This is a genomic window from Vibrio qingdaonensis (genome assembly GCF_026191675.1).
Lineage (GTDB): Bacteria > Pseudomonadota > Gammaproteobacteria > Enterobacterales > Vibrionaceae > Vibrio > Vibrio qingdaonensis.
Window position 1 is genome coordinate 1 of sequence record NZ_JAKRRY010000040.1, and the last position, 47,932, is coordinate 47,932.

Annotated in this window: 45 protein-coding genes and 1 pseudogene; 22 read left to right on the forward strand and 24 right to left on the reverse strand. The window is 43.6% G+C overall.

Annotated elements, in window-relative coordinates; all coding sequences use genetic code 11:
• Positions 1-1,017, reverse strand: a 1,017-nt coding sequence (locus MD535_RS21210; RefSeq protein ID WP_265677026.1) for a recombinase family protein, incomplete at its 3' end; no start/stop codon positions are given.
• A gap of 60 nt (positions 1,018-1,077) precedes the next feature.
• Positions 1,078-2,625, reverse strand: a complete 1,548-nt coding sequence (locus MD535_RS21215) for a carboxypeptidase M32 (protein ID WP_265677027.1) — start codon at positions 2,623-2,625, stop codon at positions 1,078-1,080.
• Positions 2,626-2,812: 187 nt separating this feature from the next.
• On the opposite strand from MD535_RS21215, the gene MD535_RS21220 reads away from it, so the two are divergent.
• Positions 2,813-3,448, forward strand: coding sequence for a LysE family translocator (locus tag MD535_RS21220; protein ID WP_265677028.1), 636 nt, complete (start codon positions 2,813-2,815; stop codon positions 3,446-3,448).
• 31 nt (positions 3,449-3,479) lie between these two features.
• Here MD535_RS21220 and MD535_RS21225 read toward each other — a convergent pair whose 3' ends face one another.
• From MD535_RS21225 to MD535_RS21255, 7 genes are all read right to left on the reverse strand, one after another.
• Positions 3,480-3,728, reverse strand: coding sequence for a hypothetical protein (locus tag MD535_RS21225; protein WP_265677029.1), 249 nt, complete (start codon positions 3,726-3,728; stop codon positions 3,480-3,482).
• Positions 3,729-3,966: 238 nt separating this feature from the next.
• Positions 3,967-4,233 (reverse strand): DUF2960 domain-containing protein, encoded by a 267-nt coding sequence (locus MD535_RS21230; protein ID WP_250619056.1) that lies wholly within the window; start codon positions 4,231-4,233, stop codon positions 3,967-3,969.
• A 27-nt stretch (positions 4,234-4,260) separates the two neighbouring features.
• Positions 4,261-6,045: a bifunctional molybdopterin-guanine dinucleotide biosynthesis adaptor protein MobB/molybdopterin molybdotransferase MoeA gene (locus tag MD535_RS21235; protein ID WP_390902968.1), complete on the reverse strand. Its 1,785-nt coding sequence runs from the start codon at positions 6,043-6,045 to the stop codon at positions 4,261-4,263.
• Between the two features lie 142 nt (positions 6,046-6,187).
• Complete coding sequence (mobA, locus tag MD535_RS21240) at positions 6,188-6,772, reverse strand: molybdenum cofactor guanylyltransferase MobA (protein WP_265677031.1); 585 nt, start codon at positions 6,770-6,772, stop codon at positions 6,188-6,190.
• Positions 6,750-7,502 carry an energy-coupling factor ABC transporter ATP-binding protein gene (locus MD535_RS21245; RefSeq protein WP_265677032.1) on the reverse strand — a complete coding sequence of 251 codons (753 nt, stop codon included), beginning with the start codon at positions 7,500-7,502 and terminating at the stop codon, positions 6,750-6,752. The genes mobA and MD535_RS21245 overlap by 23 nt, the downstream gene beginning before the upstream one ends.
• Before the next feature lie 162 nt (positions 7,503-7,664).
• On the reverse strand, positions 7,665-8,366 hold the full coding sequence (locus tag MD535_RS21250) for an ABC transporter permease (RefSeq protein WP_265677033.1): 702 nt from the start codon (positions 8,364-8,366) through the stop codon (positions 7,665-7,667).
• Positions 8,366-9,199: a substrate-binding domain-containing protein gene (locus MD535_RS21255; RefSeq protein ID WP_265677034.1), complete on the reverse strand. Its 834-nt coding sequence runs from the start codon at positions 9,197-9,199 to the stop codon at positions 8,366-8,368. Before MD535_RS21255 ends, MD535_RS21250 begins: the two co-directional genes overlap by 1 nt.
• Before the next feature lie 243 nt (positions 9,200-9,442).
• Here MD535_RS21255 and MD535_RS21260 point away from each other — a divergent pair, with 243 nt between their 5' ends.
• On the forward strand, positions 9,443-10,903 hold the full coding sequence (locus MD535_RS21260) for a sigma-54-dependent transcriptional regulator (protein ID WP_265677035.1): 1,461 nt from the start codon (positions 9,443-9,445) through the stop codon (positions 10,901-10,903).
• Entirely contained in the window at positions 10,893-12,950 is a 2,058-nt protein-coding gene (locus tag MD535_RS21265) for a sensor histidine kinase (protein WP_265677075.1), read from the forward strand. Before MD535_RS21260 ends, MD535_RS21265 begins: the two co-directional genes overlap by 11 nt.
• Positions 12,951-13,060: 110 nt before the next feature.
• Here MD535_RS21265 and MD535_RS21270 read toward each other — a convergent pair whose 3' ends face one another.
• From MD535_RS21270 to MD535_RS21295, 6 genes are all read right to left on the reverse strand, one after another.
• Positions 13,061-13,537: a hypothetical protein gene (locus MD535_RS21270; protein WP_265677037.1), complete on the reverse strand. Its 477-nt coding sequence runs from the start codon at positions 13,535-13,537 to the stop codon at positions 13,061-13,063.
• Positions 13,538-13,544: 7 nt separating this feature from the next.
• On the reverse strand, positions 13,545-13,958 hold the full coding sequence (locus tag MD535_RS21275) for a hypothetical protein (RefSeq protein WP_265677039.1): 414 nt from the start codon (positions 13,956-13,958) through the stop codon (positions 13,545-13,547).
• Between the two features lie 10 nt (positions 13,959-13,968).
• Complete coding sequence (locus tag MD535_RS21280; RefSeq protein WP_265677041.1) at positions 13,969-14,502, reverse strand: hypothetical protein; 534 nt, start codon at positions 14,500-14,502, stop codon at positions 13,969-13,971.
• A gap of 2 nt (positions 14,503-14,504) precedes the next feature.
• The gene (locus MD535_RS21285; RefSeq protein ID WP_265677042.1) at positions 14,505-14,960 is read right to left on the reverse strand and encodes a hypothetical protein; all 456 of its coding nucleotides are present in this window, start codon (positions 14,958-14,960) and stop codon (positions 14,505-14,507) included.
• A gap of 2 nt (positions 14,961-14,962) precedes the next feature.
• A complete protein-coding gene (locus tag MD535_RS21290) occupies positions 14,963-15,313 on the reverse strand; it encodes a hypothetical protein (protein WP_265677043.1) in 351 nt (116 codons plus the stop codon).
• A gap of 107 nt (positions 15,314-15,420) precedes the next feature.
• The gene (locus MD535_RS21295; protein ID WP_265677044.1) at positions 15,421-16,458 is read right to left on the reverse strand and encodes an AraC family transcriptional regulator; all 1,038 of its coding nucleotides are present in this window, start codon (positions 16,456-16,458) and stop codon (positions 15,421-15,423) included.
• Between the two features lie 241 nt (positions 16,459-16,699).
• Here MD535_RS21295 and MD535_RS21300 point away from each other — a divergent pair, with 241 nt between their 5' ends.
• The 3 genes from MD535_RS21300 to MD535_RS21310 all read left to right on the forward strand — a co-directional run bounded on the left by MD535_RS21300 (position 16,700) and on the right by MD535_RS21310 (position 19,595).
• Complete coding sequence (locus tag MD535_RS21300) at positions 16,700-17,848, forward strand: HlyD family secretion protein (RefSeq protein ID WP_265677045.1); 1,149 nt, start codon at positions 16,700-16,702, stop codon at positions 17,846-17,848.
• Positions 17,838-18,908 (forward strand): DUF2955 domain-containing protein, encoded by a 1,071-nt coding sequence (locus MD535_RS21305; RefSeq protein ID WP_265677046.1) that lies wholly within the window; start codon positions 17,838-17,840, stop codon positions 18,906-18,908. The genes MD535_RS21300 and MD535_RS21305 overlap by 11 nt, the downstream gene beginning before the upstream one ends.
• Before the next feature lie 189 nt (positions 18,909-19,097).
• On the forward strand, positions 19,098-19,595 hold the full coding sequence (locus tag MD535_RS21310; protein ID WP_265677047.1) for a hypothetical protein: 498 nt from the start codon (positions 19,098-19,100) through the stop codon (positions 19,593-19,595).
• 202 nt (positions 19,596-19,797) lie between these two features.
• Here the strand turns inward: MD535_RS21310 and MD535_RS21315 are convergent, their stop codons facing one another.
• The 3 genes from MD535_RS21315 to MD535_RS21325 form a co-directional block, all read right to left on the reverse strand.
• Positions 19,798-20,571, reverse strand: a complete 774-nt coding sequence (locus tag MD535_RS21315) for a hypothetical protein (protein ID WP_265677048.1) — start codon at positions 20,569-20,571, stop codon at positions 19,798-19,800.
• Between the two features lie 77 nt (positions 20,572-20,648).
• Positions 20,649-21,542 carry a mechanosensitive ion channel family protein gene (locus MD535_RS21320; RefSeq protein ID WP_265677049.1) on the reverse strand — a complete coding sequence of 298 codons (894 nt, stop codon included), beginning with the start codon at positions 21,540-21,542 and terminating at the stop codon, positions 20,649-20,651.
• Positions 21,543-21,556: 14 nt separating this feature from the next.
• Positions 21,557-23,905: an ATP-binding protein gene (locus MD535_RS21325; protein WP_265677050.1), complete on the reverse strand. Its 2,349-nt coding sequence runs from the start codon at positions 23,903-23,905 to the stop codon at positions 21,557-21,559.
• A 270-nt stretch (positions 23,906-24,175) separates the two neighbouring features.
• Between MD535_RS21325 and MD535_RS21330 the strand changes: the two genes are divergently transcribed.
• A complete protein-coding gene (locus MD535_RS21330; RefSeq protein WP_265677052.1) occupies positions 24,176-25,768 on the forward strand; it encodes an ABC-F family ATPase in 1,593 nt (530 codons plus the stop codon).
• Between the two features lie 255 nt (positions 25,769-26,023).
• Here the strand turns inward: MD535_RS21330 and MD535_RS21335 are convergent, their stop codons facing one another.
• Entirely contained in the window at positions 26,024-26,848 is an 825-nt protein-coding gene (locus tag MD535_RS21335) for a formate dehydrogenase accessory sulfurtransferase FdhD (protein ID WP_265677053.1), read from the reverse strand.
• Positions 26,849-27,077: 229 nt separating this feature from the next.
• On the opposite strand from MD535_RS21335, the gene MD535_RS21340 reads away from it, so the two are divergent.
• The 11 genes and pseudogenes from MD535_RS21340 to cobB all read left to right on the forward strand — a co-directional run bounded on the left by MD535_RS21340 (position 27,078) and on the right by cobB (position 38,876).
• Positions 27,078-27,515 carry a DUF3305 domain-containing protein gene (locus tag MD535_RS21340; RefSeq protein ID WP_265677054.1) on the forward strand — a complete coding sequence of 146 codons (438 nt, stop codon included), beginning with the start codon at positions 27,078-27,080 and terminating at the stop codon, positions 27,513-27,515.
• Positions 27,505-28,275, forward strand: a complete 771-nt coding sequence (locus MD535_RS21345) for a DUF3306 domain-containing protein (RefSeq protein ID WP_265677055.1) — start codon at positions 27,505-27,507, stop codon at positions 28,273-28,275. The genes MD535_RS21340 and MD535_RS21345 overlap by 11 nt, the downstream gene beginning before the upstream one ends.
• Before the next feature lie 346 nt (positions 28,276-28,621).
• Positions 28,622-30,286, forward strand: a complete 1,665-nt coding sequence (locus MD535_RS21350; RefSeq protein WP_265677056.1) for a 4Fe-4S dicluster domain-containing protein — start codon at positions 28,622-28,624, stop codon at positions 30,284-30,286.
• A 6-nt stretch (positions 30,287-30,292) separates the two neighbouring features.
• Positions 30,293-30,922: a TorD/DmsD family molecular chaperone gene (locus MD535_RS21355; RefSeq protein WP_265677057.1), complete on the forward strand. Its 630-nt coding sequence runs from the start codon at positions 30,293-30,295 to the stop codon at positions 30,920-30,922.
• A 108-nt stretch (positions 30,923-31,030) separates the two neighbouring features.
• Positions 31,031-31,249: a twin-arginine translocation signal domain-containing protein gene (locus tag MD535_RS21360; RefSeq protein ID WP_265677058.1), complete on the forward strand. Its 219-nt coding sequence runs from the start codon at positions 31,031-31,033 to the stop codon at positions 31,247-31,249.
• Between the two features lie 11 nt (positions 31,250-31,260).
• Positions 31,261-34,116 (forward strand): formate dehydrogenase subunit alpha, encoded by a 2,856-nt coding sequence (locus tag MD535_RS21365; RefSeq protein ID WP_265677059.1) that lies wholly within the window; start codon positions 31,261-31,263, stop codon positions 34,114-34,116.
• An 11-nt stretch (positions 34,117-34,127) separates the two neighbouring features.
• Positions 34,128-34,736, forward strand: coding sequence for a formate dehydrogenase FDH3 subunit beta (gene fdh3B / locus MD535_RS21370; protein WP_265677060.1), 609 nt, complete (start codon positions 34,128-34,130; stop codon positions 34,734-34,736).
• 11 nt (positions 34,737-34,747) lie between these two features.
• A pseudogene (locus MD535_RS21375) lies at positions 34,748-35,729 on the forward strand (formate dehydrogenase subunit gamma); the annotation flags it as partial.
• 96 nt (positions 35,730-35,825) lie between these two features.
• Positions 35,826-36,257 carry a hypothetical protein gene (locus MD535_RS21380; RefSeq protein ID WP_265677063.1) on the forward strand — a complete coding sequence of 144 codons (432 nt, stop codon included), beginning with the start codon at positions 35,826-35,828 and terminating at the stop codon, positions 36,255-36,257.
• A 433-nt stretch (positions 36,258-36,690) separates the two neighbouring features.
• The gene (locus MD535_RS21385) at positions 36,691-37,911 is read left to right on the forward strand and encodes an ammonium transporter (protein ID WP_265677064.1); all 1,221 of its coding nucleotides are present in this window, start codon (positions 36,691-36,693) and stop codon (positions 37,909-37,911) included.
• Between the two features lie 224 nt (positions 37,912-38,135).
• A complete protein-coding gene (gene cobB, locus MD535_RS21390; protein WP_265677065.1) occupies positions 38,136-38,876 on the forward strand; it encodes a Sir2 family NAD+-dependent deacetylase in 741 nt (246 codons plus the stop codon).
• Positions 38,877-39,011: 135 nt separating this feature from the next.
• Here the strand turns inward: cobB and MD535_RS21395 are convergent, their stop codons facing one another.
• The 5 genes from MD535_RS21395 to potA form a co-directional block, all read right to left on the reverse strand.
• Positions 39,012-40,049, reverse strand: coding sequence for an extracellular solute-binding protein (locus MD535_RS21395; RefSeq protein WP_265677066.1), 1,038 nt, complete (start codon positions 40,047-40,049; stop codon positions 39,012-39,014).
• A 246-nt stretch (positions 40,050-40,295) separates the two neighbouring features.
• Entirely contained in the window at positions 40,296-41,327 is a 1,032-nt protein-coding gene (locus MD535_RS21400) for an extracellular solute-binding protein (RefSeq protein WP_265677067.1), read from the reverse strand.
• Between the two features lie 95 nt (positions 41,328-41,422).
• Positions 41,423-42,193 carry a spermidine/putrescine ABC transporter permease PotC gene (potC, locus tag MD535_RS21405; RefSeq protein ID WP_265677068.1) on the reverse strand — a complete coding sequence of 257 codons (771 nt, stop codon included), beginning with the start codon at positions 42,191-42,193 and terminating at the stop codon, positions 41,423-41,425.
• On the reverse strand, positions 42,193-43,050 hold the full coding sequence (potB, locus tag MD535_RS21410) for a spermidine/putrescine ABC transporter permease PotB (protein ID WP_265677069.1): 858 nt from the start codon (positions 43,048-43,050) through the stop codon (positions 42,193-42,195). Before potB ends, potC begins: the two co-directional genes overlap by 1 nt.
• Entirely contained in the window at positions 43,034-44,149 is a 1,116-nt protein-coding gene (gene potA, locus MD535_RS21415) for a spermidine/putrescine ABC transporter ATP-binding protein PotA (RefSeq protein WP_265677070.1), read from the reverse strand. The genes potB and potA overlap by 17 nt, the downstream gene beginning before the upstream one ends.
• A gap of 335 nt (positions 44,150-44,484) precedes the next feature.
• Between potA and MD535_RS21420 the strand changes: the two genes are divergently transcribed.
• From MD535_RS21420 to ttcA, 4 genes are all read left to right on the forward strand, one after another.
• Entirely contained in the window at positions 44,485-45,336 is an 852-nt protein-coding gene (locus MD535_RS21420) for a DUF2189 domain-containing protein (protein ID WP_265677071.1), read from the forward strand.
• Positions 45,329-46,129 carry a glucosaminidase domain-containing protein gene (locus MD535_RS21425; RefSeq protein ID WP_265677072.1) on the forward strand — a complete coding sequence of 267 codons (801 nt, stop codon included), beginning with the start codon at positions 45,329-45,331 and terminating at the stop codon, positions 46,127-46,129. The genes MD535_RS21420 and MD535_RS21425 overlap by 8 nt, the downstream gene beginning before the upstream one ends.
• A gap of 4 nt (positions 46,130-46,133) precedes the next feature.
• Positions 46,134-46,793: a DUF2987 domain-containing protein gene (locus MD535_RS21430; protein ID WP_265677073.1), complete on the forward strand. Its 660-nt coding sequence runs from the start codon at positions 46,134-46,136 to the stop codon at positions 46,791-46,793.
• 178 nt (positions 46,794-46,971) lie between these two features.
• Positions 46,972-47,865 carry a tRNA 2-thiocytidine(32) synthetase TtcA gene (gene ttcA, locus MD535_RS21435; RefSeq protein ID WP_265677074.1) on the forward strand — a complete coding sequence of 298 codons (894 nt, stop codon included), beginning with the start codon at positions 46,972-46,974 and terminating at the stop codon, positions 47,863-47,865.
• Positions 47,866-47,932: the final 67 nt, after the last annotated feature.

Below are 47,932 nucleotides of genomic sequence, written 5' to 3' on the forward strand. Positions count from 1 at the left end.
TTCTTTAGTAGCTGTGCAATGCATTCGTCTAACGATTCGTTCACCAGATTTAGTTTTAAAAATCTGATTCTGAGTAGCTATAGCAGAGCCACAATATCCACATGTACAGAAGCCTTTACCTAGACCAGTGATTAGATTAACGAACTTCTCGGAGCCTTTAGTGTTCTTACGTTTGTTCAGTCGATATTGAACAGCATCAAAGTCCTTTCTAGATACAACAGCAGGGTAGTAGTCATCTAACATTACTGAACCATTAGAGTTAACGACTCGACGGCCAAACAAAGCTGGGTTCTTGAGTACACTAACGACAGAAGTCATTCCCCAGTTTTCAGACTTGCCGAATGGTTTATGTCCTTCTGAGTTAATCATTCGTGCGATGGTTTTCGCACCAGTACCATTTAAGCTGAGTTCTACAATTCTTCTAACCGTGTCAGCTTTCGCATTGAGTTTGTATTCCCAGCCTTGAGATGCATTGAACCTATCAAACCAAGCAGGAACAGCTCCACCTAGACTTCTAATCTTATGCTTTTGAAACTGATTGATATTATGCTGGATAGCGGCTTTGCTTCGCTGTGCCTTAGTCTCGGATTCTTCATTTGCTCTGATAGCAATCAACAAGCTATAGACTAGCTTCATTGGGTCATTATCAATTGTCTTTTCGTTGTATACAGCGCCATCGGATGCAGTGACGACAGTTATTCCGTAGTCAATGATTTGAGAGAGTAAGGCTTGTGCTTGACGTGGCTTTTGGCGAGATAGTCGGTCTAGACGCTCGATGATAAGAGTAGAGTCAGGTTCTACATCACCAGATTCAACAGCAGCTAGAAATAGACCTAATGCGCCTTTAGATAAGTGCTTTGCGTGATATGCGGATAGGCCATCATCTACTAAAGTGCTGTCTAATACGAGGCCATGCTTTTTTGCATAATCTTCGGCGTATTTTAGTTGTCGAGCAGTGGAAGAACCTGCTCCTTGTTCTTTCTTACTGAATCGAATGTAAGAATACACTTTACCCATAACGCTCTCACTACAACAAAAATGAAGAGCTAGACTAACAGGTAAAGTGTATACATTGAACTACTTCAAATAACGCTCTTCTAGGTGCTTGCGGAAGTGTAGTGGATTCAGTGCTTCACCAGTCGCTTGTGTCATTAGGTCGTCTGTAGTGAACAAGCTAGCTTTCTTCCAGATGTTTGTATCAAGCCAGTCAAAGATAGGTGTTAAATCACCCGATTGGATAATCTCATCTACGTTCATTAACTTCTTGATAGTAGCCATTTGTTGAGCTGCGTACATAGCTCCTAATGTATAGCTCGGAAAGTAACCAAAGCTCCCATCACACCAGTGTATATCTTGCATACAGCCGTTTTTGTAATTGTGTGATTGGTTACGTTGAGCATCTGTCCAATGGATATCCTGCATACAGCCATCTTTATAGTTATCTTTTGTCGATAAGCCTAGATATTGCTGCATTTTGTTATCCCAAAGTTCAGGAATATCTTTATAGCTAATTTTACCGTTCATTAAATCGCGCTCGATTTCGTAACGTAGGATGACATGAGCGGGGTAGGTCAACTCATCCGCGTCTACGCGAATATAACCGGGCTGAACGCGGGTGTAGATTTTCTTCAAATTGTTTGCTTCAAAGACGGATGGGTCATTGCCTTTAAAATGTTGGCGTGCAAGTGGCGCAAGGTTAGCAATAAATGGGTCACTACGCCCCAGCTGCATTTCAAAAAACAGCGATTGAGATTCGTGAATGCCCATAGAGCGAGCTTGCCCAGCCGGCAAACCAGCCCATTGTCGAGGCAAGCCTTGCTCATAACGAGCGTGACCCGTTTCATGGACAATTCCCATTAGAGATTGCACGAAATCTTGTTCGTCATAGCGAGTGGTAATACGAACGTCTTCCGGCACTCCGCCACAAAATGGGTGAGAACTAATATCGAGTCGGCCATGTTCAAAGTCAAAGTTTAGTAACGACATTACCTCTAGGCCTAGCGCATTTTGCGCTGAGGTAGAATAGCTTTCATTACTAGTATGAACGGATTCTTGTTTTTGTTTGTCTTGAACTTGTTGGGTTAGTTCTGGTAACCATGAAGTCAAATCACCAAAAATACTATTTAGCTGCTCGGAATTGACGCCTGGTTCATAGATGTCCAGCATAGCATCGTACGGTGTTAGGCCAGCTACCTCACCACGAATTTGCGCTTCTTGCTGTGAAAGGTTGACCACTTCTTCGAAGTTGTTACAAAAACCAGACCAATCGTTCGCCCCACGCTGCGTTCGCCAAGCGTGTTCACATTTTGAGCCGGCCAACGATTTAGCTTTGACCAAGTCTTCCGGCACTACGGTACTTAGCTGCCATTGCCTTTTCATTTCTCTTAAGCTGGCATGCTCAGGCGCAGAGAGATTTTCGTCTTGGGCTTGGTTAATTAAGTCAGAAAGGTGCGGGGCGGTAGACAGTTGGTGGATGTGTAAGGACAATTGCGCCATGGCTTCAGAGCGAGCTTGGTTGCCTCCTGAAGGCATCATCGCGGCAGCGTCCCATCCACAAATTGCAGAGAGATGATTATAATTTGCTATTGTTTTGTAATGTTCAACGAGTTTATTGTAGTTTTCCATGTTACGTAACCTTCCAAGCGAACGATATTACTACGTTAACATCTACAATGGACTACGAAAAGATTAAGCTAACGGGAGGCTTGTTTTTACAACAAAATCGTTGTTCTATTCGATTCGCTAGTGGCTATTTTTCATCGCTTGAGTCAAAATCCTGTTTGACCTTGATGAACACGAAACAGTGGATGTTATGTATTTTCTAAATGTAGAAGCTTTTCTCGTCGCGATTGTTATCCTCACTATGACCCCCGGACTTGATACAGCGTTGGTTATCAGAAATACCTCGAGAGGCGGCTTTCACGATGGTGTCATCACAAGCTTAGGTATTTGCCTTGGGCTATTTGTCCACGCGACGTTCTCTGCGTTGGGCATTTCTGTCATATTGACACAATCTGCAGAGCTGTTTTCGCTCGTGAAGGGCGTTGGGGCGGCATATTTAATATGGCTTGGGATTTCAAGTATACGAGCGCTAAAGGGAGCAAAAGGAGTAGACGTTGCCGACATAGCATCACAAGCACTAGGGACGTCTAAGTCTCTTAGAGAAGGCTTTCTCTCCAATGTATTAAACCCTAAAACAGCGGTGTTCTATTTGGCCTTTCTGCCTCAGTTTATTAACCCCGAATATTCACCGTTTGCACAATCTATGGCGATGGCGGCGATTCATTTTGTCATCGCGATGCTTTGGCAGTGCAGTTTATCTGGGATGCTTAACTCGGCTAAATCGCTGCTTAAAAGTGGTCGATTTATGCGTTGGATGGAAGGGACCACCGGGGTGGTTCTTATTGCTTTAGGGGTTAAATTACTTCTCGAAGAACCTCAACTTTAACAATAGTTTTTGTCGTGCGCACGAAACCTTATTAAGATTGCTGTTTCACTCGCTGTAGCGACTGGCCAATAGTGAGCAGTTTACGCTGAGTTACAGACGGTGAATTAAGTATATACTCGTCAAAACACTGATAAGACAACTTCTCTTCATTGATTTCTTTACAGTAATTTCTTGCTTCTAGATTATGCTGGTATAACGCACGTTCGCTTGCCAGTTGATCTGGCGCAGCGCAACCAGTAAGAAGTGCAAAGATGAAGGCTATTGGTAGTAACTTAAACATACGACCCTAATTGAATGATTTGATTAACGATATAGTAATCATCTATAGAGTAGTTAGTTGCCATTTCACGCCAAAAGTTCCATGGACTTAAGGTTTTTTCTACGGGTAATATCTTAATTGAATTTAAATAGAGTTGTTGCACATGTGGAGAAGCGATAAGTGACAGAAGAACGGGGGAGATCTAACTTAATCGCGACGAGTGTCGCCACAATTAAGTTAGATGGCATGCGTTACATGGTTATTGCGGTTTTTTGCCTACACCATGGTTTTCTTTTTGAGCGAGTGTCAATTTGGTAAAACCAAGTTTACGAAAGTGATTGTCTCTGTAGTTACGTACTGACTTGGTATCAGAGATCGCTTCGATTTGTTGCTCCATTTTTAGGAACTCAGTTAGATCAATACCTTCAGCTTCTGCCACCGCTTCATGGATGTTGCGATGCTGTTGATAAGAAAACGTTAGTGTTTTGTCTTCGTCTTTATATGTGTAAAGAATGGTACGAGCCATAATTTGCTACCTGCTGAAAATTTTACGCTAGATTCTGCCTTGAAGTGGGACGATTGTCACGCTTTCACCGGTTTTTACTGTATCGATATTTGGAGAAATCTCAATGAGACAGTTGGCTTCACTCATTGAGCGTAAAATCCCTGAACCTTGTTTGCCAGTTGTACGCACGGTTAACTGACCGGTCTCTTCATTCATGGTGTACACACCTCGGCTAAATTCGGTGCGGCCTTGGCGTGAACGAAGCGGCATTTCAGCAACCGCACTTGCTTTAAAGGGCAAGAACTGCTGGATACCCTGCATTTTTCTAATGGCGGGTTCAACAAAGTTAATGAACGAGACCATCACGGCGACAGGATTCCCCGGCAAGCCGAAAAACGGTTTACCATTAATATGGCCGAAGGCGAGGGGGCGACCGGGTCTCATGTTTATGCGCCAAAAATCAACATTACCGCTTTTTTCAAGTACATCTTTGATAAAGTCGGCATCACCAACAGAGACTCCACCAGAAGTGACCACGAGATCCGCTGACTCACTGGCATTTAAGATAGCGGCTTCCATGACCGATTCGTCATCTTCAAGAATTCCGAGATCGACAATATCGCAACCGAGTTTTTGAAGCATTGCCATAATGGTAAAACGGTTCGAATCATAGATAGAATTTGCTTTTAAAGGGCTGCCAGGCGCCTGTACTTCATCGCCAGTAGAAAAGACGGCGACGTTAAGTTTACGTTTTACTTCAACCTGGCCAAATCCAAGTGATCCTATCATGCCAAGCTCTGGGGCTTCGATTAAGGTACCTTTCTCAAACACCGATTGTCCGATGGCAAGATCTTCGCCAGCTTGTCTGACATTTTGACCAGGTGTAATAGCAGCATTACCAAAAGAAACTTTGCTGTTAGCGTGCGTTGCTTGCTCACGCATGACTACCGTATCGGCCCCTTTTGGCATTGGCGCGCCCGTCATGATTTGAGCCGCCTGACCTTGCTGCAATGTACCGTCAAACGCGTGACCTGCCATGATGCTAGCAACCACATCAAATTGCTGCTGACCATTGTTTTCAGTTGGTAAATCTTCAGCACGCAGTGCAAATCCGTCCATTGCTGAGTTGGTGTAGGCTGGTACGTTAATAGGGGAAACGATATCTTGCGCGAGTACGCGGCCATACGCTGACATGAGCTCGACATTTTCAGTCATTGCTGCTGATGAAACTGCCTCTAGTATTTTCTGCTGTCCTTGTTTGACCGACAGTAAGGCAGGCGACAGCGTATCGCAGCAACTTGCTGGTGCTTCAGTTTTTCCAGCTGGCGATAGGTATTCGATGATAAATTGAGAGATAGCATCTAAGTCGTTAATGTCCATAGTGGGTAATGGCACGTCGAGCACACTATCACTAGCGATGGCAATAATATTCTCGTCACTGGGATGAAGCCAAGGTTTACTCAATTCTTTCCGGTTCAGCTCTATCTTCGGAAACGCGATATTCTTACATCCTTCCACCAATATCACGTCGAGTGCTTTATGGTCAAAACGGGAGAGTAAGTGTTCGAAGTTCGCTTCTTCCTCTGGCGTCTCTGTCATTAAGGCATGACGATAGCGGGAAGAGATTAACATTTGGCTCGCGCCAGCTTTACGCAAGCGATAGCTATCTTTACCGGGTTTATCGACATCAAAATTGTGGTGTGCGTGTTTGAGAACACCAATTTTAAGCCCAGTTGCGGTTAATTTCGGCAATAAGGCTTCTAATAATGTTGTTTTACCTGTGCCGCTGTAGGCAGCAAAACCGAGAAGTGGAATGTTGTTGATAGTTTTTATGGTCATAACAAACTCTAATTTCGATGGTTTTTGTAAGTCGCTCTGTAGGAAGGAAACGTTAGCCATTACGTTGGGCAGAAGTCCTTCTTTTTGAACCGACGTAGGTTTATTCAGTTTTTGAGTTAATCAAAGAAGGTTTTGCTCAATGGTTCGCTGCCAAGCGAGCAAGTTCTTCTGGTGTATTAAGGTTAACAAAGCAGTCAGGCGAGTCAGAAAAGTCGACATAATCGGTGTGGCAATCTTTATAAAGGAGGATGATTTTTCGGTCGCCTCGCTCTAAAAATGCTTCTAACTTGGGAAGAACACGTCGGTGGAAAAGGGTAAATACGGGCTGGTGATACTCCCCGTCATGTGCCACAAGGATATCGGAATCTGGTGTGACGTTGTCACAAAATCGACGGATGAGTGACGCGTCGATAAAGGGGCTGTCGCAAGGCACAAAGCCAACCCAATCATGCTTTGCTGCCAGAAGACCTGCGTGAATGCCGCCTAAAGGACCCGGATAGTCGGGGAAGGTGTCGCTAATTACAGGGGCATACTGTGCGTAGTGGTCGTGGTTCCGGTTTGCATTAATGGTAATGTCATCGGTTTGAGACGATAGTCGCTGTAATACATGCTCAATTAACGGTTTACCATTGAACTCGATGAGCCCTTTGTCATTTCCGCCCATGCGTGAGGCTTGTCCTCCAGCGAGGATAACCCAACTAGTCTGCGCTGGTTGCAGCATAAGTACTCTCTTGATTGATATTCGCGTGTTTGATGGCGCTTTTATTGACGCTGCTTTTATCAATTACTTGCAGCAATGGCGATTCTATCAAGGTACAGTCTTTTATCCACCACTGTTTTCGACATAGAGCGGTGAGCCTATTCGCTTGATGACTTGTAACGACGATGCTTGACCCCAAGTCCAGAAGATCCTGTGCCATGGTCACTAAACGCTCTATCGACTCTTGATCAAGGGACGCACTAGGTTCATCCATGAGTAAAATCGAAGGCTTGAGTACCCAAGCCCTTGCCATTGCCACACGCTGTTTTTCACCTCCTGACAAAACAGAAACATGTTCGTCAGCAAGCGTTTCTAGCCCGACAAGTCGTAATGCGGCGATAACATCGGCTCGTTTGTCGTGGGCATTTTGTCGTCGGTGCTTTAAACCGTAAACGACGTTTTGATAGACTGTTCCATCAAATAAGTAGGCAGACTGATGCAAATAGATGACATCCTTCCGACCAGCACCAGAGCATAAACGGTTAAAAAAACCACCTTGCTTAGGGGTAATGACACCGCTACTCGGTTTTAATAGTCCCGCTAAAATTTTAAGTAGTGTCGTTTTACCCACGCCATTTGCTCCTTTGAGATAGACGGCGTCATTGGGACCAATACTCAACTCAGGAATATGGAAAAGCACGCGAGTATTGAATCGCATGGAAATCTGCTTAGCTTTTAATTGTATTGTCATTATTCTTGTAATCCTAAAGCAGAGCCTTTGAATAAGTATAGTGGTTGAATGATAATTCGTAGCCACCTTCGAGCCCTGAATGTTCCGATGCTTCACCATTATGCTGTTTACGTAATACGTTACTCATTAAACAACGAGGTGTGACTAGAAGGTAAGGTGTTGCTAGTGGGTTCGTAGCACGCCTTTGCCTCTCATGGACGACAGCATAAAGTTTAAAACTAACGCCAGAAGTAATAGGACAATCCCTAACGCTACACCTTGAGCAAACGCGCCTTTATGACTTTCCATTGCGATAGCGGTAGGGATATTTCTAGTGAGTCCCATAATATTTCCCCCAACCATCATTGAGCATCCCACTTCTGTGACGATGCGGGAAAACCCTGCAACGACCGCAGCGAGTAATGGAAAACGAGACTCCCAAATCAGCGTCATCAACGTGCGAGTTCTCGACACCCCTAGAGTAATGGATGTTTCCATTGCTCTTCGGTCAGTGCTTTGTAAAGCACCGTGCATCATAGAAACCAGAACTGGAAAGCAAATTAGCATTTGCCCGACTATCATCGCTTTTTGGGTAAATAGCATTTGCCAGTCCCCTAATGGGCCTGAGCGAGAAAGCAGCATGTAAAGCAATAATCCAATGACCACAGTAGGGATAGCTTGTAGCGTATTAACTAAAGATAACAACATCCATTTACCGGGGAAGTTACTATAGGCGAGTAGATAAGAAAATAAGATAGCCGGCAAGACCACCAAAGAGACAGCGGAAATAGAGACACTAAAAGAAACCGCGACAATTTTCCACAGCTCTCGGTCTAGGCTAAATAGGAGGCCAAAGGCCTCCATTGTGGTTTCAGTAATACTCATTAACTATTGGGTGTCTCTGCATTCGCCACAAACAACTGTTCGCCCATTTTGCGATAGCTATTAATCATTGTCTGGCCTTTATCTGAAATTAACCACTGACTTAATGCCTTCGCGCCCTCTGTGTTTAACGTAGGAAAGCGAGATGGGTTAACCAAAATCACTTGGTAAGGGTTAAACAGCTGCTTGTCTCCTTCAAAGAGCACTGCTAAATCGAGTTTAGCTTGATAGGCGAGCCACGTGCCACGGTCAGTCATAGTATAGCCCTGCATCTCTGAGGCCATATTGAGCGTTGGTCCCATGCCTTGTCCAACCGAACGGTAACCGCCAAAGTTTGGCTCAATATTTGTTTGTTGCCAAATTTGCAGCTCTTTTTTGTGTGTACCTGAGTCATCGCCTCGTGAGATGAAAATAGCGTTAGTTTTTGCGATGCTATCGAAGACTTGGTCGATGCTTTTTTGATCATGTATGTCTGCTGGATCTTTTTCAGGACCGACGATAACAAAATCGTTGTACATCACTTTGTGGGGTTCGATGCCGTAACCAGCTTTTACAAAGGCCGCCTCAGCTTTAGGGGCGTGAGTCATGACTAGGTCTACATCGCCATTTTCGCCCATTCGAAGGGATTTTCCGGTACCAGCGGCAATAATATCGACTTGGTATCCTGTTTCCTTCGTAAATTCAGGCAGTAGGTAGTCTAATAAACCAGAATGATAAGTGCTTGTGGTGGTCGCTAGTCTAACGTGAGGTAGTTCACTCTGAGGTGCTTCTGCATAAGCCGATACAGAAAGTGTTGCCAAGGAAAGGGCTGAAACCATCAAATGAGGGAGCTTCATAATAGTATCCATTTTTGTATATTTTTATAGGAGAGCGTAATGCTCCGGGTGACGTAGCATGTTAAGCAAAGACAATGCCATAATTTTTATAGGAAAAAAGTGGCAAAGTGCGACATTTTGCTAAATTTTTGTCACGGTAAACTACAATTAGTTTGAGCTGGGACAAAATGTCGCAATTTTAATAAGGATGTTTTGACTCATGTTGGTACACTCTGTCCCAAATAGGAATAATAACAAGTATTTATGGCATTCTTTGACTCTTCAGAAAACTCTCAAGCGCAAGCTTCCCCTTATCTTGCCTTCTCAGCTCTTGTCGTGGACGATGAAGTTGGTATGCAAGCCGTACTAAAAAAGGCGTTAGGCAAAGCTTTTGGTCATGTTGAAACCGCAGGAAGTGTAGAGGAAGCGGAAGCGTTACGCCTTCAAAATCATTATGATTTGATTATCCTTGATATAAATTTGCCAGGACGATCAGGGATTGAGTGGGAAGAAGCATTTAATGATGCTGACCGTAAGGCGGACATTATATTCATGACTGGATACGCGGACCTAGAGGTCGCCATCAGTGCGCTTAAGTTAGGGGCATCGGATTTTATTTTGAAGCCATTTAACCTTCAGCAAATGCTTCAAGCCGTGAGTCGTTGTATGGACAAGCGGTCCGCTGAACGTGTCACCGCCGCGCTAAGTCACGATATAAACCGCCGTGTGTCGAAGGAGCTTATCGGTTCTTCCATCAAAACAACACAACTTAAGCAGTTGATTAGTCAGTTTGCGCCTTCAAAGGCATCGGTGCTGATTGAGGGCGAGTCAGGGACGGGTAAAGAATTAGTGGCAAGAGGGCTACATGATGCCAGTAAACGTAAGGGGCCTTACGTAGCGATTAACTGTGGTGCTTTAGCACCAGAGCTACTTGAAAGTGAACTCTTTGGTCATACGGCAGGTGCGTTTACTGGCGCTAAGAAGAGCCGAGAAGGGTTATTTAGAGTGGCGAGCGGTGGCACTTTGTTTCTAGACGAAATCGGAGAAATGCCGCTAGCTATGCAAGCCTCATTGCTAAGAGTGCTTGAGCAACGCACTGTGAGACCCGTGGGTACCGAGCGAGAAATCAGTGTGGATGTACGAATCGTCGCGGCCACGAACCGAAACCTACAACAAGAAGTTGAAGACGGCAAATTTAGGCAAGACCTGTTCTATCGTTTAAACGTGTTAAAGATCGAGGTGCCAGCATTGCGTACGCGACTCAGTGACTTAAACGAATTAGTGCCTTATCTGACAAGAATGTTAGCCAAAGAGTTGGGCGTTGTGGAGCCAAACTGGGCGCATGAAGATATGTATGCCATGCAAGATTATGATTGGCCAGGCAACGTGCGCGAACTTAAGAATATGCTAGAACGTTGTATATTGCTCAATAAGCCACCAGCGCATTACTTTAGAGAGCTGAATGGTCCAGCGGTCAGCGCTGCAATTACGTTATCGTCCAATGATATCACTACGCTACCTGCGACAAGCGGAGCTGGTGAGTTGCAATTTGGTTACCCTGATTCATGGTCACTAAAAGATGTCGAGAAAGCTCACATCCAACAAGTAATGGATTCCCATTCGGGTAATAAGTCTGCCGCGTCGCGTGACTTGGGAGTCGCAAGGAAAACCTTGGAGCGTAAGTATAAAGAGTGGGATGAAAGTAGGTCGTCGAATGAGGATTAACAGTTATTTAGTCAGTCGATGGCGATTTCGCACTCAAACGATGGTGCGTTATCGATTATTGTTTCTTACGTCAGCGCCTATTGTTCTTACCTTAATAGCCATGTTTGCGATTACGGCCTACTGGTCTATTCACTATACGTGGCAGAGTGCATTGGTTGATGTTGGAGAACGGCTGAATATTGTTACCGATAAATTGGATAGTTTGCAACACGAGCAGCATGAACACTTACAGGCGTTTTCCGAGTCGTATGAATTTAGAACGCGCCTTTCGCATATTCAGTCTGCTCAAGAGTTTGATGAGTGGGTTAAGCGACAAAATACTCGGTATCAACTCGATTTTTTACGTTGGATTCCGATTCAAAGTTTGTCCGATGTAAACGACGGTGATAATGCACGTGCTGCCACTCGTCAATACCAAGCAATGGCCAGTTATCAATCTTTTTTCGATGTATTGAAACGTGAAGATGCGTTTGCTTTAGAACCTCAAATCGCGGAACACTCAGAGGTTCGCCATCAATCTACGCAAATGTTAGAAACTCGCTCACTTGTTAGTCGTTCTGTGGTCGTTATATTTGATGATAGCAGCCAAGTGGTTGGCTATCTCGATGGCGGAGTGTTACTCAATAACAATTTTGAGTTGGTTGATGGCATTCGAGACACGATTTATCCAGAAACAAGCCTAGCTCGTCACGTTAAAGGGACAGTCACAATCTTTTTAGAAGATTTACGGGTGGCGACCAATGTACCGATTGAAGCGTCATATCAAGGTCGAAGAGCAATAGGCACTGTCGTTTCTGAAGAGGTACGGCAGCGTGTCCTAGAGCAAGGGCAGCGTTGGATCGATAAGGCTTACGTCTATGATACCTGGTATATAGCAGGCTATGACGCACTGCGTGACCGTGATAATAACATTATCGGTATTACTTATACTGGGTATCGTGCTTGGCCACTACTCAAAACCTATTTAACCAATGTCGGTGAAGTTACCGCAATCATTGTTGCTATTTTGTTGTTGTCTGGATTTATTGTTTACCGTGGTGCGCGGGGTCTTTTTAAGCCAATTGAACAAATACATCGAGTGGTGAAAATGGTACAGCTTGGTAAAGACGAAGAGCGTATCGGTGATATTGGATTAGATAGTCAGCACGAGCTAAGTCAGCTTGCTCGGCAATTCGATAACATGCTAAATCAGCTGCAATATCGCAACGAGCAAATTCAAGAAGCCGCTCATGAGCTAGAAGCTAAAGTGGCGTCAAGAACCGCGAGTTTGAAGGACAAAACTGAGCAGCTAGAGCTGCATATTCACTTGTTGAATCAAACCAAAGATAAGCTAATTGTTAATGAAAAACTGGCGGCTTTGGGGGAGCTAACGGCAGGTATTGCTCATGAAATTAATAACCCTACCGCTGTTATTCTTGGCAATGTGGAACTCTTAAAGTTTGAGCTTGGTGATGATGTTAGCGCCGTTGAAGAAGAGGTGGACGCGATCTTAGTGCAGATTGACCGCATTCGAAACATTACCCGAAGTTTACTGCAGTATAGCCGACAAGGTGGCGTGCAAGATGAAGTGACGTGGCAGCACGTTAACCCCATTGTCGATGAGAGCGTCACTCTCGTTCGTACGGGTTCTAAGAAGCGAGATGTCGAATTTTACGTGGACTTACATGCGAAAACACCAGTAGAAATCAACCGTCACCAATTGCTGCAAATTTTGGTTAACCTGCAAATGAACGCGATACATGCGATGCAGGGTAAGGGGCGTCTTACAGTATTAAGTGAAGACTGGATTGAAGGAAGCGAAAAAATTGGCGCATTAATTCATATTATCGATGAAGGTTGTGGCATTTCAGATGCTAATTTGAAGCGAATCTTCGACCCATTTTTTACCACTAAGCGCGACGGTACCGGATTGGGTTTATCCGTATCGCAAAGTATTTTGAGTCAAACAGGTGGTGAGATAAAAGTAAAATCCGAGCTAGGTAAAGGAAGCCAATTTACCTTGTACTTACCAAATAAAACCGATCATCATCTATTAGTTAGCAGTTAGCAGTTAGCAGTTAGCAGTTAGCAGTTAGCAGTTAGCAGTTAGCAGTTAGCAGTTAGCAGTTAGCAGTTAGCAGTTAGCAGTAGGGCAGTCATGGTGGCTTGGCTGCCTTACTATCTAACACATTCAGTACTCCATTCTAGCCGCATAACGAGTTCACCTGCGGGGACTTGGGATTCATCAAGGTTAATACGAGCCCAGATCTTAACGATATTATCATGAGCGAGTTGTTGTTTATCTAGCACAACTCCGTCTCTCCAATACTCTATATCGCCTTCATAAGTTTGCGGTACCTCAACTTTAAATCGAATAAGAGCTGGCGATAGTCGAGATGCCCATTCACCAAAATCGGCATAATTTAATTTGAGTCGTATTTGTCCTCGTTCAATGTTGTTCTCAACCTGTAATTGTATCGCTCGACCCGAGTAATACTGTCCAAAGGAAAGTTCGCCGCCACCATCTATCACTTCAATACCACAGCGCTCAGGAACGTGAGCTTTGAAATGCAATTCACTGGGGGCTGCCATCGTTTCACTAAGTGGCATCAGCATACAAACAATAGTAAGGAAAAAAAGTAGCTTTTTTATCATCGATGTATCACACCATTAGCTGAACAAGGAAATCGCGCACCGATTCATCCAATTCAGCTAACTCACTATGAACGCTATCACGATCCTGATCTACTACATACATGGTTTTAATGACCACGTTTTTGTGGTCATATTGATATTGAATTACAGCGTCGCAATGAACGGTTCGTTCGTTTAAGGTATCGACAGTTCTCGTGTAATTGACACGGCTGGTTTGTTGGGCGGTTTTTATTAATGTCCAGTCTAGAAATTCACTATTTGCTAATGCGTCAAACAGTCGCAGCCCATGAGCGTTCAATGCACCTTGGCAAACCAATTGATAATGGGCGGTTTGCTCAGGTGGAAGTACCTGAGCGTAACTATCAAACGTAATTAATGAATTAAACGTAAGCAATGAACTAAACAGTAACGTGTTTTTCAAAATATTCCCCTTAAGAAATACAATAAGCCGTCCATTCTGTCTCAAGTACGATGTCCTCTTTCGCTACCGCATCCGCTTCGTCGAGATCGACTTTGGCTTGAATTTCGAGTTTATGCCCTCCGCCAAGATCGTCGTGATCAAAGGTTTGCCCTACCAACCAATCAGATACGGAACCTTCTTTGGTAATATCCCCAGAAACCTTAAAGTGAAACAATCGATTATGAATAGGTGCAAAATAGTCTTCATCATCAAAGTCGATATCAGTGAGTTTTAATTGAACTTGACCATCATGGCTGTTGTTAATAATTTTAATTTCTGCGGCTTCTTGCCCATAATCTCGAAATCCTAGAGTACCATTTTCTTTTTCTACTTTTATTCCACATTGAGACTCGACATTTGCTCTAAAATACACTTCACCAGTATCGTTGCTATCGGCATAGCTGTAGCTTGTTAATGTGAGTAGAGATGTGGCAAGCAAGCTTAGAGTAAGAGTAAGAGTAAGAGTAGGAACGCTCACTTTTTTTGTATTGCTATTTATAGTCATGTTTACTCCGCAAATGACGTGTTGGTTTGTTTCATCTGTAATAGCCGCTGCTTCTCTGCTGCTATTTGTAGTAGTTTCAGTTCATGCTCTGCTTGAGCGAGCTCTTCTTCACGCTTTCGCTGTAGCATTTCATAGCGATACAACTTGGTACAATCAATACGATCCTCTCCACCAAACTGAATAGTGACCGCGGCGTAAATCCCTTTATCATCTTCATTATAATAATTATGGTAAGGGTCATAGCCGCTACCATCGTTATATTGGTTATCGGCACCGCTGCTTCCATAGGTTCCTACTTGAAATGTTTTACCTGTAGATACGGCTTGTTCACAGCTTGCGCCGCCGGAAGTACGAATCCTGTCGGTACCCGAGGGGTTTGATACCGACGGGATAGGGTTAGCAAAGGCAGCGTTTGATAGAACGAGCACGCATAAAACCAAAACATGTTGGAATTGCATAGTCAGTACCTTTTAAACGTCAGTTGGGTACAGACTTCATACGTATTAGGTGAATCAGACACCATCTTGGTGCAAATGTATTTCTCTGACGTGGTACCCGAAGGGGTGTTAACCGTGACGTCGAGTTCAATTTCTTCGTTAGGCTTCAATGGGATCTTCTGAGGAAAGACTTTCTTATCGATTCTCAGAAAATAATTGGCATTGATGTTTGACCGGTTCAATAGCGTGAATTTGACTTGAGTTTTGTCTGAGTACGCGTCAAATGACGTGTTTTTCCACTTGTGTACATTGGCTTGAGTTACGAATGATGTGGTTAGCATCAGTAAACCGATGGATGGTATTAAAAGTCGCATTTCATCACTCTTTGTTTGAATTAATAGTGAATATTAATGCGACACCAGATAGATTAATTACCATTTCATGCCATCGAAGAAATAATAGCGAATAGGTAAAGGTGGGATTAAGGTTGGCGATGAACCTTATTTAAGCTGAGAATTGTTTTTTGATATAGCTTTGGTGTTAGGCCACTGATTCTTTTGAAAGCACGGGAAAAATGAGAGATATCAGAATACCCGAGTTGGTTTGCAACATGTGTTAAAGAAAGTTCTTCTCCCATCATTTCAACAGCGACGGTGAAAAGAAGGTTGTCTTTTATATGTCTAAAGTTTGTTTTCTCTTCATTAAGGCGTCGTTGTAATGTCCGTGGAGTCATGCGCAGCAGTTTTGCCGCTTGTTCAAGGGTTAAATTGTGCTCACGAACATAAGGAAGTAGGGAAGTGAACACCTTGTCGGTAAAGTTGGCGTGCCAAGTCACTAGCGGTTCTTGTTTGGCGATATCTTTACTAGTGATTCTGACGCTTTGCTCGAGTATATCGTCATCGATCAAAATAGCCATTTTATCATTGCCAACGAAGTACTGGATGTCTTTGCCAATAGTCAAATTAAACACATCGGTATTGCTTGATTGAAGTTTCACTTGTTTAGGTGACCAATTTGTTTTGGTTAAAGCGCGGATAAATTCAATCGCATACATTAAGGCAAAGACTTCAGACCATAAGTAAAGTTCGTTGTCTTCAAATGGCTTATAACGCAGATACCAAGTTCTTCCATGCACTTCCTCGACACCTGTAGTCGTACCGACTGTATCGTATTGATAGATCATGTTTGATGAGATAAGTGCTTCTTTTACCGTAGAAAATTCTTGAAACTCCCCTAGTAATTTAGGTACTAATTTTTGCCTGATTGCCACTTTTAGCAACTCGCCAAAATTCGTTGTACCTAATTGATGCGCCGACAAAAACAGCAATCGGCGAATGGGCTCAACGGGTAAAAACTCATTGTCTAAATCATGAAGATCGGGTGGCAACCCTGACTCACGGATAAGCTGATGGGCGTCGTAATGGTTTTCTGCAAGTAGTTCGATGATGATCCGTGCGTAACCCGATTTAATCATGGGTACGGGTTCAGTATTTTTTGTATCACTGAGCGTCGATGTCATCCGGAGTGTTCCTTTTACTAATTTCCCACGTTAATGATTATAATCATCGGATGATTGGCGCAATATGGCAAGTTTATTAGGGCGATTCTTTTATCCTTTATAGCAACGAAAAGCAGTACGGCTAATGGTCGGTATGGTCACAAAAATATCGTTTTTTCAATGTATTACTGTTGATCGCTAGCATATTTAGTCTATATATAACGATAGAAGAATTGTTGAAGGTTGTAGCAAGGAAGACAAAATGAGTAAAGAAATTGAGCCAAAATGTGATGCCGAAGAGCAGGTTTCGGATAAGGACGCTGAGCAAGCGAGTCAAGAAGGGCAAAACAGCCAGCAACGAGTAAGAAAAGTCACCAATTTGCTTCTTGGAGTCGTCGCCCTATCAGTAGTCGTGAGTATTGCGTCAGATCGGATAATTCCTACAACTGATAATGCGCGAGTCAAAGGCTATGTGGTTCCAATTAAGCCACAGGTGTCTGGTCAGGTGACGGATATACTGGTGAGGCCCAATCAATTGGTCGCAGAAGGGGACGTTTTAGTCACTCTTAACCCGGTAGATTATGAAATTGCGGTAAAAAAGGCTGAACAGGACTTAGCTATCGCAGGTCAGAATGTTGGGGCTCAAACGGCATCAATCGCTGCGGCGCAAGCCCGACTTACGAGTGCTTCAGTTGAAAAAGACAATGTTGAACTGCAAACCCGGCGTGTACTTGCTATGGCGGAAAAGGGGGTCATTTCAGTTTCTGAAGCGGACAAGTCTCGTGCTGCATTGGCAAGAGCCCGTGCGAATGTCCAAAATGCGCAAGCCGATCTTGATAAAGCGAATAAACAATTAGGTAGTGCTGGAGAAGAAAACAGTCAAATCAAAGCAGCGTTGTTGGCGTTAGAAAAAGCTCAACTTGATTTAGCGCGAACAACCGTTCGTGCTCCTACGAATGGCGGCGTGTCTAACTTCAGTCTATCTGAAGGCTTTTACGCCACCACTGGGCAGCCAATGATGACATTTATTTCTACAGACTCAATTTGGATTGAAGCGTATTTCAGAGAAAATAGTTTGGGTAATATCCAAGCTGGTGATGAGGTTGAAATTGCATTAGATTTTGCTCCAGGGAAAGTGGTTAAAGGAACGATTTCAAGTGTGGATTGGGGGGTGGATTGGGGGCAAAGCAATCAAGCCGGTAAGTTAGCACAAGCAAGTAATCAAACAGGTTGGCTGCGCCAAACACAAATGTTGCCAGTTATGATTGAATTCAATCCAGAAGATACCAAGGGGCAGCTACGCATTGGCGGTCAAGCCGATGTTGTTGTCTATACGGGCGATAATGTTGTATTCAATAGCTTAGGTAAACTATGGATTCGATTTGTCAGTTGGATGTCTTATGTCCGATAACGTGGAGTCGAGAAGCCATAGCCCAGAGTTAGTGTCTAGGCTGTTAGAAACTAGATTACGAGAAACTCGGATTTTGCGCTTTGCTTATGGTGTTGGAATAGCGACTTTTCTAGCGGCTTGGATTGATTGGCCTCTTGCCTTTGTTGCTCCGATCTTCACGGCTAAATTTCTCTTTGAGAAAAAGACCATGAATAAAAGCGTGGTGTATGAATTGCTGTTGGCGATGATTGCTACAGTAGCGATTGGCATTGTGTTGAGTATGGGATTTTCTCACTATCCAATTCCACTGCTTATCGGTGTCGGTGGGCTAATGACGTTAGGTTATTATCTGTTCCTAGATCCTAAGTGGAATCTGTTTGCAACAATCTTACTAATGGCGGTATTAATGCTGCCATTTATGGCGATAGACAGTCCTGCTGTTGCCGCTTTTCTTGGGTTTGGGTTAAGTGCATCGGGTGCCGTGGCGGTGGCGGTTTTTGCTCTAATGCATATTTATCTTCCTGAAACTGAAGTAGAGCAAGTTACACCAGCGACGCCAGCGATGACCGAGGAGTTTCGGTGGTTCTCTGCGATGCGTGCCTCAATTATTGCCTTGCCCGTAGTGGTGTTTTTCTTCGTATTTCAAATATCAGAGGCATTACTGTCGATGATATTTATCGCCTTGCTATCATTGATGATTACGGGAGAAAAGTCGATAAAGCTTGGCGCTTTTTTATTGATCAGTAATGCAATAGGCGGCGTCATTGCCATTGGTGTGTTTGGTGTATTAGCACTGGTACCTGCAATGGCCTTTTATACACTGTGCATTAGCCTCATGGCCATTGTGTTCGGGAATAAAATGTCTAGCGAACCGACTAAAGCGCCAATATATAGCACGGCATTTAATACCGCGTTAGTACTGATTGGAACAACCATGATGAGCTCAGGCGTAATCGACGAAAAAATGTGGATTCGCCTTGGTTTGTTGCTCATTGTAGCGATATACATGGTTGTTGCTGCGTATTTCATTGAAACGAGAAACTGGCAAATATTAAAATTTAATGGGCAGATGATGAAGTAGGAACAAAATGCTTGGAAAAGGGTTCTGTTGCTCCTTTTTAGCGGAGTCGTCATTGGTGATACAGCGTTAGTGATCGCATCAGATAATGTGTTTTGAATTGTCGTAAAATGATAAGTAATAAATTCAGTGCCGAAATATGATACGCCAAGCTAGCAGAAGCTTGGCGTTTACTATTTAGGAGACTTGATTTTGACAAAAAAACTGATTTTTCTTACGACGCTTCTTGCGTCTGGGGGAGCTATTGCGAATAGCTCTGGTGGGAATGACGTGTATTTTAATACCAATATTGCGAGTCAATGTGGGGTAACGGTAGTGGATGAGAGCGGAACTATCGGTGAGTTCCATGGTGAAGATAGGGTATCTTCCGATGATGATCCCGCTTCCGCTGATATTATTAATAACGTGGTAGATTCAATTTCTGTATCAACAGTCGTAGATTATCAGGATGGGAAGTTACTAGATATTAACGGTGATCCGTTTTTTAATTGGACCATTGTTGATACTTCTCGCGACAAAATTATAGATACAGGCGATTTGACGAGTAATAGCTTCGAATTTGGCGTACCGCGGATTCAAAATGTTACTAATATTAAAATTTACGTCAATCAAAACGGTCTAGATGAACTGACAGCTGGTAGCCATACGGTACAGTTTTCTTTGAACGTAGTGTGTGCTGGGGCGAGTTAATGCCGGGTAAAGAGACAGGTGAATTATGGTCGTATTGTTTAGAGTACAAGATATAGAAGAACTATGGTTTCATATTGATCTCGCGACGTTTCTTCAAGTCAAACGAGTTTAATGGAATAAAGAGGGGACTTAAGAGTGCTACAGCCAGTCGTTAAGTCCCTTTTATGTTGAGTGAGGAGGGTGAGCTTTAGAAGGAGCACAATTAAAACATATATGCCCAGCCAATCATTGGGCCTTTTTGGGTCACATCTAATTCTACCGGACCGTTTGTACTGTCGGTCGTATTTTGAAGGTTTAGATATCGATAGCCGAACCAGAGGTTATTGTGCTTACTAAAACTATAGGTCCCGGCAAGATTGAGTCCTCGGTTTATATCGTTGTCACCAGCAATACCCGCATCCACTGTTAAGCTTAACCCCCAGTTGTTGCCAAAGTGATGGGCATACTTTAAGCCAATCAGCCAGTCGAATTGGTGGGAACTGGATGTGATGGTACCGTTTTTATCATTCCAAAATGGACGGTCACTGTTGGCACCTACTTTCACATCAATTTTACTGTAGACATGACGCACTCCAGTCAGTAGCACTAAACCATGCGTGACTTCATAACCCGCGAACACATCGTTCAACGACATGTGAGCACTCAGGTCAACATTGAAACTGGGAACGATAACCCCGGGCTGAGTATCCGTATCGTTTTTGACATGAAGATAATTTGCTCTAACGCCGAGTAGCCACCTGTCTTTTTGAGCATAGAAATCCCCCATTAAACCGAAGTTTAAGTTGCTAACAATGTTGTCAAAAGGGATGTCAATATCAATCTTGTCGTTTGCAGGACCCGTTGTGCCCGTTATACTCGGTGCCCATAACATCGGAAATACGACAAGAAACTCCCATTCTTCGTCTTTATCCGTTGCCATCAAAGGCGATGACGTGAGCAATGCTGCTACCACTATAGTTTGTCCTAAAAAACGCATTCCTATTCCTTTAAGTACGTTTATATTTCTATAATTGTGTGGGTATAACGTTTGTATCGATCTTTGCATCTCGCACGCTACTCTATCGTGCGGTTGTGATTCTGCACCGCAATTTGTGGCGCATTAATATTGTGTTTACGAAATTCATCAATCACACGTAAGGTAATATCCGTTTCGAAGAGTTTTTCATACGCGGTGTCTACAACATACGCTTTACAGGTGAGTTGTACCGCTAAGTAATTGTCAGTAATCGTTTGTTTGACTAATACCGTAACAGGTTTAGGCAAATGAATATAGCGACTAGACGACGCTGCTTCCTGAATTAAGTTACGTGCCATGACAATGTCTTCATTCATGCCAACGTAGAACGGAATGACGACTTGCATATCTAATGCACCATAGTTACCGCTGACCGTGACTTCGTTAAGAAATTTGTTGTTAGGGATGGTAATGATGTCATCGTTCAATGTCCGCATTCGAACCGAACGTAATCCAATGGTAGTAATATCCCCGTAGTTACCTTCAAATGTGACGCGGTCACCAACCTGAAAAGGGCGGTCAATCATAACGGTCAGCCCGGCGATGAAAGAAGCAGCAAGGTCTTTTAATGCAAAGCCTACAGACACTGCGAGTGTGCCACCAATGAGGGCAAGTATATGGTCATTAATTCGAAAACTCAGCATGAATACAACCAAGCCAGCGGTCATGTAGATAAAGAACTGCAAAAATGACTGCAGTTTTTGTAGCAACATCCGATATTGAACGAACTGCCCGCCAATACTCTCTACCATCGAATTCATAAATTTAATGAGTACCCAGGTGCCCATCATAATAAGAATGCTGAATATAACGCCAGACCAACGAATCAAATTGGTAAACTGGGTAATATTTTCGACAGATGCGATCGCTTCCTCAGCATTAACTGCACTAGAAAGTAGCAGTAGGGCGATAACGTATAGCCATTTATTCATAAGAGAAAGCCCTGTTATTTAACGAGTAAATGTTGACGGTCTAGAACATTAGTAATGTGTCTAAACCAGTGATCGGAGACCCGCGCTTTATCTTCAGCCCACTCAATATAACCTCGACTTTGAAAATAACGTAAGGTGCCAATGACTTCTGATATTGTCAGCTGTGTACAGTCGGAAAGGTCATCGGGTGACGCGGCTTCTAATTGCACAATAGAGCGCAGGATGGCAAGCATAGGTTTGGGCATTTTTTCTAACTCCTCTGATTCTGGAGCATGAAAAAGTCGCACAACAACATGACCGTTAGTTTTATCTCTTCTTAAAGATAACCTGAAAAAGCGTAATGCAACGGTTGGGTTACCATCGGAATAATGCCAAAGGATGCGATAGAAGCCTTGTCTCGCGCGTTCCTCTTCCGTTTCGCTGTCGTTGTCCCATTGTTTTGGTACCACGAGGCCATCAAAACTCAATGGATTCTCGATCTGTTGGTTTATACGCGTATCCAGTAACTGATGAATTTGTGTTTCGCTCCAGCGAGGTAGAAAGGCGACCCAGTCAAACAACAATCGCTCGCCCCGCGCTCGGTCTACAAAGCGCCAGCTCGCTTTCTCGATGGCAAAGACAGCGCGATGGTTTTTCTTTGAGCGGCGGAGCAGGTTAGTGAAGCGAATCAGGTCGTTGAGGCCGCCCACTTTGGGTTTTACTAACCTTTGGCAATTATCAATCGCAATAAGATATGGGATCTCGCTCTTACGCAAAAGCGTGAGTATCTTCACCTCGCTAGTCTCAGGCTCTAACCCCAAACTGATGGCCAGTTCAACCAATAACTCGCTGTAACCTGCCAATGGACAATTGATATAGATGGGTTCAGCATTTTTGGTTTTACCTAATAATTGCTGAAGCAAGCGAGTCGCACCTACACCACGTTCGCCTGTAATGACACAAATGGCTGGATTGTCGGTGAGCAAATATTGCGACAGTTGTTTTATTTCATTCTTGGCGTAATCCACTAGCGGGCTTTCTTCATTACCTGGAAGAATATACTTAAAAGCGTCGTCACCGCGGACTCGAACTAAACTATGGTCGCCTTTACTGCCTGTTTGTTTGGCCACTTCAATTTTGAATAGATAGGTCAATGCTTGATTAAAAAAGGTATTTCTTGATAGTAACCCAATGGAACGATTCTTTAAGTGGTGAAAAGTTAGCCAAATCGTCGCAATAGTAGTGGCAATAATACCCAAGAAGAACGTGTCTTTTTTTCTTGATGCCCAAACGACAATGAGTGGTTTCTCTGTAACACGTTCTAATGATTGAAAGACGGTGGGCTTCCACATCATCAAGACGGTCACGGTAATAAATGCAAACCAAAATGAAAATAAGCTGTATATCCAGTAATAAATGGTGCCTTTACCTAGTGTCTCAGAAGAAATTTGCAGTACCACGCCGGCCAAAATAAAACTCCAGACATAACGGCGTATGGTTGAGAGCCGTAATGCAACGATAACCGGGCTGGAAGCCATACTATTGCGATGAGCAAACTCCAAAATAAAGCTAATGGCAATGGATCCACCGAGTACCCACCACGTAAAAATCTCCAGATAAATGAGATGCTCGAGCGCATCTATGCTACTTAACACTCGTAGAGAGAGTGTGAGCGCAATTAACCAAGCAATTGCACGACTCGCTCGACCGATGTACCAAATGATGCGAACCCAAATAGGGGGCTTAGACATGTTGGATGCAACGTGCTGCTTAAACTGCTCAAACAAACGTTTCTGATTGGCTAGCCACCACATTAATAATGAGTAGATAAAAAAGACTTTGAGTGCTGCCCAGATAACAGGAATTGGCGATATAAAAATTTCTTTTACGAGTGTTTTAATGCTGATGAATTGCAAAAAAACAAAGTACTCTGCGTTTAACGTAGTGAGCTTGAGCTCTTGCTTAAATTGAGTCACGCCATCAGGACCGAACCCAGTCAGTTGTTCTCTAGTACGAGAGGATGCTAAGTCGAGTAAGCGTTGCTTACTAAGACTCAAACTTCCCAGCGTCAAATAGTGATTCTGAACGCTTAACCAGCGTTCGTCTTTTTCTGTCGACGCGTGGCGGTAGTCCTTCAAAGATGATTCAAACGCACGAATTTCATCATCTTGCAGTTCTAATGTTACTGACAACAACCGTCGAACTTTAGCTTGCTCAGAGGGTGTTAAGAATAATGGGTTAGAAAATGCAGCGACTTCCTTCTCCATATCAACCGCGGTTTGAGATAGAGCAGGGAGAGTCTCATCTTGAAATTCCCACTTAGCTATTGCGTGAGAACAAAAAAGAGACATAAGTAACGATAGTGTAATGATGAGCTTTTTCATGATTCTGCACACTGCCTGTAACTGACTGTATAAATAGGTATTGTCATAGTTATATAGTGTAGTTACCGTAATCGCACTTCGCCCATTTTGGCAGTAGAAAATTGAAAATGCCGAGAATATGTATTAGAAATGAATAGTTCGTGGCCACTTTGTCAGTAAAAGCTTTAACTTTACCGAAAAAAGCTAAGGGCGACGCCACTTTGTTACTTGCAACCTAGGCAAACTCCCTGTACGGTTGCGCAGTTTTGTTCACTTTCAAAGGTATTGCTTGTGCTTTCAACCGCTAACATCACTCAACAGTTCGGCGCTAAACCACTGTTTGAAAATATTTCTGTCAAATTTGGTGACGGTAACCGTTATGGCCTAATTGGTGCAAACGGCTGTGGTAAATCCACATTTATGAAAATTCTAAGCGGTGAGCTTGAGCAATCTGGCGGGACGGTATCTTGCGATCCTAACGAACGAGTGGCAAAGCTGAACCAAGACCAATTTGCTTATGAAGCATTCTCTGTTATTGATACCGTTATCATGGGTCATAAAGAGCTATGGGAAATAAAGAAAGAACGTGACCGCATCTACTCTTTAGCAGAGATGAGCGAAGAAGATGGCATGAAAGTGGCCGATCTTGAGGTTGAGTTTGCAGAACTTGATGGCTACATGGCGGAATCTAAAGCAGGTGAATTATTACTGGCTGTTGGTATCCCTCTTGATCAACACTATGGCCTAATGAGCGAAGTCGCTCCAGGCTGGAAACTTCGTGTTCTATTGGCTCAAGTTTTATTTGCTGACCCGCATATCATGCTACTTGACGAACCAACGAACAACTTGGATATGGATACTATCCGTTGGTTGGAGCAAACGCTAAACCAGCGCAACTGTACCATGATCATTATCTCGCACGACCGTCACTTCTTAAACAGTGTCTGTACGCACATGGCTGATCTAGATTACGGTGAGTTACGACTTTACCCTGGTAATTACGATGAGTACATGTTTGCTGCGACTCAAGCTCGTGAGCGTCTATTGTCGGATAACGCAAAGAAAAAAGCGCAAATTGCGGAGCTTCAAACGTTCGTTTCTCGATTTTCTGCTAACGCTTCAAAAGCAAAACAAGCGACGTCTCGTGCTAAGCAAATTGACAAGATTCAGCTGGATGAAGTGAAAGCGTCTAGCCGTCAAAACCCATTCATTCGCTTTGAACAAGAGAAAGAACTATTCCGTAACGCGCTGATTGTTGAAGAACTGTCTAACGGCTTTGATGACGGTATGCTTTGGTCTGACTTCAATGCGATTTTTGAAGTCGGTGAGCGCGTTGCGATTATTGGCGAGAATGGTGTGGGTAAAACAACATTACTTAACACGCTTGCAGGCGCATTAGAGCAAAAATCAGGCACGTACAAATGGTCGGAAAACTCTAACATTGGTTACTACGCTCAAGATCATGCGCATGATTTCGCGGAAGACCTCAATCTAACAGATTGGATGGGGCAATGGCGTCAAGAAGGCGATGATGAGCAAGTGGTTCGTAGCTTCTTAGGTCGTATGCTATTTAGCCAAGATGACATTAAAAAATCAGTGAAAGTTCTGTCTGGTGGTGAGCAAGGTCGTATGCTTCTAGGCAAATTAATGATGCATAAGCCAAACATGTTGTTGATGGATGAACCAACAAACCACATGGACATGGAGTCGATTGAATCCTTAAACTTGGCGCTTGAGAACTACAAAGGCACATTGTTGTTCGTATCACACGACAGACAATTCGTATCATCTTTGGCGACGCGTATTCTTGAAATTAAAGATAACAAGATCAATGATTTCAAAGGTACGTACGAAGAATTCCTAAAAATGCGCGGTGACGCGTAAACTTGAGAGTGTTTATCGATACTTAGACGTTTAAAAACACTGAGTACCGTCGACCAATCAAAAGCAAAAAGGCAGCCCATATATATATGGGCTGCCTTTTTTACAACGTTAGGTTTAACCAGAGGGGCTACTTCGGCAGTTTAGTGCGGTATGAAGATTCGGATCGCGTTAGCAAAGATCTTATAATCGAACGCCTAAGTTCCGACGCATAAGTTCTAACGTCTAAGCTGTAAGGTATCATTTTTAAGGTATCAGTTACTTTGCACCCTTCACATCAAAATCGATCTTGTCGCTACCAGTGAATACTTGGAAACGCAGTCCTTTGGCTCTTGCAATGGTGGTAATGCCAAACTGTTTGGCTAGGTCTAATCCCATCTGTGTCACACCAGAGCGAGATAAAAGCACCGAGATCCCCATTTGCGCGACTTTAATAACCATTTCTGATGTGAGTCGTCCTGTGGTGTAAAAAATTTTATCATCGCCGGTTTCTTCGTTAAGCCACATTTCGCCCGCTAACGTATCAACCGCATTGTGACGGCCCACATCTTCGACGAATGACAGAACTTGGTTATTTTGACAAATAGCACATCCATGCACAGCGCCCGCCTTTTTATACGTATCATTAAAGTGGGTGAGCGCTTCGAGTGTGGCATAAATTTGTGATTGTTTTAATGGCGTTTGCGGAACCTGATAACCATCAAGTTGCTTCATGACGTTGCCATACATCGTGCCTTGCCCACAACCAGAGGTAACGGTTTTTTTCTTTAGTGCTTCATCGAGAAAGTCGGTATTTTCTTTAGTAATCACTGCTGCAGAATGGGTTTCCCAATCGATAATGAGTGACTCGATGGCGTTAGGATCAGACAAGAAGCCCTGATTTTTCAGGTAACCTAGTACTAAAGAGTCGGGTCTAGAACCTAGAGTCATTAACGTGACGATTTCTTTCCAATTAAGCATCACGGTAAGCGGACGTTCGCAGGCGATTTGCTTGACCAGCTTTTCACCATATTCGTCAACGACTTCAACTTCCATGGTTTGCAAAGGATTTTCGCTTGTTCTAATAATATTTGGCTTTACCACGCAATATGTCCTTTTGTTCGACTGTAGTAGCGGTTAAGAAGAGCAACCAACTCAACCTATTGGCTTGATTATTGCTTCGTAATCAGTAATTAGCAACTCAGTTAATGATAAAAGCAAATTAAATGCCAATGACTGACACGATGACATAATAAGTTATTGAATGGTCATAAGGTATAGTAAATCACCAGTCTTCACCGTTGTATGTAAACCAATCCAAGAAGAGATTTCGATGTTACCGAAAAAAAATGACGATCAATGGCCACTACAAATTGATGTTGTTGCCACAGAAAAACAAGTCGGTCGCTGGATGACCACCCAACGAGAACTTAATGGATTTGGTCTTTCTGATATTGATGTCAGCCGACCTTATTCCTTGTTAGAGCTGTATAAAGATGAACGCACTGACTATCGTTTTAACCTAAGTTCTCAATCACCAAAATTGTTTGTTGTCTTCGATAATCATGACGAGTCGGATGTGACGCCTATTCTGGTTACTGCCTCTCAAGGGGTGGCAGGATCGTTCATGGATGGAGATTACTTAGTCCTGTCCAATGATATGCCGTTACCAATACAAGCTTGGATGGAAGCGTTCATAGGTCGGCACGGGGAATTACTAGAAGTGCGCCGTAAAAAGCGTAAAGGTGCGGGGCGTTCAAGTGAAAAATAGTTTCCTTTCCCGTTGGTCTCAACGAAAGTTAGACGCAGATAAAGATATCACATCTACGCCAACCCATTTAGAACAACAAAACGATGACGATCAAATACTTGCTGATAAACAATTAGTCAGAGATGACTCTGAACGTAATGGGTCTGAACGTAATAGTTTTGAAAATGATCGTTCCATAGATGCAAACACAGCGCCTGCGCATCTACAAGATGACAACGACCCAAAACCTAGTCAGGCGATGGTGGAAAATACCGACGCACTCGACACTGAAAATCAAGATGCTAGTCAGACAAGTGATGAATCTGAAGGGGAGGTCGAGGACATACCGGTTGAGTCACTTACCATGTCGGAATTAATGACCAAAACCGGTCTCGACAAAGCAGCAAAAAAAGCCGCGCTGCGTAAGATGTTTCTTAGCCCTGAATTTAATGTTGTCGATCGACTTAATGATTATGATCATGACTATGCTGCAGTTAAGCCGCTTGCCGCGGGTGTTGCTGAAACGCTGAGAGAATGGGTGAATAAGGTAGAAGAGCTTGAGAGTGACCCCACTAACCCTGAAAGCGCAGGGGAGAATAAAGACGATAATGTGGTCGCGCTCGATGATGAAAATGTCAGTGACGAACAAGGGGCAAAACGAGAGGATGCCCTTGAAGCGGAACACGATAACGACGCAGAGGATGAGCTTCAGCAAACGAAATCAGAAAACGTAACAGATGTTGATACGAGCTCATGTGCTTCTAATGTTAATGTGAAATAAAGGTTGAAACTCGTGAAGGTGGGTGCGCGGCTAAAGACTAACCGTTTGATTGAGACAATATTTACCACACAAAAGATAGGTACATTTTGTCTTAGTGATAACATCGTATAACTAAGACAAATTGTCTCACTCTGATAAATCGAACCAATAAACAGTGCTAAATGAATCGATTTATCCTGCTCACTGGAGCGAAATACTGAGTCATTTAGCCATATTTGTCCATTTTCCGGCAAATCCGCTTTAAAATAGTGAGTAGTTTTAGTTGGAACAATAATTGCAATTTGTATCAACAGTGACGATTTAACGTCAAAGCGATGAGGCAAAGACCTCTGCACTGGAAGATGCAATGATAAAAAAATTATTAGAAGAATCGACAACTGAAAACGGGCTGGCTCGCCTTTATGCGTTTGAAAATACCGTAGAACTTGCCAATCTCATTCCTCCTACTGTTAGCTATGAAAGCCAAGGCGATACGTTGATTGTCGGACCGACGGCGATTATAACGAGCACAGCAGAGCAGCTCACGGCGATGCATTCACTTACGCTGCTGTCGACCGACGGCGTAACAAGTGACAAGTACCCAAATTTATATTTTGCGGACAGCGTTGAGATTTCCGGTTTCCTGGGCACATTTACCGTTAACGTTCAAAATCATGCGCAAACTATCAACCTTGCGGAAGTATCAGTAGGGCGAGATTGTTTTGATGTTGTGTTGGACCATACCCTTAACGGCTGCATGTCTGAGCAAGTCCCTGTTCCCGGTTTCTATCCGGTTGGAAGAGGCTATCCTTCTCTAGCTGAGGCTTTAGAGGTTATCCCAACACTAATGGGAACCTTTGATAAGCCGAAGTACTTCCGTTTGGATACCGACTTGTGTGCACACAGTTCGCGCGGTGTTAAAGGGTGTGAACGCTGTGTCGATGCGTGTCCTGCTGGTGCGTTATCAAGTGAAGGCAACGATAAGATTGGTCATAAAATTGAGATCAATCCGTATCTGTGTCAAGGCGTAGGAACGTGTGCCACGGCTTGTCCAACAGAAGCGATTCATTACGCACTCCCAACACCGAAAGAAACGCAAAAGTTCATAGAGCGAACGTTAGCGAATTATCACAATAAAGGTGGTAAAGACGCCATTATTCTTGTTTGTAGTTCCAGACACGAGACTTATAACGTCATGGCACTGAGAGCGTTACCCGACAATGTTATCCCCGTCGTTGTGGAAGAGTTACCTTCGGTGGGAATTGACACTTGGTTCGCTGCACTGGTTAACGGCGCGACGCAAGTGTTGTTTGCAGCCAGTCGTCATATGCCCGAAACCATTCAAACCGTGCTTAATCGTGAAGTGGGTATGGCACAGTTATTACTCGAGAATCTAGGGCTCGCTCGAGAAACCATTGATGTCTTATATCTAGAATCGCTGCGCGAAGGATTGCCAACATTAGTGACCACGTCACTTGGTGTGAATGTTGGCGATGTGCAAGGTGATAAACGACAACGCCTTTACACCTCTCTTGACGCGTTGGCCTCTCAACGCTCCGTCATTGAAACCATCCAAGTGCTTCCTTCTACTGCGCCATTTGGCACGGTGAATTGTGAGACGGATAAATGCACATTGTGTATGGCGTGTGTTGCGGTTTGCCCAACGAAAGCGCTGCATAATACTGGCGATAGACCTGCTCTTGATTTTATTGAGCAAGACTGTGTGCAATGCGGAATGTGCGAAAAGGCTTGTCCTGAATCGGCTTTATCTCTCTCTCAACAGGTCAACTGGGATCAAGAATCTCGTCAAAATGTTGTTGCCCTGCATGAAGAAAAGGCCGCTGAATGTTTACGTTGTGGGAAGCCATTTGCACCGCAATCTATGATTACTATGCTGCAAAATAAGTTACGCGGTCACTCTCATTTTTCTGACGACATGTCCTTGCGCCGTATCGCTATGTGCGAAGACTGCCGAGTCGTGGATGTATTTGAATCAATGGCTGAAAACCCAGAACAACAATTAAAAATTTAGGAGTCGATGTTGATGGAAGAGCAACATGATGAAATGCGCAGCGACATTTATCTCTTGATTTCGACGCTGTGTCGCCAAGCGCCAGATAGAGACCTATTGGAGTTTTTAGCTCACCTTGAAATTGAAAGTGGCATCAATCAAATGACGTCGGCATGGCAGGACTTATCTGCCGCTGCCAAAGTAGCACAGGTCAGCGCACTTGAAGATGAGTATCAAGATTTGTTTATTGGTATTGGTAAGGGTGAAATTGTGCCGTTTGCGTCTTGGCATCTAACAGGCTCGTTAATGGAGAAGCCACTCGCGGCCGTAAGGCAATCACTAACGCAATTAGGGTTAGAACGAGAGGAAGGTGTCAAGGAGCCGGAAGATCATATTGCCGCGATAAGTGAAGTGATGGCGGCGTTAATTGAACAACAGAGTGAACCTGAAGCAAAGGCATTTTTTAACCAACACCTTGCTACGTGGTATGGCGCGCTTTGTCGCCAAATGGAATCAGCATCCAGTGCTCAGTTTTATAAGGATGTCGCGGTATTGATGGCGGCGTTTTTCGACGTAGAGCAGGTGAGGTATGCAACCAGTCCGGTGTCTACCAAAGCAAAAATGAAAATTGATGTAAAGAACATTACCACTAAGTAATGACCGTTTAATCGTTAGTCAGTTAGGCGTGAGACTTAACTTAACTATTCAGCTTACTAGAGATATCTGTACTTATTAAGTACAAGGCATCCACTCAGGGAGCAAACTATGAGCAAGCAAAACAAGCAAGATGAACAGAGCACGTGCAATGAAAGCCGACGTAACCTATTAAAAGGATTGACGACGGCGGCAGTTGCGGGTGCCGTTATTACTGGCACTACCCATGCAGCAAGCAGTGGTGTCACTGATACACCGTTGGACGAAAGTACCAAGAAAACGGGATATCGTGAAACGCAACACGTGAAAGATTACTACGACACACTTTAAGGAGCGAACCAATGAAACTGACAAAGCGCTCCAATACTGTGAGCAAAAATGAAAACAAGCTTGGCATCAGTCGCCGAACGTTTATGCGTAGCTCTACGCTTGCGGCAGGTGGTGCCGTCGCCGGAGCGTATGTCTTCGCGCCAGGGATGATTAAAAAAGCGCAAGCTCAATCGGTTGATCCTGAAGCGAAAACCGAGATAAAACGTACAATATGTTCACACTGCTCGGTCGGGTGTGGTGTGTACGCTGAAGTTCAAAATGGTGTGTGGACGGGTCAAGAACCGGCATTCGACCACCCATTTAATGCTGGTGGGCACTGTGCTAAGGGCGCAGCTTTACGTGAGCATGGCCATGGTGAGCGACGTCTAAAATACCCGATGAAGCTTGAAGGCGGAAAATGGAAGAAGCTGACGTGGGATGAAGCCATCGAAGAGATTGGCAGCAAAGTCTTAGAAATCCGCGAAGAATCAGGCCCTGATTCTGTGTATTGGCTGGGCAGTGCTAAGCACAACAATGAACAAGCGTATATGTTCAGAAAAATGGCGTCTCTATGGGGCACAAACAACGTCGATCACCAAGCGCGTATTTGTCACTCCACCACTGTATCAGGTGTAGCAAACACTTGGGGTTATGGCGCGATGACCAATTCTTTCAATGACATGCATAACTGTAAGTCTATGCTATTCATTGGCTCAAACCCTGCCGAAGCACACCCTGTTGCCATGCAGCATATCCTGATAGCCAAAGAGAAAAACGGTTGTAAGATTGTTGTTGCGGATCCAAGACGTACGCGTACAGCAGCGAAGTCAGATCATTATTGTTCGTTAAGACCCGGTACGGATGTTGCGTTTATCTGGGGCTTGCTATGGCACATTTTTGCGAATAAATGGGAAGACCAGGAATTTATTCGCCAACGTGTGTATGGCATGGATGAGATTCGACAAGAGGTTGCCAAGTGGACACCAGAAGAGGTTGAGCGCGTGACTGGTGTAAGCGAAGCCGACGTATACAAAGCCGCCAAACTACTGTCTGACAATCGTCCGGGTAGTATTATTTGGTGTATGGGCGGTACTCAGCACACTACCGGTAACAACAATACGCGTGCTTACTGTGTACTTGAACTTGCACTAGGTAATATAGGTAAGTCTGGTGGCGGGGCGAATATTTTCCGTGGTCACGACAACGTACAAGGCGCGACTGACCTTGGCGTCCTTTCTCATACGCTTCCTGGTTACTATGGCTTAGCGGATGGATCATGGAAGCACTGGGCGAAAGTCTGGGATGTGGATTACGAGTGGATCAAAGGACGATTTGATCCAAACGAGTATCGCGGTAAAAAGCCAATGAATAACATGGGCATTCCTGTGTCGCGTTGGATTGATGGCGTACTTGAAAATAAAGAAAACATTGAACAGAACGATAACATTCGCGCCATGTTCTATTGGGGGCATGCGGTTAACTCGCAAACCCGTGGCGTCGAAATGAGAAAAGCGATGTCAAAACTCGACATGATGGTGATTGTCGACCCATACCCAACACATGCAGCGGTAATGAACGACCGTACTGACGGTGTGTATTTATTACCAGCAACCACTCAGTTTGAAACTTACGGTTCCGTTACGGCTTCAAATCGCTCGCTTCAATGGCGCGATAAAGTCATCGAGCCACTGTTTGACTCGAAACCTGATCACGAAATCATGTATCTGCTGACTAAAAAATTAGGGTTTGCGGATCAGTTATTTAAAAACGTTAAAGTTGAAAATAACCAGCCGGTGATTGAAGACATTACACGCGAGTTTAATAAAGGTATGTGGACGATTGGTTACACAGGCCAAAGCCCTGAACGACTCAAAGCTCACCAGCAAAACTGGCATATTTTCAATAAAACAACATTGGAAGCCGAGGGCGGTGTCGCCAACGGCGAAACCTATGGCTTACCATGGCCGTGTTGGGGTACGCCAGAAATGAAGCACCCGGGTACTCATATTCTTTACGATACATCAAAACCGGTTGCATTGGGTGGGGGTAACTTCCGTGCTCGATTTGGTGTGGAATTTGAAGGCGATAGCTTGCTGGCTGAAGACAGTTATTCTTTGGGTTGTGAAATTGAAGATGGTTACCCAGAGTTTACCGATAAGCTGATTAAACAGCTTGGTTGGTGGGGGGATTTAACGCCGGAAGAGCAAGCCGCTGCCGAAGGTAAAAACTGGAAAACTGACTTATCGGGTGGTATCCAGCGTGTTGCGGTACTTCACGGATGTATGCCATTTGGTAATGCCAAAGCCCGTGCGATTGTGTGGACGTTCCCAGATCGAGTTCCTCTGCACCGAGAACCTCTGTATACGCCACGTCGAGATTTAGTGGCTGACTACCCAACGTGGGATGACAGTGAGTCTATCTACCGTCTACCAACCTTGTATAAGTCTATCCAAGACCAAGATAAGTCGGGGGAGTATCCGATTGTGTTGACATCTGGACGCTTGGTTGAATATGAAGGTGGGGGTGAAGAGACGCGTTCTAACCCGTGGCTTGCGGAGCTGCAGCGTGAAATGTTTGTTGAAGTGAACCCGAAAGACGCCAATGACATCGGATTTAAAGATGGTGACATGGTGTGGGTTGAAGGCGCGGAAAAAGGGAGAATTAAAGTTAAAGCCATGGTGACGCGACGTGTTAAACCAGGGTTAGCGTTTCTTCCTTTCCACTTTGGCGGTAAGTTCCAGGGTGAAGATCTTCGTTCTAAATACCCTAAGGGAAGCGATCCCTATGTCATAGGTGAGGCCGCGAATACGGCCACCACTTATGGCTATGATCCGGTGACGCAAATGCAAGAAACAAAAGTCACTCTCTGTAATATCAAGAAAGCGTAAGGAGTCATAACATGGCTAGAATGAAATTCCTTTGTGACACCAAGCGTTGTATTGACTGTAACGGATGTGTCACGGCATGTAAAAATGAAAATGATGAGGCGCTCGAATGGGGTATTCAACGTCGTCGAGTGGTCACGTTAAATGATGGTGAACCGGGTGAAAACTCCATTTCGGTGGCTTGTATGCACTGTACCGATGCACCTTGTATGGCGGTGTGCCCTGCAGACTGCTTCGAGCATACAGAAGACGGCATCGTGCTTCACAATAAAGATCTCTGTATTGGCTGTGGTTACTGTCTGTTTGCCTGTCCGTTTGGTGCGCCACAGTTTCCCAAGCAAGCTTCATTTGGTGAACGTGGCAAAATGGATAAGTGTACGTTCTGTGCTGGCGGGCCTGAAACGGAAGACAATTCCGAAGAAGAACGAGCTAAGTACGGTGCCAACCGTATTGCAGAAGGCAAACTGCCTATGTGTGCTTCACTATGTTCAACCAAAGCACTGCTGGCTGGAGATGCGGAAAAAGTCTCTGACATATTCCGTCAACGCGTAGTTGAGCGTGGCGCAAAAAATGCGGGTTGGAGCGACGGGCACGATCTGTCTTACGATGCAACTAAGAGCTAATGGAGACTCGTATGCTAAGTACGCTTAGAAACCAAGCTCTTGCAATGCTGCCAGTATTGGCAGCATTACTGCTAATGTTGTCGTTTGGAGTAAGAGCAGAAGAGAGCAAAAATGACAAAGTAGTGCAAAGTGAAATGGTCCAGTTAGCCGGTGCTGATTATTGGCGTGCCGTTAAAGATGGGGTGGAAGGCACCACCACGTCGGCATCTCCTGAGCATGGCGTACTGATAAGCACACCAGGTGAAACCTGGTTTGTTTTGAAAGAAAAGTGGATGTCACCTGCTGCTGCAGTTGCAATCTTTGGCAGTATCTCGATGGTAGTACTGATGTACTTTATCGTTGGGCCACTGAAATTGAGTGCGGCGCGAACGGGGAAAAAGGTCAAGCGCTGGTCGAGAATGGACCGTGCGCTCCACTGGAGCATGGCGTTTACTTTTCTCACTCTTGCATTTAGTGGCTTAATGCTGGTGTACGGTAAGCACTTTATGAAACCGTATGTGCCGACAGAGTTATGGGGTTGGACGATTTATATTGCCAAGCAATACCATAACTATATGGGTCCATTGTTTTTCATTCTACTTTTCGCTGTTTTATTTAAGTGGTGGAGAAAGTCTATCTTTAATAAGACGGACGTACAGTGGTTTATGAAGCTTGGTGGTATGGTTGGTAAGCATAAAGGAACGCACCCATCTGCGGGCTTCTCTAATGGTGGTGAAAAAGCGATTTACTGGTTACTTATCTGTTTTGGCGCCATTGCCGCTGTGAGTGGATTGATCTTAGACTTCCCAATTTTCGGGCAAACTCGACGTGATATGGAACTATCAAATTTAGTGCACATGTTCTCTGCGCTTATTTTAATTTGTGGTTTTGTGTTCCATATCTATATTGGCCTCTTTGGCATGGAAGGCGCGTTAGAAGGAATGGTCACTGGCGAAGTCGATGAAACATGGGCAAAAGAGCATCACGATTTGTGGTTTGAGGAAGTGAAAAACTCAGAGAGTGACCCAGAAGAGTCGGCGACGAATTCTCGTGCGAGCTCTGCGACAACTCAATCTGACAGTAAGCTGACTTAAGGGAGTATCGACTATTATGCAGCAACAACATAAAGGCATTTGGGTTGCGTACATCTTAAGCCTCTTTACGCCTTTTACTTTGCTTATTTCTGGCGTTATTGCCATTGTTTACGCAGGGTATAGGTTGGATAAAGGGGAAGACACTGATGTCGTCAACTCACATTATTACGGATTAATAAGAACGTTTTTTCTAAACTTAACCTTCTTTGTCGTATTAATTGTCACCGTTGCCACCTCGAATGGATTGCTGAAAGGCGTGACTCATTATTGGTATAAAGCGACGTGGCTTGATCAAATAGCCAACGTGATTCCATATATTGGAATGGTGTTTGCCGCGATTGCTATTCTAGTGTGGATAGTTCGAATGTTTAAAGGAATGGATATGCTAAAGCGTAATATTCCCATGACGTTTGATAAAGGTCCTCAACTGATCGATACAACGCAATAAACGCAGCGACTCTAGATTAGAAAAGAACAAATCCCATGTTTCGAAAGCAACATGGGATTTTTTTGCTCTATCCATACCTATACCTGCCAATGTGTTTAGCATGCCTCTAAGACAACGCGTCACCAATCAATTAACCGATCAATCAACCAATTAATTAACTGATTTGCTACATTGTAGTGCGCACGAATTTGGTGCTTATCACTAATATGGTGCAAATTATTATCATTTGATGAGTGGCTTAAAAAATAAGTTTCTTTTAATGATCATTTAAATCATAAGGTTATATTGCATTGGTTTGAGGGTGACTTTTGGAACGGTTCTTGCTGATATCACACCATGTAAATTTTAAGCACCAATATGGTGTGATGAAAATGTTATGAAGCACAGTAATGATGCTTTACATGGGAATATGGTTTAAAGGAGTAATAGATACATGACCCCTTCGGTAGAACAGGTACATGGCGCAGTACAAACGCTCACACAAAGCTCTGATACGCTCTTCTTATTACTAGGAGCGATTATGGTGTTTTTAATGCACGCAGGCTTTGCTTTTCTTGAAGTAGGAACCGTGAGGAATAAGAACCAAGTTAATGCGTTAGTGAAAATACTTGCTGATTTTGGTGTTTCAGCCATTGCTTATTTCTTTATAGGGTATTGGGTTGCTTATGGCGGTACATTTTTCGCTGATGCGGAAACGCTATCGCAAGGAAATGGCTATGAGTTAGTTAAGTTCTTCTTCTTATTAACATTTGCAGCGGCGATACCAGCAATAGTTTCCGGAGGCATCGCGGAACGCGCTCGATTTTATCCAATACTTTTAGCGACATTTTTTACCGTTGGTTTAGTGTACCCATTTTTTGAAGGTATGATTTGGAACGGAAATTTTGGGTTTCAAGGGTGGCTTGAAGCAACATTTGGCGCTGGGTTCCATGACTTCGCTGGCTCGGTTGTGGTGCACGGTGTTGGTGGTTGGATAGCGTTAGTTGCGGTTATCTTTCTAGGTATGAGGAGAGGGCGTATTAGAGCGGGGAAACACACTAACTTTGCTCCTTCTAATATTCCGTTCTTAGCCTTAGGTGCGTGGATACTCAGCGTAGGGTGGTTTGGCTTCAATGTTATGTCAGCACAAGCGTTAGAAGGCATCAGTGGGCTTGTGGCCATGAACTCTTTAATGGCGATGGTTGGAGGAATTTTGGCTGCACTTATCGTCGGTAAAAACGATCCTGGTTTTATTCATAATGGTCCGTTAGCGGGTCTTGTTGCAATTTGTGCTGGCTCGGATCTTATGCACCCAATCGGTGCTCTGATCACCGGTTCAATTGCTGGTGCTCTGTTTGTTTGGGTATTTACCTATCTACAGAATAAAACAAAAATTGACGATGTATTGGGTGTATGGCCATTACATGGTTTATGTGGTGCTTGGGGGGGGATTGCTGCAGGTATCTTTGGTCAAAGTGCGCTAGGTGGACTAGGGGGCGTGAGCTTTGTCTCGCAATTGGTTGGTACGTTTGCTGGAATTGCTATTGCACTTGTCGGTGCGTTGATTGTTTATGGTGTATTAGACAAGCTTACGGGTTTAAGGCTATCTGAAGAAGATGAGTTTAACGGCGCAGACTTGGCTATTCATAAGATTTCGTCAACCAGTGACGATTAGATAACTGAGTTACACAGGCAATTACTATAAAAAGAGGTGTCGATAGATGCCTCTTTTGCGATCTCCCGCCCAGTGTACATGTGCGTTAGAATTTTCTGCGTAAAACTCATAAATAATGCTTTTAAATCAATGGCATTAGACTATGGTCTAAGGGGCAAAACTAGGGGGACTGAAGTAATCCATGTTATTCTTGTGGTATAGATTACGTCAGAACAAGGATGGTTATGAACTTCCCCTATAAAAATATTGTGATATTAACGGGTGCAGGCATCTCAGCTGAATCGGGAATACAAACATTTCGGACGCAGGATGGACTATGGGAAAACCACAGAATAGAAGATGTGGCTACGCCGGAAGGCTTTGCTCGCGACCCGGATTTAGTTCAAACCTTCTATAACCAAAGGCGTAAAAAACTTCAGTTACCTAGCATCCTTCCCAATGCTGCTCACATAGCTTTAGGCCAACTTGAACGCGATCTTCATGGTTCCGTTACCGTCATTACTCAAAATATCGATAATCTTCACGAGCGTGGTGGAAGTGATAATGTTATTCATATGCATGGTGAACTTCTGAAGGCGCGCTGTTCAGAATCAGGGCAAGTAATAGACATGAAAGACGATGTGATGACTGGAGATTTGTGCCATTGCTGTCAATTACCCAGCCAGATTCGCCCACATATTGTTTGGTTTGGCGAGATGCCTTTAAAAATGGGCGATATCTATTCAGCATTAGAGGCCGCTGACCTGTTCATTTCTATTGGTACTTCCGGTGTCGTATACCCAGCCGCCGGGTTTGTGCACGATGCAAAAATGCACGGCGCTCATACTATTGAAATTAATCTTGAACCAAGTGCCGTTCAAAGTGAATTTGAAGAAAAGCGGTATGGTAAAGCCAGTCAAGAGGTACCAAAACTCGTTAGGGAGCTTCTTGCCTTGCAAACTCAAGATCACGAGACGTCATCGTAAACCCCTGCAATAGGATTCCGATACATTATTGAAGCGGTGGGAACAGATAGAAAAAGCGCTCACTTTCGAGAGCTTTTAATTAGAAGTAATAAGGGAAATAAGCAGGCTTATTTCCCTTATTCGTGTTATCTAAGCTTAATTATCAACTTTAAGCTTTTGGAAGTATTCTTCGTAAAGCGCACCTGCTTCACCGACTTCATCTTGCCACGTACCTGAATCCATCACCTCTTGTGGTGGGAAGACATTTTTGTCTTCGGCGAACTCTTTTGGTAGCAGTGGGTAAGCGGTTTTAACCGGTGTAGGGTAACCAATTTCTAATGCGATTTTCGCCGCATTTTCTGGGCGAAGTAGGAAGTCTATCATCTTATGAGCGGCTTCAATATTCTTCGCGCCTGATGGAATTGCTAGGCTATCCATCCAAAAAATCGTGCCTTTTTCAGGCCAAACGATTTCAATCGATGCCCCTTCTTGGCGAGCCATATAAGCGGAGCCATTCCAAAGCATACCCAGTGATACCTCACCAGCTAAATATGGGTTAGCAGGGAAGTCAGAGTTAAATACCAACACATTCGGAACAAGCTTACGCAGTTCTTCGTAAGCGGCTTTGATTTCTTCTGGATTTGTCGTGTTTGGAGAATAACCCAGCTTTGTTAACGCAATATGGAAGACTTCACGAGAGTCATCCATCATCATCAACTGACCTTCCCATTTCTGGTCCCACAAATCGTCCCAGCTTTTAACGGCCGACTTATCAAGCATGTCAGTATTGACGCCAATGCCTGTTGCGCCCCAAATGTAAGGGATAGAAAAGTTATTATCAGGGTCAAAAGGTTTGTCTAAGTAGTTGGCATCAAGATCTTGAAAGTGCGATAGCTGTTCTTTATCTATTTGTTGCAGCATGCCTTCTTTACGCATCTTTGAAACGAAATACGTTGAAGGAACCACTAAATCATAACCTGAGCCTTGAGTTTTTAACTTAGCATACATGCTTTCGTTAGACTCGTAGGTTGAATAGATGACTTTAATCCCTGTTTCTTTAGTAAAGTCCTCTAATACTTCACTTGGAATGTACTCAGACCAGTTGTAGAAATAGAGTTCTTCGTTGGCAGCAAACGCCGGGGTAGTGAAGAGAGTCGCCGCACAAAGGGCGCTAGCATACAGTTTGCTTTTCATTACTTTTCCGTTTGTATTTTATTAACAAAGAGCCATAGAAGGCATGACAATTTGATGATGTCTTAGCAAGCAACATCAAATTACTTTGGACGTCATAAATAATTTGACGCAAGTCACAAGATTATATCAGTGATTGAAAGATATCTCTATGTGGCTGTTTACAAAAAACAAACGTTTGGAAGGTTATAAGGGATCTATTAATAAAAAAGGTGGCTGATGCCACCTTTAGTTAAGGATGTAGGTAAACTACTGCCCAGCTTTTAGCTTCATGAAATAATCTTCGTAAGCGACCGTTTTATCACCAACTGAATCTTGCCACTCAACTCGGTCTAAATCTTCCTGAGAAGGGAATAGGGCTGGTTCATGCTTGAACTTGTCGTTTGACGCCTTGACTGCCGTTAAGTAACCGGTGTCATTGGAGATTTGTTCTGCAATATCAGGGCGCAGTAAGAAATCAATCATCTTGTGAGCCGCTTCTATGTTAGTTGCACCTGAACTGATAGCAAAGTTGTCAACCCAACCAATACCGCCTTCTTTCGGGAAAACAAGCTGTAAAGGCACGCCTTCTTTCTGAGCCGCGGCTGCAGACCCGTTCCATAACATGCCCAAACCGACTTCGCCAGACATATACGGTGACCCAGGATTGTCAGAGTTAAATACCAGTACATTTGGCATTAGTTTTTGAAGTTCAGCGTATGCCTCATCAATCTGGGCTTGATCCGTTGTGTTGCCCGAGTAACCCAGTTTACGCAAAGCGATATGGAACACCTCGCGGGTATCATCCATCATCATTAACTGACCTTCTAGTTCTGGTTTCCATAAATCTGCCCAGCTAGTAAAGTCATTGGGATCATACATATCGGTATTTACGGCAAGGCCGGTAATCGCGACAACATGAGGAATCGAATAATCGTTATTTGGGTCATACGGTTTATCTAGATAATTGCTATCAAGGTTACCGAAGTTACTAAGTTTGCTCTTATCGATTTTTTGTAGCATGCCTTCATCGCGCATTTTCGCGACGAAGTAAGTAGACGGAACGACAAGATCATAACCTTTATTATGTGTCTTCAACTTAGCATAAAGTGTCTCATTAGACTCATAAGTCGAATAGATGACCTTTATACCGGTTTCTTCAGTGAACTGCTCGAGGATGTTACTGTTGATGTACGGTCCCCAGTTCATGAAGACTAATTGTTGCTCTTTTGCACTAACCATGCCTGATGCAAGAGAAAGTGCACATGCACTACCAGCTAATAAAGTAGCCCATTTTTTCATTGACGTAAGCTCCAAACAAACGCTGCCATAATGGCATAGATAAAAAAAGCAGAGTGACGGCGTCACTCTGCTCTCACTTTTAAATTTGACGACCGTTACTTAATTTTTTCGCGTGCGAGAAACTGCGAAGTCATGACTAAAGCCAGTGACACAATCAACATGATGGTTGCTAGGGCATTGACCTCCGGAGAAATACCCACCTTAACCATAGAGTAGATCTTCAGCGGTAAAATTTCGTAAGTCGGCCCAGTAACAAACGAGCTCACAATGACATCATCAAGAGATAATGTAAAACTTAGCAACCAACCGCCAGCCACTGCAGGCTTAGCCAGTGGGAGAATAATCTGCTTTAGGATTGTCCATTCACTTGCACCAAGATCTTTTGCCGCTTCTAACATTTTGACATCGAAGCCTTTTAAGCGGCTATAAACGGTGACAACAACAAACGGCAAACAAAACGTAATATGCGCAACCAGCAGGGTCAAGAAACCAAGTTGAACACCCATTACCAAGAAAATAGCGAGCAATGAAATAGCCATCACAATGTCAGGAGACATCATAACAATAAACAATAGCCCACTAACCGCTTGCTTACCTTTAAATTGGTAGCGAAACAACGCCACTGCAGTCAAACTGCCAATTAACGTTGCTGCCGTCGCGGAAAACACGGCGACATTAATCGAATGCCAAGCCGCTTGCATAAGGCTGTCGTTATTGAATAGTGCGTGATACCACTTCGTGGTGAGACCACCCCATTTCATACCGAATTTATTGGCATTAAAGGAGTTAGCAATCAAGACAATGATTGGTAAGTACAAAAATGCATAAACTAATGTCATGAAACCAAATTTAGCAGTGCGACCCATTATTCGAGCTCCACTTTACGGTTTAATAATTTACCTGCTCGATAGTAGGCATAGAGCATCACAGCCATAGCGGTTGTTAAAGCAATACTGGTTGCGGCACCAAATGGCCAATCCCTTGCGTTGAGAATCTGGCTCTTAATCACGTTACCAATGAGTAGGTTTTTCGCTCCACCAAGCAAATCGGCAATATAGAACATGCCTAGTGCTGGCAATAGCACCAACAAGCACCCACCAATAATACCTGGCATCGTTAGCGGCAAAATTACTTTGGTAATAGTTTGCCATTTACTCGCACCTAAATCTTTCGCCGCTTCTATGTAAGTATGATCCAACTTCTCTAGTGCAGAGTAGAGTGGGAGAATCATAAAAGGCAGCAAAATATAGACTAAGCCGATCATGACGGCTGTTTCCGTATACATAATACGGAGTGGCTTATCAATAATATCGAGTGCCAGTAGCCCTTTATTCAATATGCCCTGAGTTCCTAGGACAATTTTCAAGCCATAAGTTCGAATTAGAGAGTTAGTCCAAAACGGTACAATGACGAGGAACAGCATAAAAGGACGCCACTTTTCTGGCATCTTTGCAACGATATAAGCAAATGGGTAGCCAATAACAAGGCAAATTAAGGTCGCAACGATCGCCATATAGAACGAATGCAGTACCACTTTGGCGTACAAAGGGTCCAACAGACGGGCGTAGTTGTTAAGCGTAAACGTCATCTCAATGAGATTAGCTTCGTCTCGAGTTAAAAAGCTTGTGCCAATGATCATCACATTTGGGATCAATACAAACAGTACTAACCAGCCAACGATTAATGTGATGATGGCATTTTGTAAATTAAATTTCTTGCTCATCTTTTAATACCACTTCCCAGCTTTCAACCCAAGTAACGGCAACTTTTTGACCCAAAGAATGGTCAACATCAGGATCATCTTCATTGAAGAATTCACTAACCATTACGCGCATTCCAGATTCAAGTTCTACTACTGAATCAAGCGTCATACCTTTGTAGGTACGTTCAGCAACGTGGCCAACAATACCTTTGGTTTCAGACTCTTTAATTTCTTCAATTCTTAAGTCTTCTGGGCGAAGTAATACTTGTAATTTCTCACCGTCTACACAAGGCTGATCGTGATAAACAATGCATTCTTGGCCTTCAATTATTGCTTGAATGCGTTTGTCATCAATACGTTGATTGACGGTCGCATTAAAGACATTAATCTCACCGATAAAGCGCGCAACGAACAAGTTTTTAGGCTCTTCGTAAATTTCGCGTGGTGACCCGTCTTGCTCTATCACACCGTCGCGCATAACAATGATACGGTCAGACATGGATAGCGCTTCTTCTTGGTCGTGTGTAACGAAGATAAAGGTAATCCCTAGCTGACGTTGTAATTGTTTAAGCTCAATTTGCATTTGCTTGCGTAGTTTGTAATCAAGCGCTGATAACGATTCGTCGAGTAGTAATACTTTAGGCTTGTTCACCACAGCTCGCGCAATCGCGATACGTTGTTGCTGACCACCTGAAAGTTGATGAGGCTTACGTTGCGCCATTTTTTCCAATCGAACCATTTTGAGCGCTTCTGTTACTCGTGGTTCAATCTCTGCACTCGGAACTTTTTGCATCCGCAGGCCAAACGCGACGTTCTCAAATACCGTCATGTGTGGGAATAGGGCGTAGCTTTGGAAGACGGTATTGACATGCCTTTGCTCAGCAGGAACTTCGGTGACATCTTGGTCTGCAAGACTAATAGAACCGTTATCTACAGTTTCAAAGCCTGCAATCATTCGAAGTACGGTTGTTTTACCGCAACCTGAAGGACCTAAGATAGTGAGAAACTCACCATGATTAACGTTTAAGTCTAGATTTGCGATGATTTCCTTACCATCGAAACTTTTACTTACACCAGATAGCTGTACGACTGGTGTTCCTACTGATTGTTTAGCGTTCAATGTCTGCTTATCTCCACCTTGGCCGTTTGGTTTTTCATGGCCTGTTGCGATACACGATTAAGGCGCGCATCATAATCACCAATGGGGTGAAATCAAAGCACTTTTTATCTTGAAACAAAAAAAATTTCGCAGGTAAAACTAAACATTATTTACCATACTTGTTTCAGAAAGCTTCAAGATGAAAATTTCACCTTATCAAGTGGTTAATTATTATCCAAAAAGATAATAAATCAAGCTTATTAGCGTGATAATCATTGCGTGATGCCGCTATAATGGCGCAGCCTTTTTAACGGAAAAATAGACGTTCGCATTCTTAAGTGTGACATGGAAAAACTATGAAAAATGATTTTGAAAGAGACTTCAATTTAGGTGGCAGTATTGAGCGAGCGGTATCGGGTCAGTATGAACTGAAAGCCGGCGACATATTTCAAGAGGCATGGAAGCAAACCATGAAGCACTTCATGTCGTTTTCTCCGGCGATCATTGCGCTTATTTTTGTTCAGCTAGGTATCTTTTATGTCGCGTTAAAACTTCAGCTTGGTGACCCCGGGCTTATCTTACAAGCCTTCCAGGATCCATCGTTGCTTGATGAGCGAATTTTTCAAGCTATTTTCGTTGCCAACTTCAGTTACGAAGTCGTCAGTGCCCCGTTTTACGCTAGTGTATCGTTAATGGCGATGAGCCACGCCTGTGGGTTAACCACGAAGTCTCGTCATATCGCAAAGGGTTTGCAATTTACCGTACCAGTCATTATTGCAACGTTAGCAAGCCTTGTATTGCAGGGTGTGGTTGGGATGATGTTGCCGTTTATCTCTATGTATTTGTCACTTGCGTTTAGTCAGTCAATTTTACTTATTTGTGAAAAACGCATTCCACCAATGCAATCGCTTTTGCTCTCGTTGCGTGCAGTAAATAAGAAAATTTTTGTTCTCGCGGGTATTTATACGTTAATGATGTTGATGTTTATCGTCGGCGCCATGTTCTACGGCGTAGGGTTAATTTTTGTTTTGCCGTTTTTCTTCCACGTGAAAGGTATTATATATCGAGAAATGTTTGGTATTAAACTTCAAATAACAGCGAATCAAGACGATGATAGCGATGGCGGTCAGGGGCGACCACCACGCGACAACGATCATAGCAATGACAACGATAAACCTAACAAAAATCCAGAGGTTTTCGATGCGTAAGTCGCATAAGTTAGTGGCAGCGGCTGTGCTGCTGTCGGGTAGTACTTTTTGGTATCTTAATCAAGAAAATGAAAGTTACGACGGCAATGATGTTTCAGACACTGCACTCACGCCAATCTCTGACTCACCACCTGACATCGGCGCCATTACGGATATTACAGAAAAGAAACAAACGTTTTTCGATTACTTAAGACCGGGTGTAGCTATTGAAAATGCCCGGATAGTCAAAGAACGTAAGCGAATTTTGCAATTGCAACAGGCACTTGACGAGCAGTCGCTTACGTATGAACAAATCGAAACCGCAAAGCGAATAGGGCGATTATACAATTTAGAGCCGAAAGAGGTGACCTACGAGTGGGTAGAGCAAATTCTACAACGCGTCGACGTGTTACCAGAATCACTGGTGTTAACCCAAGCGGCAAACGAATCTGCATGGGGAACATCTCGCTTTGCAAAAGAAGCCAACAACTACTTTGGTCAATGGTGTTATAGCAACGGGTGTGGTCTCGTGCCCCTTCAGCGCGGAGAAGGAAAAACTCATGAGGTTGCGAAGTTTTCTTCTCCTCAGCAATCTATTCATGGTTACTTTATGAATGTGAATAGAAACAATGCTTACAGTGATCTGCGAGCGATACGCAAACAATTACGAGAGAGCGGAGCATCACCATTAACGGAAGTGTCCGCATTGGCGATGACAAATGGCTTGCTTCGCTACTCTGAGCGCGGTGAGGCATACGTCAAAGACTTACAAGCGATGATTCGCCATAATGAAGAATTCTGGACATCAAAATAACACTATGAAAAAAGTAGCCAATTTAGCCTTACTTGGTCTGTTCGCGGGCGTATTAGCCATGCCAGCAACAGCGCAAGAATATCGTTTTACTTATTCTAAACTCTATTCTCAAATGAAGAACAATATCAAAGAAGGGCATGAGGACGTTAAAGTCGGATTCTTCTTTGTCGACGCCCAAAGCCAACAATTGTGTAATATTGAAAAAGCTTGGATGGAGAAAGAGGAAAAGTACGAAGAATTAAAAACCAGTGAATATAACGAGTTGCTGGTTCCATTAGATGGTAACTTAAAGCAGGCGAACCCGTTAGTCTACATACACACACCGCCCATGAAACAATGTGACTTTTCTATGGTCGTGATGACTAAAGAACCGCTATCCGGAAAGGTGTCTTATCAAGATGTTGCGAACCTTCTGCCGCAAATGCAGACGATGCTTGCAGACCTTGGTGGCATGTTTTCTGGGTGGTTTACCGCTGATGTCACTGGGCTCACGTTAGAGTTTGCTGAACAGGAAAATGGACGTATTGAGCTATCCGGTGGCGATTTTATTGAAATTTCTAACGGTAAAGCTCAGGTCTTGCTTGAAGAAATAGGCAAAAACGGATTCATGCAGCTTCCTTCTAAAACCAGTCGAGTATTACCCTACATTCCTAGTGCAAATTAACCGCATTGGTGAGCCAGAAACTCACCGATGTCGCTAATTAACCGATAAAACAGGCGAGTGATAGATTTACTATTGCTTTGCTTGTTTTCACACTCTGTAAAACAAAGTATAATCCGCGCCCTATAACGCATCCGGCGGCCAATGACCGTCGAACTAGTCGGTAGTATGAGAAATCGCAATGAATCAAAAAGATACCAGAAAAGACACACTTGAATTCAACAAACTCCAAAAACGTCTTAGGAGAAATGTTGGTAATGCCATCATAGATTACAACATGATTGAAGAGAATGATGTTGTAATGGCATGTATCAGTGGTGGTAAAGACTCATTTGCGATGCTTGATATCTTACTACGATTGAAAGAAGCGGCCCCGATTCACTTTGATGTTGTGGCGGTGAATCTAGACCAAAAACAACCTGGCTTTCCAGAGCACATCTTGCCTGAGTACTTTGAAACGCTAAATATTCCTTATTACATCGTTGATAAAGATACCTATTCCGTCGTGAAAGAGAAAATCCCAGAAGGTAAAACAACCTGCGGTTTATGCTCACGCTTGCGTCGTGGCACTCTGTATTCGTTTGCAGAAAAAATTGGCGCGACTAAAATTGCACTTGGTCATCACCTAGACGATATTGTGGAAACGATGTTTTTAAATATGTTCCACGGAGCACGTTTAAAGGCTATGCCGCCTAAACTTCGTTCTGATGACGGTCGCAATGTGGTCATTCGTCCGCTGACCTATTGTCGTGAGACTGACTTAATTCAGTATGCTGAACATAAAGAATTCCCAATTATTCCATGTAATCTTTGTGGCTCGCAAGAAAATTTGCAACGCCAGAGCATTAAAGCAATGCTGATTGACTGGGATAAGAAAACACCGGGTCGAGTAGAAAAGATTTTCAAGTCGATTCAGAATGTCAGCCCAAGCCAATTAGCGGATAAAGATTTATTTGATTTCGAAAACCTGCCAATTGATAGGGAAGGAGAGCGAGCTCAATACGGATTTAACGAAGCTGAAATTTCATCGTCAAACATTGATGAGTCGATGTTTATCAACGTGGCGAATATCTAACACGTGATCTCAAACTCATTCGCTTGCGAACCGCTCTTTATAAAGTATTAAAAAAGCCCCACTCGTG

Bases quoted from the DNA above. Each gene is read 5' to 3' on its own strand.
- MD535_RS21215 (WP_265677027.1), bottom strand. From the start codon at position 2,625: ATGGAAAACTACAATAAACTCGTTGAACATTACAAAACAATAGCAAAT.
- MD535_RS21220 (WP_265677028.1), top strand. From the start codon at position 2,813: ATGTATTTTCTAAATGTAGAAGCTTTTCTCGTCGCGATTGTTATCCTC.
- MD535_RS21225 (WP_265677029.1), bottom strand. From the start codon at position 3,728: ATGTTTAAGTTACTACCAATAGCCTTCATCTTTGCACTTCTTACTGGT.
- MD535_RS21230 (WP_250619056.1), bottom strand. From the start codon at position 4,233: ATGGCTCGTACCATTCTTTACACATATAAAGACGAAGACAAAACACTA.
- mobA (WP_265677031.1), bottom strand. From the start codon at position 6,772: ATGCTGCAACCAGCGCAGACTAGTTGGGTTATCCTCGCTGGAGGACAA.
- MD535_RS21245 (WP_265677032.1), bottom strand. From the start codon at position 7,502: ATGACAATACAATTAAAAGCTAAGCAGATTTCCATGCGATTCAATACT.
- MD535_RS21250 (WP_265677033.1), bottom strand. From the start codon at position 8,366: ATGAGTATTACTGAAACCACAATGGAGGCCTTTGGCCTCCTATTTAGC.
- MD535_RS21255 (WP_265677034.1), bottom strand. From the start codon at position 9,199: ATGAAGCTCCCTCATTTGATGGTTTCAGCCCTTTCCTTGGCAACACTT.
- MD535_RS21260 (WP_265677035.1), top strand. From the start codon at position 9,443: ATGGCATTCTTTGACTCTTCAGAAAACTCTCAAGCGCAAGCTTCCCCT.
- MD535_RS21265 (WP_265677075.1), top strand. From the start codon at position 10,893: ATGAGGATTAACAGTTATTTAGTCAGTCGATGGCGATTTCGCACTCAA.
- MD535_RS21270 (WP_265677037.1), bottom strand. From the start codon at position 13,537: ATGATAAAAAAGCTACTTTTTTTCCTTACTATTGTTTGTATGCTGATG.
- MD535_RS21280 (WP_265677041.1), bottom strand. From the start codon at position 14,502: ATGACTATAAATAGCAATACAAAAAAAGTGAGCGTTCCTACTCTTACT.
- MD535_RS21285 (WP_265677042.1), bottom strand. From the start codon at position 14,960: ATGCAATTCCAACATGTTTTGGTTTTATGCGTGCTCGTTCTATCAAAC.
- MD535_RS21290 (WP_265677043.1), bottom strand. From the start codon at position 15,313: ATGCGACTTTTAATACCATCCATCGGTTTACTGATGCTAACCACATCA.
- MD535_RS21295 (WP_265677044.1), bottom strand. From the start codon at position 16,458: ATGACATCGACGCTCAGTGATACAAAAAATACTGAACCCGTACCCATG.
- MD535_RS21300 (WP_265677045.1), top strand. From the start codon at position 16,700: ATGAGTAAAGAAATTGAGCCAAAATGTGATGCCGAAGAGCAGGTTTCG.
- MD535_RS21305 (WP_265677046.1), top strand. From the start codon at position 17,838: ATGTCCGATAACGTGGAGTCGAGAAGCCATAGCCCAGAGTTAGTGTCT.
- MD535_RS21315 (WP_265677048.1), bottom strand. From the start codon at position 20,571: ATGCGTTTTTTAGGACAAACTATAGTGGTAGCAGCATTGCTCACGTCA.
- MD535_RS21320 (WP_265677049.1), bottom strand. From the start codon at position 21,542: ATGAATAAATGGCTATACGTTATCGCCCTACTGCTACTTTCTAGTGCA.
- MD535_RS21325 (WP_265677050.1), bottom strand. From the start codon at position 23,905: ATGAAAAAGCTCATCATTACACTATCGTTACTTATGTCTCTTTTTTGT.
- MD535_RS21340 (WP_265677054.1), top strand. From the start codon at position 27,078: ATGTTACCGAAAAAAAATGACGATCAATGGCCACTACAAATTGATGTT.
- MD535_RS21350 (WP_265677056.1), top strand. From the start codon at position 28,622: ATGATAAAAAAATTATTAGAAGAATCGACAACTGAAAACGGGCTGGCT.
- MD535_RS21355 (WP_265677057.1), top strand. From the start codon at position 30,293: ATGTTGATGGAAGAGCAACATGATGAAATGCGCAGCGACATTTATCTC.
- MD535_RS21360 (WP_265677058.1), top strand. From the start codon at position 31,031: ATGAGCAAGCAAAACAAGCAAGATGAACAGAGCACGTGCAATGAAAGC.
- MD535_RS21365 (WP_265677059.1), top strand. From the start codon at position 31,261: ATGAAACTGACAAAGCGCTCCAATACTGTGAGCAAAAATGAAAACAAG.
- fdh3B (WP_265677060.1), top strand. From the start codon at position 34,128: ATGGCTAGAATGAAATTCCTTTGTGACACCAAGCGTTGTATTGACTGT.
- MD535_RS21380 (WP_265677063.1), top strand. From the start codon at position 35,826: ATGCAGCAACAACATAAAGGCATTTGGGTTGCGTACATCTTAAGCCTC.
- MD535_RS21385 (WP_265677064.1), top strand. From the start codon at position 36,691: ATGACCCCTTCGGTAGAACAGGTACATGGCGCAGTACAAACGCTCACA.
- cobB (WP_265677065.1), top strand. From the start codon at position 38,136: ATGAACTTCCCCTATAAAAATATTGTGATATTAACGGGTGCAGGCATC.
- MD535_RS21395 (WP_265677066.1), bottom strand. From the start codon at position 40,049: ATGAAAAGCAAACTGTATGCTAGCGCCCTTTGTGCGGCGACTCTCTTC.
- MD535_RS21400 (WP_265677067.1), bottom strand. From the start codon at position 41,327: ATGAAAAAATGGGCTACTTTATTAGCTGGTAGTGCATGTGCACTTTCT.
- potC (WP_265677068.1), bottom strand. From the start codon at position 42,193: ATGGGTCGCACTGCTAAATTTGGTTTCATGACATTAGTTTATGCATTT.
- potB (WP_265677069.1), bottom strand. From the start codon at position 43,050: ATGAGCAAGAAATTTAATTTACAAAATGCCATCATCACATTAATCGTT.
- MD535_RS21420 (WP_265677071.1), top strand. From the start codon at position 44,485: ATGAAAAATGATTTTGAAAGAGACTTCAATTTAGGTGGCAGTATTGAG.
- MD535_RS21425 (WP_265677072.1), top strand. From the start codon at position 45,329: ATGCGTAAGTCGCATAAGTTAGTGGCAGCGGCTGTGCTGCTGTCGGGT.
- MD535_RS21430 (WP_265677073.1), top strand. From the start codon at position 46,134: ATGAAAAAAGTAGCCAATTTAGCCTTACTTGGTCTGTTCGCGGGCGTA.
- ttcA (WP_265677074.1), top strand. From the start codon at position 46,972: ATGAATCAAAAAGATACCAGAAAAGACACACTTGAATTCAACAAACTC.